Genomic DNA, 57,671 nt, shown 5'->3' with positions numbered 1-57,671 from the left:
ATAACAATTGTTTTCTCAAAAAAGCGATTGCCAATTTGTATGCCTCTTTGGTAGCTTCGCTATTGTAAATGGGGTTACTCGGATTGGCGAAACCATGTTCGGCATCAAAGCTTTTTACGGTAAGCTGTTTACCTGCCGCCTGCATATTTTTTTCGAACTCCGCTACTACCTCCGGGTTGATGCCTTTGTCTTTTGTGCCGAAAATGCCCAGCACCGGGGCTTGCAGCGTTTTTAACCTGGCCACATCTTTTTCCGGCATGCCGTAATACATCACATCGCCTACGTTCTGTGCGCCATTGATCAGGCCGGATTGCAGGGAGAGCCCGCCGCCATAGCACCAGCCGATGGTAGCGATTTTAGCATGGCTGCCGGCGTATTGCAAGGCGCCTTGCATGATAGCCCTCAATCGTTCCGGTTTGGCGGCCTGCATGAGTTTGGCCGCATCCTGACGGTTCACTGCCACCTGCTGATCATACATATCCAATGCCAGCACATTCACTTTGCCTTCAAGATCCTTGTACAGTTTTTCAGATTCTTTCTTCACATAATCATTGAGGCCGTACCATTCGTGGTATACGAAAAGATATTTGTCGGAAGCGCTCTTCGCTTTGAAAAGAAAACCGTGAGCGTCTTGTCCGTCGGGCGTTTTGAAGGAAACAGCAAGGCCTTCGGCGCCTTCGTAATGATACGGCAGCGGGTCGGGGTGCGACAGGCGGAAGTCTTCACGGTTGGCCAGCGCAGCGAAATCTGTGATGGCATCAGCATGACAGCAGGGCGCCGTTTGCGCCGACACGCCGGCAGCCATGCAGAGCAGCAACAGGGAGAACAGCATTGTTTTCATAGTGAAAGAAATTTATGATAAGTTACAAAAAAAAAATATTACTAACGTTAACGGATATACGCTATTAATACCTGATCGTTACCTTATTGCCCGAGATCTTGTAAGTGAAATCCTGCGAGTGGCTGAGTTTGTCCAGCACCTCCTGCAGGGTAGCATGATGGAATTGTGCTGCCGTAATAGTACGTGCTTTGGCGGCGTCGCCGGTGATGGCTACTTCCACGCCAAACCAGTCTTCCAGCAGGCGGGAAAGCGCCATGGTATTGGCATCGCGGATCACCAGCGTATCGGAGCGCCATGCTTCGGCTTCTTCCGGATGGAAGGTTTCTTTCTCCATCAGGTCGATCTCTTTATTGGCCAGGATCATCTGTCCGCGTTCCAATATTTCAGGTTGATTATCAGTAGTGGAATGATAGGATTTGCTCACCTTGATCTTGCCATTCACCAAATATACGGTAGCGCCTTGTTGTGCGCTGAAGGAGCGCATACGGAAATCGGTGCCCAGCACCGCTGCGGTGAGTTTGTCGGATACCACGGAAAAGGGCTGTGGGGCGGCTTTCACGGCAAACCAGGCGTCGCCGTCGAGCAGCACGGTTCTCTTTTCCTGTTGAAAATTTTGCGGCACCAGCAGGCGGGACGCGGAGTTGAGGATCACCTGCGAACTATCCGGCAGTGTCACAGCGGTTCGGCGACCCGTTTCGCCCTGATAGGTAGTGTAATGTACGCCCGGCGTTTGCAAGGCCAGCAAGGGATCCGTTGCAGGAGCGGAGTTTGGTTGACAGGCAGCCATCATCATCACAGCCAGTGGCAGCCATCCTTGATACTTTTTGGTAGTATCAGCATTTAATCGCATATGCCGGTATTTTTGTATTTATCAGAAAAGAGCTAAAAGTAAGGAAAATAAACAGCAGCAGGCGCGGGCGCTTCCGTCAATTTCTGTGTAACAATAGACAATTTCTGTTTACGCAGATAAAAAGATTTTCCCGTGTAATAATGATTTTTGGTTGAAAAACAGACGCACCCTAACTTTGCGGCCCATGGAAAAGCAGCTACCTTTATCTTTCGATAATACGGCCATTGCATTTGAGGCAAAGACCGACAAGGCATTGAAAAAAGCCAACTTTCTCTTTAGCTATATCGGCAAGCCATGGCTCGTTAAAATGGGCGCCAGCCTTACTCCGCTGGCATTCAAGCTGGGCTTACCTATCAAAGGCATCATCAAAAATACCATCTTCGCACAGTTCTGCGGCGGCGAAACCCTTGAAGAAGCAGCACAAACCGCTCATCAGCTGGGTAATTATCATGTGGGCGCTGCGCTCGACTACGGCGTAGAAGCCATGGAAGGCGAAAGCAACTACGACCAGGCAGTGCCGGAGTTTATCCGTGCGATCCAATACGCGGCCTCCCAGCCTGATATTCCTTTCATCGCCATCAAAATAACCGGCTTCGCACGTTTCGAACTGCTGGAAAAAATCCATCGCGGTGAAACGCTTTCCACTGAAGAACAACAGGAATACAACCGCGTACGTAACCGTGTGCAACGCATCGCCGAAGCGGCCGAGCTGCATGAAATAGGCCTGCTCGTTGACGCCGAAGAATCCTGGATACAGCAGCCGGTAGATGATCTCGTAGATGAAATGATGCTGCTCTTCAACAAAAAGAAAGCGATCGTATACAACACTTTCCAGATGTACCGTCACGATCGTTACGAGTTCCTGAAAGTATCGCTCGAAAAAGCCATAAAGGAAGGATACCTTCTTGGCGCCAAACTGGTACGTGGCGCTTATATGGAAAAAGAAAACAAACGCGCTGCCGCCAATAATTACCCTACTTTCATACAACCTGATAAAGCCGCCACCGACAGGGATTACGATGCTGCTGTGGCTTATTGCCTCGATCATCTCGATCATCTTGCCGTATTCATCGGCACCCACAACGAAAACAGCTGCATGCTGGCTGCCCGCATCCTCGATCAGAAAGGACTGCCGCACAACCACGAGCGCGTCAGCTTTTCACAGCTGCTGGGCATGAGCGATAACATCACTTTCAACCTGGCACATGCCGGCTACAACGTTTCCAAATACCTGCCTTATGGCCCTGTAAAAGATGTCATGCCTTACCTCATCCGCCGTGCACAGGAAAATACCTCCATCTCCGGCCAGATGGGCCGCGAGCTCGCCCTGATCCGCCGCGAACTGAAGCGGAGAGCGCTGTAGGTTGTCTTTGCTCAGGATTTAAGGATTGAAAGGATTACCAGGATTTTTTTTATCAGGATTAATAAAGATTAAAAAAGATTTGCGGAGATCTTCGCGACGATAGCCCTTGAAGCGCTTTGAGCGCTTCAAGGGCTGGAACCTCGTTAATCTTCCTGCAAATCTTTTTTAATCTTTATTAATCCTGATAAAAAAAATCCTGGTAATCCTTTCAATCCTTAAATCCTGAGCAAAGACAACCTTCGCGTCAAATGTTGCTTTCGCTCTGTGGCAACGGGAATTTGTCCCAAACATCATCATCGGGTCTGTCTTTGGGCAGGGTGCCGAGGAGGTTATAGCGGCGCAGGTCTATCCAGCGGTGGCCCTCCATGAAAAGGGAGTAGCGGCGTTGGTTTAGCATTTCGGTGATCAATGCGGCCTGTGTAACGGCGCCTGCATAGGCCGGGAGGCCGTGTGCAGTGCGGATCCTGTTGATGGCTATTATGGCATCCGGGAACTGGTTAAGTTGAATTTTGGCCTCTGCATAGATCAGTATCAGCTCTTCGTTACGGATGATGGTAATGGGCGAGCTGAGTGATGGCCACAACGCAAGATCGCGGTTGCCGGTAAGGCCGCTCTGGCTGGCCGGCGCGGAGCGCAGCGATGTTTTGTTGATACGGTCGTCACCTGCGCTGATATCTGCCGCAAAAGTTGGATGCGCTACACGCACCTCTCCGGTGTTGTTGGGCGGCAGGAACATCGTGTTGGCGATATCGCCGCCATTGGTGGAGAAAGTATGATAAACACCGGTATTGAAATCGCCAGTAAGATTAAAGAATGATTCATTCAAAGCGGCGAGCGCGCCGGTCCAGTTTTTCCTGTAAACGGCCACCCTGGCGGCTATGGCGCGATTGAACTTGAGCAGCCCGGCAGCGTCATTGAATCCGGCAAAACCGCCAGACAGCGGGAAGATCACATCTGAACCGGTAAGGTCCGCCTTGCCTGCATCCAGGAAATTGAGGATGGAATCCAGCGCCTGATCGGTATTGGTGATGATAGGATTGACCTGTTTCGGATCATCGCTCGGAACACGTATGCCATTGCTGTAGGTGAGGTTGAAGTTCAGCAACAACTGGTAGCCGATCAGCGTTTTGGCGAAACCGGTGAAAGCTTTCTTCTGCGCATCATTGGCTACTGTCGTTTGTGTGTTACGGATGCCATCCATGATCAGGAAACACTGACGTATCACGGAATAGCGGCCGGACCAGGGATTGGTGAGATAGAAAGTGTTGTTGTCGAGCGTTTTGGTGCCGCCGCCTAAAAGGTCGGTGGTGTAGCGCGGCTCGCTGCCGGAGAAACGGTAGATCTCACGGCCTATCACGCCATTATCATCGAGGTAAGCGGCTATATCGCGGCGCATACCGGATTCGGCGCCAGTCACCAGGTTGAAAAGATCGCTGCGCGAAGGGTTGGCCGTAATACCGCCAACAGTGGGCGTATTCAGACTGTTGATCTCCCCCTTCTGGCAGGAGGCGAATAACAACAGGCAGATAGCGGCAGACTGTATATAGATGAAATACTTTTGCATGATTTTTCAGTTTTGTTAGATAGATAATGATCAGAAATCAACGCCGATATGAAAGCTTCCTCTTTTGTTGGCAGGGAATGGCATTACATCCACGCCGGTAGACAATCCGTTGCTGCCGCGGCTGCCGGCAGTGGTCATTGTATTGCTGCCAAAGTTGGATACTTCAGGATCATAACCTATGTATTTGGTCCAGGTGAAAAAGTTGTTGGCAGAAATGCCTACACGCAAACCTTTGATGAAATTCACGTGTTTCAGCGGCACATTGTAATACAGCCCGATCTCACGGATACGCACATACGAAGCATCCTGTACATATAAGGAGGCATCGCCGGCATTAGGCCTGTAAACGCCTGCCTTGGTGCCTTTGATCATGTCGTCATAATCGTAGGTAGTACCGCCGAGGTCTGTCAGCAGTTCAGTGAGATTGATGTTATCGCCGCCATTTTTCCAGTGGATGAGGAAACGGAGGGTGAAGTTTTTGAGGAAAGACACTTCGTTGTAGAAGCTCATCTGGAACTTCGGCTCGGCATTGCCGATCAGGTTGAAATTGTTGCCTACAATGCCTTTGATCTGGGTGGCTGATGCGCCTTCTTCCAGGTAGAAAGTACCCAGCGAGTTACCGAATGCGCCAATGGAGAAGGCCGGAATGGTGAGCTTGGTCACCTTCGATTTGTTTTTCCACCAGTTGATATTGGAAGTCCATTTCACTTTGGCGGTATTGATCGGGATAACGGTTAAACCCAGTTCCACGCCTTTGTTGCTCAGGTCGCCACTGTTTTTCCACTCGTTGGCAAAGCCGGTGGAAGAGGCCAGGGAGTGACGTAACAACAGGTCGTAGATGCGTTTATCATAGTAGGTAGCCTCCAGGCTGATGCGGCCATTGAACACGCTGATATCGAAACCGGCTTCGAGTTCTGCCTGTCTTTCCGGCTTGATATCCGCATTGCCGCGGAGGTTATCTACCAGCACGCCGGGGTTGCCGCCGATATTGCTGGCCAGCATTTGTGTGAACTTACTGCCATAAGGCGGTACGTTGGCAGATTGCCCGTAAGCCGCACGGATCTTGAGGTTATCGATGGTATGCACATCCCAGAATTTCATCTTCGCAATGTTCCAGGAGAAAGCGCCCTTCGGAAATACATAATATTTTTTGTAGTCGCCATTATTGGTAGACCGGTCGAAACGTACGCCGGCGCTGATGGTGAAGGCATCGATCAGCGAGAGGTCTTCTTGCAGGAAGATACCATTGTCGCGGTATTTCTGCCTGAACTGACGGGTAGTTGTATTCGCGCTTTGGTCTACGTTGGTTTGTCCTGCTACGAGGTTGGTGGCCGAAGTAACGGTGTTATCCAGGTAGCCGGTTTCGAGTGTGGCGCCGAGCGTACTGGTAAGGCCTATATTCTCATTCGGCGTGAAATTGTTGACGATGAATCCTGCCAGGTTGGTGTTGATGTTGCTGGTGATGCCTTGTATGGAGTGGCCTTGCGTGGTCTTCTCTTCAAACTGAAGATCCCGCGGGAATAACGCGACGGTCTTGTAGTTGAAGAAATCCACACCGCCGCGGGCAATGAAACGTGTGGTGGAGTGGGCGCTCTGCTGGAAATTGATATCTACGTTACCGCCGCCTACGAAGCGGTTGGTGGTTTCGTTGTTGATCATCCTGTCGCGCGTTTCCAGCGGGTTAGAGGCGGCAAAAGAATCGCGGGGATATTCACCGCGCGCATTCGGATGCAGGTCTATCCAGGTAGGCGTGGAAGACAGCGCCACGCCCAGTGTTACGCCGTTGTTATCGTTATTGGTAAGACCGCGGTCGGAAGAAGCGTTGATGAAGTTAGTAGTGAATCCTACCGAAACGCGATCGTTGACTTTATGGTCTACGTTGAGGCGGAATGAATTGTTGAAGTAGCCGGTGTTCTTGATGATACCTTGTTCCTGGCGGCGGTTGCCGGAGGCGTAGAAGGTCGTTTTTTCAGAGCCACCGCTCAAAGCCACGTTGGTATTGAGTATCAGGCCGGTCTCGCCATAAAGTTCTTTTTCATAGTCGAATATTTTTCCGGCGCTTTGCGCGGCGAGGAATTTAGCTTTGTACCAGCTGCGGGTAGCCAGTACCGATGGATCTGTGCTGGTGGCGGGTCCGGCGAGGTCGGCAGCTGTTTCGGCGGTGAAGGTACGTACGCCCATCAGGTGACGCGCTTTCTGGAAGCCGATCTCCTGGTTGATGCTCACCCTCGTTTTGCCGGCGCGTCCTTTTTTCGTGGTGATGATAATCACGCCGGCAGCGGCTTTGGCGCCATACATCGCTGCAGCGGAGGCGCCTTTCAAAATCTCGATGTTCTCAATATCATCGGGGTTCAGGTCGGCAATGCGGCTGGAGGGGTTGTCCTGGTTGTTGGGGTTGCCGGCAGTAGCGGCGCCGGTTACATCATTCAGGCCTGCGGGAATGCTGCTGGCATTGAAGAACACGCCATCCACTACATACAGTGGTTGCGAGTTGCCGAATACAGAAGTGATACCACGAAGTTTTACAGAGATACCGCCGCCCGGTGCGCCGGAGTTGGCAGTGATGAGGGCTCCTGGTACTTTGCCGCTCAGCGCGGCGTCAAAGGTTTGTGCAGGCGCTACGCCATTGAGCTCTTTGCCCGAGATGGTGGCCACTGCGTTGGCAAGGTTTCGCCGCTTGACGGTAGTAGCAAGGCCCGTTACCACTACTTCATCCAGCCGGGCGAAGTCTTCTTCCAGTGAAACATTCACAGCACTGGAACCTCCTGCAATAGAAACCGTTTTGGTTTTATAGCCGGTAGAGCTGAAGATGAGATTGGGCGTGCCTGCCGGAACAGAGAGGTTATAATTACCCATGGCATCAGAAACAGCGCCACGGTTAGCGTTAGGCACACGCACAGTAACGCCGGGAATCGGATTGCCATTGACGGCATCGGTAACCTTTCCCGAAACGTTCTGCTGTGCAAATAGTGCGGTGGTGCTGCATAAGCAAAACAGCACCAGCAAGGTGAATTTAGGTAGAAGCATAGCATGTAGCGATTTAAACTGAAAATTGATTGATTAAATAGCGGTTTTAGATCATGAATAAATGTTTTAGATCACAGGATAAAACCCAGCAATTTTTCTCCGGGAGATATGCAAATTGAGATTTTGGTTTTTACAATATTTCTTAGTTCGATTTTGGTTGACCTCCTGTAAATGCCCGGTTGATGTACATTTGCAACTACAGAGATACAGAGGGCGTTTTTTCGTATAGCCGTTTCCTTGAGGGATAGTTCCTTTCTGGTTGTAACCTTTTGAATTATTGAGCAGATTACGAAAAATTACAACCACATCCACTTTTTTTCTTCGACTTAATTTTGTTATATTTTTCTCTGTAACTTGCCGCCTTATGGAGCAGTATCTTTCTTTATTACAACATATTATAAAAAATGGTGCGGTAAAGTCTGATCGCACGGGAACCGGCACCACCAGCGTTTTCGGCTATCAGATGCGTTTTAACCTGCAAGACGGATTCCCGGTGGTCACCACCAAGAAATTGCACCTGAAATCCATCATCTATGAATTGCTCTGGTTCCTTCGCGGAGATACCAACATACATTGGCTCAAAGAACATGGCGTAAGCATCTGGGATGAATGGGCCGATGCAAACGGCGACCTCGGACCCGTTTACGGCAAACAATGGCGCAGCTGGGAAACCCCCGATGGTAAAGTGATCGACCAGATCACAGATGCGGTAAATACGATCAAAAAGAATCCGGATTCCCGTCGTATCATCGTAAATGCATGGAACCCCGGCGACCTTGGCAAGATGGCCCTCAGCCCCTGTCATTGCCTCTTCCAGTTCTATGTTACGCCCCCCGATACCAGCAAAGGTGAAACCCGCGGCAAACTAAGCTGCCAGCTGTATCAGCGCAGCGCAGATGTATTTCTCGGCGTTCCCTTCAATATCGCCTCCTATGCACTCCTCACCATGATGATGGCGCAGGTGTGCGATCTCGATGCCGGCGATTTTGTTCACACCTTCGGCGACGTACACCTCTACAGCAACCATATGGAACAGGCGCAGCTTCAGCTGAGCCGCCAGCCATTCCCGCTGCCGGTAATGAAGATCAACCCGGATGTGAAAGATATCTTTGGTTTCAAATATGAAGACTTCGAACTGGTGAACTACCAGTTCCATCCCGCTATCAAGGCTCCTGTGGCGGTATAATCTGCGTTTATGATGACTGTTTCCATTATCGTGGCGGCCTCCGAAAATGAGGTGATCGGCCTTAACAACCAGCTGCCCTGGCGGCTGCCCACAGACTTGAAATATTTTAAATCCACTACGCTGGGCAAACCCATCGTGATGGGCCGTAAAACATTTGAATCGCTCGGCAGGCCGCTGCCCGGCCGCCCCAATATCGTGATCACCCGCCAGCCGGATTATGCTCCCGAAGGCGTATACGTAGTGCCTTCCATCGAGGCGGGCATCGCCAAGGCCAACACCTTTGAAGGCGATGAACTGTTCATCACCGGCGGCTCCCAGATATTCGTACAGGCGATGCCGTTAGTAGAGCGTATCTACCTCACACGGGTATACGCCGTTGTGCACGGCGATGCTTTCTTCCCTGTCATACATGGCAGCGATTGGAATCTCGTGAGCGATGAACGCCACGAAGCTGATGAGAAAAACCAATACCCTTTTGCTTTCCAGGTATGGGAGCGGATTCACAAATAAAATAATTGTGTTTGCTACCAATATATCGCCCCTCCGGGGCGTATTATTTGTTGGTGCATACGCCTGTTGCTACCAATATGCCGCCCCTCCGGGGCGAGTTGATGCAAATGTATTGCTGCCGATGTTCCGCCCTGGAGGGGCGATATATTGGTAGCTATGCGTATCTACTAACACCTCGCCCCGTAGGGGCGGCATATTGGTAGCAAAAAATAATCATTTGAAAATAACAGTACCGAGGCCCTGCGTCAGCTCCCTTTCAAGCTGTTTCAGGTGCTGCTGCATTTCCATGCAACGCAGCAGCTGATCCATGTCGCTGGTTTTTTCGGCTTCCTGCTGGTTCTCGTAGATCAGCTTTTTGATCTTGCGCAGGATGAGATAATTGGTAGTGGAGATCGTATCTTTCAGATAGGCGTTGTCGCCGTAAACCGTATCAATTTCAAAGCGCTCTTTCCAGTTCACGCTCAGGTCGGCTTCTTTGTCTTCCAGTATCAGCGCGATGCTTTTGGCAAGTTCCTGGTCCTGGTGATAGAGGAACCACTTTTTATCGGGCACGCTGCCTTCATCATACAGTTGTTTGTATTCCCGCAGGATGCGCTTTACCAGCTCGCTATCTGCGAGTGATTCAAAGTCATAAGGGAGATGGAAAACATAGTCGGCCACTGTGTTTTGCTCTTCTTCACTGAAGGGTTTGTCGCCGAAGCGCAGCAGTATCTTCACCAGTTCCCGCTCTTGTTTCTCATCTTTATTCAGCAGCGAATCGATGGAGATGCCGGTTTCAGCGGCTTCCATGGCGGCGATGGCCTCATCGCTAAGAGCGTCTTCTGCTGGCTCGGGATGATTGCGGGCATGTTGTTGCTCGCGCTTCACGAGGCGTTCGCGGATAAATTTATTGACGAGGAAGATGAGCCCCTGTTCATCGATCTTCAGCAGCTGGCTGCATTGGCGGATGTAGTCCTGCTGGCGGGTAAAGTCTTCTGCCTTATCGATCTTGGAGATCGTCTCTGCGATCTCGTTTACCAGCTGTGATTTTTTATTGCTGTCGTTGCCCGCTTCCTGCATACTGAGTTGCAGCTTGAAGAGCACGAAGTCTTGCTTGTTCTCCTGGATGAAATTACGGAATGCTTCCGCGCCGATGCGTTGTACATAGCTGTCGGGGTCTTCTTTATCGGGCAGCAGTACGAGCTTTACGTTCAACCCTTCTTCCACGGCCATATCCAGGCCACGCAGGGCGGCTTTGATACCGGCGCTGTCGCCGTCGTAGATGATGGTGAGGTTGTTGGTATATTTCTTTATGAGGCGCAGCTGGTCTTGCGTGAGCGAGGTGCCGCTGGAGGCCACTACGTTTTCTACGCCGGCCTGGTGCAGGGAGATCACATCGGTATAGCCTTCCACGAGCAGGCACTCGTTGAGTTTGTCGATGGCATGACGGGCAAAATAGGTCCCATAAAGCACGCGGCTTTTTACATAGATCTCGTTTTCCGGCGAGTTGATATATTTCGGGGCGCGATCGGATTTCACCAGTATGCGCGCACCGAAGCCCAGTATTTTACCGGATTGATTGTGGATGGGGAAGATGACGCGGCCGCGGTAATTATCCGCCGGCTGCTCATTACGGATGGTGACCAGGCCCGTTTTCTGAAGATATTCCAGGTTGTAGCCTTTGTCCAGCGCCGTTTTCACAAAGGCGTCGCGGGTGTTGAGGCAGTAGCCCAGCTGGAATTTTCGTATGGTCTCTTCCGTGAATCCGCGTTCTTCAAAGTAGCTAAGCCCCACATTTTGTCCTTCTTCATTGTGGAAGAGCGTATCAGAAAAATATTCGCGGGCGAAATTGTTGATGATGTACAGACTGTCGGCCAGCTGCTGATGTTGTTTCAGCTCAGGGCTTACTTCTGTTTCTTCCAGCTCCACCTGGTATTTCTGTGCCAGCCAGCGCAGGGCTTCTACATAGGAATACTTCTCATGCTCCATGATGAAGCTGATGGTATTGCCGCTGGCGCCGCAGCCAAAACACTTATAGATCTCCTTGCTCGGCGATACAGTGAACGAGGGGCTCTTCTCGTTGTGAAAAGGGCAGAGGCCGAGGTAGTTGGCGCCCCGCTTCTTCAGCTTCACGAACGAGCCTACAATCTCCACAATATCAATGCGGGCAAGTATCTGTTGTATGGATTGTTGTGATATCAAAGCAAATGCAAAAATAGGAAATTACGAATTACGAATTAAGAATTACGGATTTGTGGGGAGATCTGACAGGTCTTCCCACAAATCCGTAATTCTTAATTCGTAATTCGTAATTTCTTATATTTGGTAGATTTATCCACAAGCCAAACAATCTTATTTATCAGATGAAAGAAGTATTTATAGTAGCTACTGCCCGCACGCCGATAGGATCTTTCAATGGCGCGTTATCGGGTATTCCGGCTACAAAGCTCGGATCTACCGTTATCAAGGCGGCGCTGGAAAGAGCCGGCGTAGCGGCTTCCCAGGTGAATGAAGTGTTTATGGGAAATGTGATCAGCGCTAACCTCGGACAGGCGCCTGCTAACCAGGCCAGTCTTGGCGCAGGTATCCCCAACACGGTACCTTGTACTACCATCAATAAAGTGTGCGCTTCCGGTATGAAAGCCATCATTGCCGGTGCACAAAGTATTCTCCTTGGCGATAACGATATCGTAGTGGCCGGCGGCATGGAAAATATGAGCGCTGTGCCTTACTACCTCGATAAAGCCCGCACCGGCTACAAGCTGGGCCATGGCAGCGTGATCGATGGTATCCTCCGCGATGGCCTCTGGGACCCGTACCACGATTTTCACATGGGCAATGCGGGCGAATTATGCGCCAAAGAATACCACATCACCCGCGAAGACCAGGACGCCTTTGCGATCGAATCTTACAAACGCTCCGCTGCAGCCTGGGAGAAAGGATATTTTAAAGAAGAAGTGGTGCCCGTGGAGATCCCCGGTAAAACAGTGACCACCATCAGTGAAGACGAAGATTATAAAAAAGTGATCTTCGACAAGATACCTACGCTGAAACCTACTTTCCAGAAAGATGGTACCATCACCGCCGCTAACGCCTCCAATATCAACGATGGCGCCGCCGCCGTAATACTGGCCAGCGGTGAAAAAGTAAAAGAGCTGGGACTGAAGCCCCTGGCCAGGATCGTGAGCTATGGCGACGCTTCACAAGCGCCCGAATGGTTTACCACCACGCCCGTAAAAGCAGTGAACATCGCACTGGCAAAAGCCAAACTGAAAGTAACTGATATGGACTTCATAGAAGTGAACGAAGCCTTCTCCTGCGTGCCTATCGCCAATGCAAAAGACCTGCACCTGTCTATGGACAAAGTGAATGTATGGGGCGGCGCCGTAGCCTTAGGCCACCCGATCGGTTGCAGTGGCGCACGTATCGTAGTAACGCTCAATTCCATCCTGCATCAACACAACGCAAAATATGGCGTAGCCGGCATCTGCAATGGCGGCGGCGGCGCCAGCGCGATAGTTATTGAGAGAATTTCTTGATTTACGGATTTTTTGATTTACGGATTTCTTGATTTAGAGGGAACCCGAAATTCCCTTCAAATCAAGAAATTCCTAAATCAAAAAATCCGTAAATTCATAAATCCGTCAATTCCCCAATATAACGGTGGTGTCTATACGAATATTCCTGCCGCTGGCCAGTAGTTGTATACGTACGCTGTCTTCTCCTTTCTTGATCAGCTTCAATGCCCGTAGCGGCGCTTTCGGGTTTACTATGTCAGGTGTGATCTTCTCAAAAAACCAGTATTTATCTTCAATCAGGCTGTATTCCGGGTATCTCGACAAAATCCCGCTGGTCTTGGTTTGCAGGGCATAGTCGTTGTCGATATCGTAGCGGTGGAAGTCACTGTCCGACAGTAAAGTGATGGCGGCTACCAGTGCGAGCGTGCGTAATGGCGGCAGTAACAGCCCGAAGAGCAATACGAAGGGGAACCCGAAAAAGCAGGCGAGATAATAATACCGCGCGCTGATGGCCGGTTGGCTGAAACCATATACCAGCATGCCTGTGCCGGCATAGAGGGTGAAGAATACGCGCTCCGTTTGTGTGCCTTTGAAGCCGTAGCTGTTGAGCATGAGCAAGAGGCAGATGATGGAGAAGAAGAGGAATACGAGATGCAGCGACCAGGCGAGGGCGGCAAATTCCGGCGCTTTCACTTTTTTTATCTTGCAGGAAAGGGCCGTCAGAAAGCATAAGGTCAGGACAGTAATGGTAATCATCTTTTCATATATGAAAATATAAATATATCAAATGTATTCAATTTTTAAAAGGGCTTTTGCTTTTTCGCTAACAAACAATATTTTTGCCCTGCCCAATCGAGAACCGGGCAATTAAACTTTCAAACTTTATACGAATAGCATGCGTCAGATAGCTTTCAGACAAGCCTTAAGAGAAGCCCTGCAGGAGGAATTCCGCCGTGATGAGCGCGTATTTCTCATGGGGGAGGAAGTAGCCGAATACAATGGTGCTTACAAAGTGAGCCAGGGAATGCTGGATGAGTTTGGTCCTAAACGCGTTATTGATACGCCGATCGCAGAGCTGGGCTTTGCGGCCATCGGTGTGGGCGCTGCACAAAATGGCCTGCGTCCGGTAATTGAATTTATGACCTGGAACTTTGCTGTACTGGCACTGGACCAGATCCTCAACACTGCTTCCAAAATGCTCGCCATGAGTGGCGGCCAGGTAGGTTGCCCGATCGTTTTCCGCGGCCCTAACGGCTCTGCAGGTCAGCTCGGCGCACAGCACTCTACCGCTTTCGAAAGCTACTATGCCAATATCCCCGGCCTGAAAGTAGTATCAGTTTCCAACCCGTACGATGCCAAAGGCCTGCTGAAGGCTTCTATCCGCGATAACGACCCGGTGGTGTTCATGGAAAGTGAAGTGATGTATGGCGATATGGGCGAAGTACCTGAAGAAGAATACATCATCCCTATCGGTAAAGCCGATATTAAACGCGCTGGTAAAGACGTGACCATCGTATCTTTCAACAAAATGATGAAAGTGGCGCTGGGCGCGGCAGAAGAGCTGGCCAAAGAAGGTATTGAGGCAGAAGTGATCGACCTCCGTACGATCCGTCCGCTGGATTGGTTCACTATCCTGGAATCTGTAAAGAAAACCAACCGCCTCGTGATCGTGGAAGAGCAGTGGCCTTTCGCCAGCGTGTCTTCCGAAATCACCTACCGTATCCAGAAGGAAGGTTTCGACTACCTGGATGCACCGATCCGCCGCATCACCGCTGTAGACGCGCCTATGCACTATGCGCCCAACCTGGTGAAACTGTACCTGCCCGATATCGAGCGTACCGTGAAACTGGTGAAGGAAGTGATGTACATGAAGAAATAACGACGAAATTCAATAAAAAGCAAAGCGACGCGCTGATGCGCGTCGCTTTGCTTTTTATTGAAAAAGATCGCTGCTGAGGTATCTGTCGCCGCGATCGCAGATGATACTAACGATCACGCCACTACGTAATTCCTGCGACACGCGCAAAGCCGCCGCCACGGCGCCTCCGCTGCTCATCCCGCAAAAGATGGCCTCTTCTTTTGCCAGGCGCTTCGTCATCGTACGCGCCTCTTCTTCCGAAATATCCATGATACGGTCTACTCTCGGTCTTTCAAATATCCTGGGCAGATAGGCTTCCGGCCACTTGCGGATACCGGGAATTTTAGCGCCTTCTGTTGGCTGGCATCCTATGATCTGCACGTTGGGGTTCTGTTCTTTTAAATAGCGGGAAACGCCCATGATCGTACCAGTGGTGCCCATCGCGCTCACGAAATGCGTGATGCGGCTTTGGGTATCGCGCCAGATCTCGGGGCCGGTAGTGCGGTAATGCATGCCGTAGTTGTCGGGATTGGCAAACTGGTTCAGCATAAAATAGCCGCCTTTGGCTACCTGTTCGTTGGCGTAATCGATGGAACCTTCCATAGACTGCTCTTTGGGGGTGAGCACCACTTTTGCGCCATAGGCCTGCATGGTGAGCACGCGCTCCTGGGTGGCATCAGCGGGCATCACCAGTTCTATTTCGAGGCCGAACAGGTTGGCGATCATCGCCAGTGCGATGCCGGTATTACCGCTGGTGGCTTCTATCAGCTTCATACCGGGCTTGATCTCGCCGCGGTCCAGTGCGCCCTTGATCATACCATAGGCGGCACGGTCTTTCACACTGCCGCCAGGATTGGTGCCTTCCAGCTTGGCATAAATGGTGACTGCCGGGTTAACGGTTATTTTCTTCAGTTCTACCATCGGTGTATTACCGACGAGATCGAGTATGGAGGCCATGATGCTTGATTATAATTCTGATAACTTGTGCGCTGCTTTATAGTAGATACGGGAGAAAGGTTCCACACTTTTGATCAGCCACACATTGCCGCCAATCACGCTGTTATGGCCTATCACCGTGTCGCCGCCCAGGATGGTGGCGCCGGCATAGATCACTACATGCGCTTCAATGGTAGGATGGCGCTTGCTCATCGCCATACTTTTTTCAATGCTCAGCGCTCCGAGCGTAACGCCCTGGTATAGCTTCACATGCGGCCCTATCACCGTTGTTTCACCGATTACGATACCCGTGCCGTGGTCGATACAGAACCAGGGCGCAATCACCGCCCCCGGGTGAATGTCAATGCCCGTGCGGGAATGCGCCAGCTCCGTGATCATGCGTGGCAGCAAAGGTACCTGCAATTGCTGCAGTACATGCGCCATGCGGTAAAAAGCCACCGCATAAAATCCGGGATAGGCCCGGATCACTTCATACAAACAGGTGGCGGCAGGATCGCCTTCGTACATAGCGCTGGCATCTTTGGTAAGATCGTCGTAGATCGCCGGCACCTGCTTCATGAAGGCCTGGCTCAACGATTCTGAAGAAGCCGGCAATTGCCGCTGCATGGGCTGTAAGAGCAGCTCCAGCTGTATTTCCAGCTGACGTGCGTACTGTTCCAGCATCACAGGATCGGCCATCACCTGGCCGGTATGCTCGGGGAATAACCAATTAATCAGGTTGTTGGCAAAGTCGCTGACGGCCCCGGTGGCAGGGTAGGCGTTTGCCGCAGCTAATCGGTGTCTCCGCTTCAATTCTTCCAGAAAATCATCGTTCATATGCGGATGGAATTACAGCTAAATGATGGAGAATGAAATTACGCATAAATCCTGTAAAGTTAGTGGACTAAATTCGTATTTCCACGGGATTTCTCCCATTCATAAGCGCCCTCCATGATGAGATCAAATACAGGATCTTTGATATCGTAGTAAGCATCTTCATGATCGGGGAAATACCTGGCCAGCTGCTGTTTGATCTCCCCGTAGGCATGCGCGGCATAAGGGTGGGTACGCAGGTAATCGCGGCACAGCAGGGGATATTGCTGGTTGAAATACCCTTGTACCCGCACATGCAGGTGCACGCGGCGGGAAGGCCTGAAAAACATACGTTTTACCAGCTCTTTTTCGGGAATATCATCGCGGCCCGGCGGGCGGTGGTCGATCACGCCTCGTACGGAAGCCTGGTAGCCCAGTGCCGCCAAAGGCGCGTCCAGCGGCACATCCAGGCTGCCAACCGTCATCTGGATATCGATCACGTCTTTGGCCGGCAGGCCCGGCACACTCGTAGAGCCAATATGGTCGAAGGCCAGCGCCCATTGGCCTACCGCCGTCTTCAGCTCCGTTACAATCGACTTATATTCTTCCGGCCAGCGCGCTTGGTAAGGAATTATCTCTATCTTCATGGTCCGTTATTTAGCTGCAATTTTAGCAATTAATATTCCTTCTTCTTGCCGATTAATCTTTATTTTTGACCGCTGTTGATAAATTCTAAATCTGACTATGGCTAACATTTTAATAATTGATGATGAAAAAAGCATCCGTAAAACATTAACGGAGATTTTGAGTTACGAGGGATATAAGGTAGATGAAGCGGCAGATGGGCTGGAAGGTTTTAAAATGTTCAAGGAAAAACAATACGATGCTGTATTGTGCGATATCAAGATGCCCAAAATGGACGGACTCGAATTCCTGGAAAAGGCCAGGGAAGTGAATCCCGACATTCCCATCGTGATGGTATCCGGGCACGGCAACATCGATACGGCTGTAGATGCGGTGAAGAAAGGCGCATACGACTACATTTCAAAACCGCCGGATCTCAACCGCCTGCTTATCACCCTGCGCAACGCCATGGACAAGAGCACGCTGGTCACCGAAACCAAAACCCTGCGCCGCAAAGTGAACAAGGTGCCGGAAATGATCGGTAACTCCACGCCCATCCTCAAGATCAAAGATACCCTGGAAAAAGTAGCGCCCACCGATGCCCGCGTACTCATCACCGGCGAGAACGGAGTAGGCAAGGAACTGGTAGCACGCTGGCTCCATGAGCTCAGCAACCGCGCCAGCGGCCCGATGGTGGAAGTGAACTGCGCTGCCATCCCCAGTGAACTCATAGAAAGTGAATTGTTCGGTCACGAAAAAGGTTCCTTCACTTCTGCCGTGAAACAACGCATCGGCAAATTTGAACAGGCCAGCGGCGGCACCCTCTTCCTCGACGAGATCGGCGATATGAGCCTCAGCGCGCAAGCCAAAGTGCTCCGCGCTTTACAGGAAGGCAAGATCACCCGCGTAGGCGGCGATAAAGAGATCAGCGTAGACGTACGCGTGGTAGCCGCTACCAACAAAGACCTGCTCAAAGAAGTAGATGAGAAAAATTTCCGCCTAGACCTCTACCACCGCCTGAGCGTGATCCTCATTCATGTACCTTCTCTCAACGATCGCCGCGACGATGTGCCGTTGCTCGTAGATAGCTTCCTGGACAGCGTTTGCACGGAATACGGTATCGCGCGCAAGAACATCGATAAAGATGCCATGAAAGCGCTGCAAAATCACAACTGGTCCGGTAATATCCGCGAACTCCGCAACGTGGTGGAACGCCTTGTCATCCTCTCCGGGAAAACGATCTCGGCAGAAGATGTAGATGATTTCGTGGTGCCTAACCGCGACAAAAAAAAAGTAAGTTCTTAAACGACGACCTGCTGGTGCTTTCAAAGCTGCATGATTTTCGTGATGAGATAGAAAAGATCTTCATCCGCTTCATGCTCGAAAAAAACCAATGGAATATGACGAAAACGGCCCAGGAGCTGGACATCCAGCGGAGTCACCTCTACAACAAACTGGAACGTTACAATATTCAGAAACCACAACAGGATGAATAAAAAGCATTTGTACCTGATCAGCGGGCTGGGAGCCGACGAACGTATCTTCCAGCGGCTGCAATACCCGGAAGGCTACGAAGTGCATTACCTGAAGTGGATCGCACCACTGCACAACGAGCCGCTCAGCAGTTATGCCGCCCGCATGGCGGAAGGCATCACTGCTGAAGGCCCCGTTAATATCCTCGGTGTTTCTTTCGGTGGCATCATGAGCCTCGAGATCGCCAAAATAAGGCCCGTGGCCAGAAATATCATCCTCTCCAGTATCAAGCATACCCGCGAAAAACCGCCCTATTACAACTGGGTCCGCAAACTGGGCCTGAACAAATTACCTGATCAGATCCTCTACCAGCGCAGAAATTTCATCGTTACCCGTTTCCTGGATATTGAAACGCCTGAAGAACGTGCATTGGTGAACGAATATTTACAGAAGAGAGATTACAATTATCTCCGCTGGGCGGTCGATGCTATCCTGCATTGGGAGAATGATACAGTGCCCGCTAACATCGTACATATTCACGGTGAAAAAGATCAGCCTTTTCCGCTGCGCTTTGTGAAGCCTACGCACGTGATCCCCGGCGCCGGCCACTTTATGGTGCTCAACAGGGCGGGAGCGGTTAGTGATATCCTGGCGAAAGTACTTTAGAGCGCCAATAACTCGCTCATCGAGCGTATCACCCGTACATTTTTATAGACCGGAATGGCTGGCAACCGCGATGGTGGCCCGGATAGCCATATCTCTACCTGTGGGTACAACTGGTATAAAGCCTGTACAAAGGCTTCCAGGGCCTGTTGCGTCATGCTGGTGAGAAGATGCGTGTAGATATGCGTGACTTTGCGTTGCGCTAGGAAAGGGAGCAGGTCTTCCACGGACACGTTGGCGCCGAAATTGGTGACCATGCGGCCATTCTTTTTGAGAAGGTAATGGGTGAACAACAAGGGGATCTCATGAAACTCGCCTTCCGGCAGGAAAAGCAGGAAATGCTCATCAGACGCGTAATTCATCGATTGCTGCTCAATCGCTACGATCATCTTGTTACGGATAATGTTGGAGCAGAAATGTTCCTGCGCCGCGCTTATACTGCCTGTAAGCCAAAGCACGCCTATCTTTTCGAGGAATGGATAGATCACCTTGGTGATGCCGGTTTCAAAGCCTTCCTGTTGTAATAGTTTGTCCAGCAGGGTTTGGAAGCGCAGCGTATCATAATCAAGAGTGGCATTGATCAGGTCATTGATATGAATTTCGTAGCCATGGCTCTCGCTGGCGATCTCCAGTGAAATGTTGTTTTGTTCTGCTTCAGACAAAGAAGCTATGCGCGAGATCTTGATCCCGTGGTGGTACAGGTAGGCTATACGGAGGAGGGCTTTCAGGTCGTCGCTATCATATACCCGGTGGTTCGTATCTTTTCGTTTTGGTTTAAATAGCTGATAGCGTTGTTCCCAGATGCGTATCGTATGCGCTTTTATACCTGTGAAGTTTTCGATATCTTTAATGGTAAACCTGTTCAATGTAAGGTATAGTAACGTGGGCAAATGTACGGCAAAAGATTAAGCTATTTTTAAGAAAACTTTTTCTATGGGAATAGCGGCAAGCCGGTTGCAGTATATTATATTTGCCTTTTTAAGCATTTAACAAGCGCAATTGAATGAACCTGGCATTTTGGAAAAAAAATAAAGATGGTCAGCCAAAGAAAAAGAAATCTACGGCAAGAGAATGGTTAGACGCTGGCGTATTCGCTATCATAGCAGCCACGCTTATCCGCACCTTCATCTTCGAGGCATACACGATCCCTACGCCTTCCATGGAAAAGACATTGCTGGTAAACGACTTCCTCTTCGTGAGCAAGATCAGCTATGGGCCTCGTATCCCCATGACGCCGCTGGCAGTGCCATTTGTGCATCATACCTTACCGCTTACCAAATCCACGCCGGCCTATTCCGAAGCCGTACAGTGGAAATATAAGCGCCTGCCGGGTTTCAGCGATGTGAAAAGATATGATGTGGTAGTGTTCAACTTCCCCGAAGGCGATACGGTAGCCATCGACTCTCCGGATCCGGATTACTACAATATGGTAAGACAGAACGGCTGGCAGGCCGTGCACGATAATTTCAAAATCCTCCATCGCCCGGTAGATAAACGCGAGAACTATATCAAACGCTGTATGGCGCAGGCAGGAGATACCATCCGCATCGTACATGGCGCCGTATTCATCAACGGGCAAGCCGCGCCGGTTCCGCCAGGCAGCCAGCACCGCTATATCGTTGAAACTACCGGCGACCAGCTCAATGCCAGCCGCCTGGAAGAAATGGGCATCAACCCGGAAAATACACCGCTCGACGGCAACAAATTCGTATACAACCTCACGCCTGCCAACGTGGCCGCGCTCCGCGATATGAGCCAGATCGTGAAAAGTGTAACCGTATTTGAAGAAGCCAACTATGTAGATTTCAACTACAACATGGTGTTCCCGCATGATACGGTGCATTACAAATGGACAGAAGAGAATTTCGGCCCGCTTTACATCCCGAAGAAAGGCGCTACCGTGAAGCTGGATGAAAGCAATATCGCACTCTACGAACGTCTTATCCGTGTTTACGAAGGCAATACTTTTGAAAAGAAAGATGGTAAATACATCATCAACGGCCAGCCCGCCGACTCCTATACTTTCAAGATGAACTACTACTGGATGATGGGAGACAACCGCAATAACTCCCTGGATTCCCGCTTCTGGGGCTTCGTTCCGGAAGATCACATCGTTGGTAAAGCCTGGATGATCTGGATGAGCTATGGCGAAGGCGGTATCCGCTGGAGCAGGCTATTCAGAGGTATCAAGTAAAAGCGCTGCAAAATATTCAACGTGGTGAATAAAGAACTATCTTTATTCACCATTTTTATTTTCTATGGATAAACAATTGCAGCAATTCGAATACCTCGTCTACGACGATATCACCGGCCTCCACGATGCCGATGCCTGGCTGCTGAAAGAAGCCCGTGATGTAACCCAACATGCTTATGCTCCTTATTCTCATTTTCAGGTAGGCGCTGTGATCAGATTGGTGAATGGCGAAATCATCGCCGGCTCCAACCAGGAAAATGCCTCTTTCCCCGTCGGCATCTGTGCTGAAAGAGTAGCGCTGGCCGCCGCATCTTCCGTATATCCTGATGTTGCCATCGATACCATCGCTATCAGCTATCATAACATCAATGGCGATAGTTCACATCCGATCTCTCCCTGCGGCATGTGCCGTCAGGCACTCGCAGAATATGAGCACCGCCAGCAAGAACCCATCCGCCTGATCCTCGGCGGCCTGAGTGGAAAAGTATATGTGGTACAAAGGGCGAATGACTTGCTCCCACTGTCTTTCAGCAGTTCCGACCTGGGCTGATCTTCTCTCGTTAAATAAATAATAAAATAAATTATTTATTATTTATATTTGTAAGAAGACAGCAACGCGCCATTCATGAAAACCTCCCTATACGTCTTGTGTATATCTCTTGCCATCAGCATGACAGGCATGCAAGCCGCATGGGCAGGGCCTTTCCCGGACACGCACCCGAAAGCCATTCAGCTTTACAAAGCAGGTATCGCCCTGAAAAAAAACGGACAGCTCGAAGCGGCCCGCCAGCGCTTTGCAGCTGCCATCAAGGCCGATAGCAACTTTACTGCTGCCTATAGTGAGCTGGGAGACATTTACTTTGCAGGTAGATCATATGAAGAAGCGTTGCGCTATGGCCGCAAGGCGCAGCAGCTGGGCGCCGCCACCGCCAGCCGTTTGATAGGCTTCAGCTGCTATTACCTGCGGCAATACGAAGAGGCGCTGGAAGCGCTGCAACAAGCCAGGATAGAAGAACCGGCCAACAAGGATATTCCCTTTCAACTGGCACAACTCTATGCACAACTGGGCAACTACTCCGAAAGCATCCGCTTCTACGAAGCGGTATTAAAGCTGGATCAAAAGCATAGCATCAGCCGGTTTCAGGCTGGTTTAATGTATTATAACGTTGGCGACTACACGTCGGCAGCAGCATCGTTTGAAAAGGCCGCCAGCCTTGGATATCCGCAGGATGCGCTGTTCTTCTTCAACAGCGGCGTTACCTGGATACAACTGCAACAAACAGAACGCGGCATCAGCGACCTGCGCAAGGCGCAACAACTCCAGTCCGACGATGAAATGATACTATACAACCTGGCGCATGCCTGTTATCAAAATAATCAATTCAAAGAAGCCGCCACGCAATGGGAACACCTGCTGCGGCTACAGCCAGGCAACGCTTTCGTCATGTTCATGTTGGGCAAATCCTATATGGGCATGGGAGAGCAGGAGAAAGGAACAACGCTGTGTGACAAGGCATTGGCAATAGGGATCGATAAAGAAAAATTATAAGGAAGGTTACAACAAATATCATTTGCCACAGTGAAGAGAATTAAAAAACGGCGTATTAAGGACAGGCAAGCTCCTTTTTCGCTATGCTGCTTGCTGTGGTATTTTCTTCGGCAGTTTGGCCACGGTGGCTGCAAGCTGCCACACGCTGCGGTTCGAAAGGCCCGCAGCGTTTTTTTGATTTAGGGATTTATGGATTTACGGATTTCTTGATTTAAATCCATAAATCCATAAATCCGTAAATCCGTAAATCCCTAAATCTCTGCGCGACTACATGCGCTCCGGTACGCGGATACCCAGCATCTTCATGCTTTGTGCAATGGTATGCGCTGTGAGCGTGATGATCTGTAAACGCAGTTTTTTCTTTTCTTCACTGGCCGCTCTGAGGATGGAATAAGTAGGTACGCCATCTACCTTTTCTGCATAGAAAGAGTTGAACAACTGCGCCAGTTGGAAGGCATAGTTGGCCACTACAGCAGGGCTCATCTCTTTGTAAGCATCTGCCAGTATGCCCGGGAATTGTTCATTCAGGATGATCAGTTCTTTTTCCAGCGGCAGCAATTCGCCTTGATAACGGAATGTTTCAAGATCCGCTACAGGCCCCACTTCGCGAAGGATAGACCTGATACGCGCGTAAGCGTATTGTATGAAAGGCCCGGTGAATCCATGCAGGTCGATGGATTCTTCCGGATTGAAGATCATTTTCTTTTTAGGATCTACTCTCAGCAGGAAGAACTTCATCGCGCCAAGGCCCACGGTTTCATAGAGCAGTTGCAGTTCATCGTCGGAGAAGTCCGTCAGTTTCTTGCCGGATTCTTTGGTTTTTTCAGCAGCGGTGTTCACCATCTCCACGATCATATCATCTGCATCTACTACAGTACCTTCGCGGCTTTTCATGCGGCCATGCGGCAGTTCCACCATGCCATAGCTGAGGTGATGGATGCCCGGCGCAGAAGGCTCGCCCAGCTTCTCCAGGATCAGCTGCAATACCTTGAAGTGGTAGTTCTGTTCATCTGCTACCACGTGAATGCTTTCATCCATGTGGTAGTCGTTGTACTTCAGTCGTGCCGTGCCGAGATCCTGCGTCATGTACACAGAGGTGCCATCGCCGCGCAGCAGGAGCTTTTCGTCCAGGCCATCGGCAGTGAGGTCGATCCACACGGAGTTATCTTCTTTTTTGAAGAGGACGCCCTTGCGCAAACCGTCTTCCACCAGGTCTTTCCCGAGCAGGTAGGTTTCGCTTTCGTAGTACATTTTATCGAAGTCGATGCCAAGGGCTTTGTAAGTTTGATTGAAGCCTTCATACACCCAACCGTTCATGGTGGCCCACAGTTCCCGCACTTCGGGGTTGCCGGCCTCCCATTGTTGCAGCATGATCTTGGCTTGCTGCATGATCTCTGTTTTATTGCGCGACAACTCTTTGATGTCGTCCATGATCTTCGCTGCCTTCTCTTTATCTTCCTTCACTTCCGGCTTGTGCAGGGCATTTACAAGCTTTTCGAGCTTCTCTGTTTCTGCGCCTTCAAAATCGCGGAAGTCACTTTCCAGTACACGGTCGATGATAGGTTCGGCCTGTTCTTTCACCACAGATTCAAATTTCACGTAGTAGTCGCCCACGAGGTGATCGCCTTTGATGCCGGTAGAAGCGGGCGTATCGCCATGTGCGAAGAGCTGCCATGCCAGCATCGACTTACAGATATGTATGCCGCGATCGTTGACGAGGTTGGCTTTGATCACTTCAAACCCGTTTGCCTTCAGTATTTCGGAGATAGAATAACCGAGGAAATTATTACGCAGGTGGCCCAGGTGCAGTGGTTTATTGGTATTGGGAGAAGAATATTCCACCATTACTTTTTTCCCATTAGCAGGCTGGACGCCGATGTTGCGGTTGGTATAATGCTGTTGTACGAACTGTGTCCAGTAAGCGTCGTTGATCACGAGGTTGAGGAAACCTTTTACCACATTGAATCGTACGATCAATTCAGGATGATGGGCAACCAGGTGATCGCCGATACGTTGGCCGGTTTCTTCCGGTTTTTGGCGGCTGAATTTTGTAAACGGGAACACAACAATGGTATATTCGCCTTCGAACTCAGGTTTGGTGATATTGATAGAAATATCTCCTTCCGTTACCTGTTGGCCGTAAAGCGATTGAATGGCGGCCACTGCGGCCGTTCTGATAGATTGTACAACACTCATGCTGAAATTGGTTAATGCGAGCAGCAAATATAGTATGAATTACGAATTACGGATTAAGAATTACGGCCCATCATGCAGATCTGCATGATGGGCCGTAATTCTTAATCCGTAATTCGTAATTAGAAAGTATAGAATAGATCGATCTGTGCAACGGAGTTCTTGCTGTTCAGGTCTATTTTGTCGGTTTTGTAAACATTGGTAAGACCGAAGTTATACCTGCCGGAGATGCCCAGGCCCATATCGAGCTTGTAGCCGAAACCCAGGCCCAGTGAGAAGTCTGCCGTTCTCATGTAATCTTTGAAATCGGTGCTGTTGTTACCGGATTTCACTTTTGCACCGGCGAGGAAGCCTACCTGCGGGCCGGCTTCTACATAAAAAGAAGGTACGATGTTATACTGCACCATTACCGGGATGTTGATGTAATCTGTTTTGAGTGTGCTTTCGGTGGTGAACAGGCCGGCGATATTCCTTTTGTATTTAACGCCCTGGCCGGAGTACATCAGTTCGGGTTGGATGGCCCAGGATTCATTGAGCCCGATGTTAACGAAACCGCCGGCATTGAAAGAGGCGCGGGTTTTAGCGTTATCGCTGTTGGTAAGTTTGGCGAGATTGAGACCGCCTTTTACGCCGAAATTGATCTCTTGGGCCTTTACTGCCAGCATAGCGCCTATTACGAGTATGCCAGACAGAATAAGTTTTTTCATGATATGTTTATTTTGTAGGCAGAGGGGCTCCAAGAAACATGCCGGAAAGAGAAATTAATCAGATAGGTCGCGCAATTGCGCGACCTATCTGATTGCAATTTTAGAATATAGTGAATTCCACTCTTCTGTTTTTCTGACGGCCGGCAGCAGTTTTGTTGCTGGCGATCGGCTGGGTGGAGCCATAGCCTACCGCTTCGATCTTGGAAGCGTTTGCGCCTTTGGATACGAGGTAGGATTTAACAGATTCGGCTCTTTCCCTTGACAGGGCGAGGTTACGTTTAGCGTTACCTACGTTGTCGGTATGGCCGGCGAGTTTCAGGTTGAGGTTTTTGCGTTTCAGCAGTTCAGCCACGCGATCCAGCGCAGCATAGGAGTGTGGCTTGATGCTGGCTTTAGCGAAGTCGAATTCCAGGTTCTGGATGGCTTCTTTCACTACGCGTGTATCCTCTTCCGTTATAACTATTTTTTCTTCTTCCTTCTTTACTTCAGGTACTGGCAGCGGGCATCCGGAGCCGTCTACTTTCACGCCCTGCGGTGTGCCGGGGCATTTATCGAAGAAGTCGGACACGCCGTCGCCATCGGAGTCTTTTGTCAGTTTATCTACGTCGGCCGTCAACCTGGCATTGTTCTGATTGGCAGCCGCCAGCTGGGCTTCGAGGTTTTTCTTCTGGGCTTCCAGTTCGTCGTACATAGCGGCGGCGGGGTTATGGAATTGCAGCTGCGGGCGGCCTTTCTTGCCCAGCATAAATTCCAGGCCTGCGTGGCCGTAGGAGAACTTGTCTTTATTGGGGCCGTAGTTATAGCCATCGAGGTTGTCAGCATCTACATAATACATCGTATAGCCGAGGTCGAGGTTTACAAATTCAGAGAGCCTGAATTTGAGGCCGGCGCCTACTGGTATGATCAATTCGGTGATGCTGCCGCCCGGTTTATAGTCAATGGGGCTGCCGCCACCGGCAGGGGTAATGGTGGGGCTGTATCCTGCCAAACCACCGCCCACAGAGCCATAGAGCAGTACAAAGTTTTTGCGGGTGAGCCAGTTCACTGTAGTAATATTGAACACGGCATTGAGGGTACCTGTCCATTTTAATTTCGTGTCGAAGGAACTGTAAGCACGGTTAGGAGGCATGCCATTGCCGAGATTTTTGCTGTTGTCACCCTGGAGCTTGCCGCCTACATAGTCGGCCCGGAGTGCGAGGAAATGAAGGATCTGGTACTTCACGTATGCGCCGTAACCTGCTGATGCCTTCCATTTGGTGAAATCGTTACTGCCACCTGTGATCACCACGGGTGCCAATATGCCGCCGTTAACGCCAATGGACCATTTTTTGAAGTCTTTTGCTCCGTGAAAGAGCGGAGCTTCCGGGGCTAGTGTAGTGGACTGTTGGTCCTGGGCACGGCCGGTGAATGGTGATACTGCCAGCAGTATGCACGCGGCCTGCCATAGAATGGATCTTTTCATAAGAACTGAAGGTTAGGTTACACAATTGCTATTTATTACATGAAATCATTGAGGTTAGGAATGAAATAGTGACAATGGAGGCTGGGTTATGAAACAGCTTGTATCAGTACGGTATCAAAAGTACGTAATCTTCTGATAAATAATTATCTAAACTGTCTGACTGACATAATTTCATACTTTCCCGCTTGGCATAATCATTGACAAACCAAAGCCAAACACGACATTTAACTTACAACTAAAGGAGAATATTAATACTATGGGAAAAATAATAGGCATTGACTTAGGAACTACCAACTCATGCGTTGCCGTTATGGAAGGTAACGAACCGGTAGTGATTGCCAATGATGAGGGAAGGAGAACAACCCCATCTGTAGTGGCATTTCTGAAAAACGGAGAAAGGAAAGTAGGTGATCCTGCAAAGCGCCAGGCCATCACCAACCCTGTAAACACTATTATGTCAGTAAAGCGTTTTATGGGCCGTCACTTTGACGAAGTAACCAATGAATTAACGCACGTAAGCTACAAAGTAGTAAGGGGCGATAACAATACCACCCGTGTGGACATCGACGGCAGGCTCTATACACCGCAGGAAATCTCTGCGATGATCCTCCAGAAAATGAAAAAGACCGCTGAAGATTATCTCGGTCAGGAAGTAACAGAAGCGGTGATCACCGTACCTGCTTACTTTAACGACGCACAACGTCAGGCTACCAAAGAAGCCGGTGAAATTGCCGGTCTGGCCGTACGCCGTATTATCAACGAACCAACTGCCGCAGCACTCGCTTACGGCCTGGATAAAAAACATGTCGACAGCAAGATCGCCGTATTTGACCTTGGTGGCGGTACCTTCGATATCTCCATCCTCGAACTGGGTGATGGCGTATTTGAAGTGAAATCTACCAATGGCGATACGCACCTCGGTGGTGATGACTTCGATAAAGTGATCATGGACTGGCTGGCAGATGAATTCAAGAAAGATGAAGGCGTAGATTTACACAAAGACCCGATGTCATGGCAGCGACTGAAAGAAGCTGCTGAAAAGGCGAAGATCGAACTGTCTTCTTCTGCTGAAACAGAGATCAACCTGCCTTATATCACTGCGGTGGATGGCGTTCCTAAACACCTGGTGAAAAAACTTACCCGCGCTAAATTCGAACAACTGAGCGACTCCCTGGTGGAAAGAACACTGGAACCTTGCCGCAAAGCCTTGAAAGACGCCGGTTTGAACACTTCCGAAATTGATGAAGTGATCCTGGTAGGCGGTTCTACCCGTATCCCTAAAATCCAGGAAGTGGTAGAAAAATTCTTCGGTAAAAAACCTAATAAAGGTGTAAACCCCGATGAAGTAGTAGCTATCGGCGCTGCTATCCAGGGTGGCGTACTCACCGGCGAAGTGAAAGACGTATTGTTGCTCGACGTTACGCCGCTCTCTCTCGGTATCGAAACAATGGGCGGTGTATTCACCAAACTGATCGAATCCAACACTACCATCCCGACCAAAAAATCAGAGACCTTCTCTACTGCCGCTGACAGCCAACCTAGCGTGGAAATCCACGTACTGCAAGGCGAAAGGCCGATGGCAGCACAGAACAGGACCCTGGGCCGTTTCATCCTCGGTGATATTCCGCCGGCTCCCCGCGGCGTTCCGCAGATCGAAGTGATCTTCGATATCGACGCCAACGGTATCCTGCACGTTACCGCTAAAGATAAAGGCACCGGTAAAACACAGAACATCAAGATCGAAGCTGGTAGCGGCTTGAGCAAGGAAGAAATCGAAAAGATGAAAGCTGAAGCAAAAGCAAACGAAAGCTCCGATAAAGAACAGCGCGACAAGATCGAAAAGCTGAATAAGGCCGACAGCCTCATTTTCCAGACTGAAAAACAGATCAAGGAATATGGCGATAAACTGCCTGCTGATAAAAAAGCAACGATCGAAACCGCACTGAATAAACTGAAAGAAGCGCACAAAGCACAGGATGGTGCACAGCTCGACAGCGCTACTGCCGAACTGGAAGCTGCCTGGACTGCCGCCTCTGAAGAGCTCTACAAAGCCACTCAGGGCCAGCCGGAAGGCGCACAGGCTAACGCCGGCGCTCAGCAAGCCCAAGGCGGCAGCGATGGTGTAACCGACGCCGAGTTTGAAGAAGTGAAATAAGCTTTTACGTCAACAACGCATATATTTAAAGGCATTTGATGATCATTCATCAAATGCCTTTATTTTTTTATTATTTTGTTCCGGCATAGCCAGGAACAGATGCAATACAGATTACGGTTCTATCTTCCATACCACACCCGATACGGGCAGAACTTATACCTGCTGGGAAATATACCCGCATTGGGGAATAACTTGCCACAAGCCGCCGTTGCCATGCAATGGACCGGCCACGGGCAATGGTTCGCCGAGGTTATTCTCTCTACCGAAGTTCCGGTCGTCTTCCGTTATTACTATATCGTAAAAGAGTTGCAGGTATCTACTGTGGAAGGTCTGGCCCGTGAAGTGACCATCCGGCCGGGAATGCCGCCGGAGCTGGTTTTCATGGACTGCTGGCATGATCCTGCCGCCCCTGAGAACGCCTGGCTGACGGCTCCTTTTACCCGCGTATTTTTTCCAAGAGCTACTTCACATATTCCCGGCTTACTAACGGCCACGCATATATTTAAAGTACTGGCGCCCCTGCTGGAACCTGGTAAAACAATTTGTTTGCTTGGCAATATCTCCGCATTCGGGCAATGGGATATTCAGCGCCCCCTGCTCCTTCATTCCGATGCAGACGGCTGGTTCACCGCCGCGCTGGAACTGCCTTTGAACAACAGCGGCCTGGAATATAAATACGGCATTTACGATCTCGATACACAACAATTCCTGGCGTACGAACAAGGGGAGAACCGCCGCCTGGCGATGGCCGCCACGCCTTTGCAGCAGGCGACTATACATGATGGCGTGGCGAGGTTCGACTATCCCGCGTGGCGCGGCGCGGGCGTATCAGTGCCGGTATTCAGTTTGCGCAGTGCTGAAGGTTTTGGTACCGGCGAGTTTGCCGACATCGCGCCACTGGCCCAATGGGCCGCCGGCAGCGGCTTGCAGCTCATACAGCTGCTGCCGGTGCATGATACCAGCAGCACCTTTACCTGGCGAGATTCTTATCCCTATGCGGCTATCTCCTCGTATGCGCTGCACCCGCTGTATATCCGTTTGCAGGCAGTGGGCAAACTGGCAGATGATCATCCGCTGCAAAGACAATTTGACGACCTACGGCAAAGGCTAAACGAAAAAATGCAGCTCGATTATGAAGCAGTGATCCATTACAAGATGGCTTACCTGCGCGCATTATACGAGCAGGAAGGGGAGCGCTTGCAAACCCGCCATTACTGGCAATGGTTTGCCAGTAATGAACATTGGCTGTTGCCGTATGCTGTTTTTTGTTTTTTGAGAGATAAATACAATACCTGTGATTTTTCGCGATGGCCTGCGAATAATGAATATGATTATCGCGCGATCAATCAGCTGATCATGGAAGACCCGCAGGCGGCCGAAGCGGCACACTTCCATTTTTTTGTACAATATCATCTGCACCGGCAGCTCAGCGAAGCTGTGGAGGCGGCGCATGCCTGCGGCGTCGCATTGAAAGGAGACATCCCGATCGGCATCGCCAGGAACAGCGTGGATGCCTGGATGCATCCGGAGCTATTCCACCTGGACATGCAGGCAGGAGCGCCGCCGGACAGCTTCACCGCCGAAGGCCAGAACTGGGGTTTCCCCACGTATAACTGGCCGCGCATGGCCGCAGATGGCTATGATTGGTGGCGGCAGCGTTTGCAGCATATGTCCGCCTATTTTGATGCCTTTCGCATTGATCATATACTGGGTTTTTTCCGCATCTGGCAAGTGCCGGAAGAGGCGATACAGGGCCTGCTGGGTTATTTTCATCCAGCCGTTCCCGTTAGTGCGGAGGAACTGCTGCACCTGGATATCGGCTTTGATGAGCAGCGCTTTTGCACGCCTTATATCACTGCGGAAACGCTGGACCATAGCTTTGGCAACTATGCGGGCATGATCAAAGACAGTTTCCTGCAAGCGGCTGCGGGCGGGCGTTTTGAGCTGCTGCCAGCCTACAGCACCCAAAGGTTGATCAACGAACAGGCATTGCCTGCCACCGTGAAAGCAGCTTTGTATCACCTGGCAGCGGAAGTGTTGTTCATCCGCGAGCAACACCGCGGGCGTCATGTATTCCACCCGCGCTATGACCTGATGAGCACCGAGTCTTTTAAAGCGCTGGCGCCGGCAGTACAGGAAAAATTAAGGCAGCTGCATCACCATTACTTTTTTGTGCGGCAGGAAAGCTGCTGGCGAAGGGAGGCGATGCGCAAATTGCCCTTCCTCATGAAAGCTACAGACATGCTGATCTGCGGCGAAGACCTGGGCATGGTGCCGCATTGTGTGCCAGGCGTGATGCGGGAGCTGGGCATCAGCGGACTGGAAGTGCAGCGCATGCCCAAATCAACCCATACCACATTTACCGATCTTTCCACTGTACCTTATCTTTCTGTGGTAACGCCCTCCACACACGATATGAGCACGCTGAGAGGCTGGTGGAAGGAAGACCGGGCCATCACACAACAATATTGGGAGGATGTATTGCAATATAACGGTAACGCACCTACGGAGTGTACGCCGGCGGTGATGAAAGAGATCGTGCAGCAACATTTGCAATCTCCCGCAATGTGGCGTATCTTTCAAATACAGGAACTGCTGGCGCTGCAAGGCCGGCAGCCCTTGCCTGCTCCTGACGAAGAGCGGATCAATATACCTGCTGTGGCAGCGCACTATTGGCGCTACCGCATCATCGCTGAGCTGGGGCCTGGCTCCACGGAATGGAAAAACGCGTAAACACTATCTACATGGAACTGAACCTTTATCCTTTTGAGCTGAAATTCAGATATACCTTTACCATATCGCGTAAATCGAAAGATGTGCAACCCTTGCTGGTGGCCGAATTGAAACAGGATGGCTACAGTGGCCTCGGGGAAACGGCAGACAACTCCTATTACAACATGACCGTACCCCGCCTGATGGAAGCGATTAACGTGCACCGTGATTTTATTGAACAATACACACTTGCCACACCGGAAGCTTTCTGGCAGGATATGTTTCCGCGCCTGAAGGATAATATGTTTGCGCTCTGCGCGCTTGATCTCGCTGCATGGGACCTGTATGCCAAGCAGCAAGGCAAGAAACTATACGAGCTGTGGCGCCTCGATATCTCTCATAACCCGCTCACCGATTATACGATCGGTATTGATACGATCGACAATATGGTGAGCAAGTTACAGGCTTTCCCCTGGCCTATCTATAAAATAAAGCTTGGTACCAAAGATGATATTGCGATCATCCGGGAGCTGAGAAAGCATACCAGCGCGGTTTTCAGGGTAGACGCCAATTGTGCATGGGGCGTGGAAGAGACGTTGCGCAATGCTATCGCACTGAAAGAGCTGGGCGTGGAATTTATCGAACAGCCGATGCCTGCCGCCGATTGGGACGGCATGAAACGCGTGTATGAACAATCTGCGCTGCCGCTGATGGCAGATGAAAGCTGTATTGTTGAAGAGGATGTAAGTCGCTGCCATGGCTATTTTCATGGTATTAATATTAAGCTCACCAAATGCGGGGGGATCACGCCGGCCTTGCGTATGATCAGCGCAGCAAAAGGATTTGGTATGAAGGTAATGACCGGCAGCATGAATGAGAGCACGGTGGGTACTTCCGCTGTGGCGCATCTGCTGCCTTACCTGGACTATGTAGATATGGACGGTCCGCTCTTGCTGGCGGAAGATACTGCGGATGGCATCCGCATTGAAAACGGTCGTATCATTTATGCAGACAGGCCCGGCACCGGCGCTGTGCTACGGGCGAATTAACGATGATGTAGCGGTAACCTGAAATCGGGCCAGAGTATTTCCTGATAATTGCCGAGTGCCGCTACAATGGCGGCAGTTACGGCGGGCATATTGCAGCGGCTGATATCCCTGGTGGCGATCACTCTGTCGGCGTAAGCTTGTAATAGTGAGGAGTTGCCGGTGATGATATCCAGGTGCGCAGCTGGCGTAATTTGCATACCCGTGGAAGAGTAGGGCCATGCGGCGGCGGTTTGCCGCAGTTGTGTAAGGAGCGGATCATCTGGCGCCAGGCCTTTGCTCATGCTGAGCAGGTCCGGCAGATAGCGCAAACACAGGTCTGCGCTGTATATCGCGGCAGCGGTGATGGCACCCGGGTATGGCAGGAGCAGGGTGCTTACCTGTTCAGCCGCCGGTGTTTTGAGCATGATGAGTTGAGTGGTACGGAAAACGTAGATCGCGGCCCATAATGCGGCCTCGGGGTCGAATGCTGGCGGGTCGGCGGGCATGTCCGAAATATCATGGAGATAATAGCTATGCAGTACTGCGGTGGCCTCCTGTAATGCTTCAGGGGGAAACGGGGTAATATCGTGTGCCACAGCTACCTGCCCTTCGCGGATCAGGGCTGTTATAAATGCCGATAAGTTCATAGGTTACATTCTTCTGGCAGTCTTCATCTGTCCTGTCATCTCACAAAATAACAAAAATTGCGGTAGCTACAAGTTATCGCCCGTTTCGTGCCAGCTGGTGGCAAGGAATACATAATCCACGATGGACCCGGTGGCGCTGATGATCTTGCCGGCGAGCGGCATCAGTGGATTGTTCATAAATGGGTTGGCATCGGCAGGCCGGATGAGATAATCCCCATGATCGGTGCAGAGGAATACGCCCAGGTGCTCACTCTTGGTGTGTTTCCCGAAAGTGCGCAGCGCAAGCCGGCCTTGCATCGTTACTACGGGTGTCTCTTTTTTATTATTATCGGCTGACATATTCACGATAACCGAGTATTTGATTGTTCTTTTCTTTCACCACCAGCGCCCTTGAAGCAGGTGCGTTGTTGGTGGCTTTTACTGGTTCCGAAAATACATGAAATTTTACAGATGGTGTAGCCTCCTCTTTTTTGGCGACGAATACTTTCGGGAGCGACTTACCATACTGTTTTTCACTGAGCAGGGAATGCATGGCATCCTGTACGCCGGGATCGGTGGTATGCGATTCATCCGCAGGCTGCGGCGCTGAAATAAAGGTATCCAGTATTTTGCCGCGCGCTTCGAGGTTATCGCGGCGGTTCTGCACGGAGTTCACAAATGATTTACTCATGATATCTGTAGCAGGATCTTTTTCGTTGATCACCGGCTGTAGTGAAGGATCACCGAAGAGATTGAACTGTGCGGCGGTTTTCAGTTCATAAGGATCGAGGGTTGGCCCCATTTCATTGAGGAACTTCTGCCGGGCTTCCAGCATGGCCCTGCCGGTAGAGGCGCCGTTCAGCACGTTGATCACAAAATATTGCGTGAGCAGGTCGGCCAGCCCTTGCCCGGTAGACGGGCCATAGGCGATATTGGTACTGCCTACGAAAGCGATGGCATGGTTAAGCAGGTAGCTGTTGGCCATGCTCATCAGCTTACTGATATTTTTGGAAGGATCGTACAATTGGCCGCCATAGCAGCATTCCGCTGCTACTACGGTGCCGCTGCTGATCTTTCCGGTGATGGTATCCGATTGCATGGCCAGCGGAAAATCGTATGACTTCTGGCCATAGTAGCCTGCATTGTAGATGGCGCCGTGGCAATTGATGAAATGTGTTTTGGGCATCAGTTGTTGCACGGTCCAATTGTGGCCATCGATATCCGGTGTGCCGGGAACAATGCGCAGGGCGCTGTTATCACCGAAAATATTGCGCAGTGAATGTTGTGTAGAATCCTGCCAGTCGAAGGTACTGATCGAAAAGTAAGACCGGTATTCGCTTTGCGGCAGGGATTTTATGTTGATGATATCCTGAACGAGTGAATGGAAATATGCGGGATCATTTTGCGCAGGCACATCGGGCAGCCTTCCTACTACGCGGGTAGGCGAGACGAATTTGCCGGGATCCTTGTCGTAAGGCGCATCGCAGGCATATGGCATGTCGCTCGGAATAAAAGTATCCGGGTCTGTATCTCCCGATAACATATTTTTCAAACGCTGAAAGGGGACAATATCCTGTGCGCCTGCTATCAATATATATCCTGGTGAGAAGAATGCATATAACTCGTCGATAGCCTGTTTGTTCTGGGCTTCATCCGCAGGATCGGTTACCGCCGTGGCTTTGAGGGATTGCATCTGTGCTGCATCATCCAGGAAAATAATATGCGTATCCAGGTGACGGGTACCGTCAAAAGCCTGTAATGCAGCAAGGTCGTTGAGGATAGCCTGGTGTTGGTCCCCATATTTCTGCTGCAACGCAGTTTTATTGGTGATGATCAGTTTAGTAGATTGCATGTTAATAATGGGGGCTGCCATTTGTTACTTATTAATGCATCAAAAGTAATAGAATTAATAAAAAATGGCGGCACCATGTTTTATGCAATATTATTGCATCACTACGCAAAGGACTTGCATTCAGCAGAAACAGGCCGTATTTTTATCTTTATAGATGTATACGTTATGAAGAATATCCTTTTGCCGCTGGCCTTGCTGGCGGCCGTTTCCACAGAGGCGCAGGTACTTGCCCGTCTGCAAGTGAATGCCGGCAGCTACAACCGGAATAATTGTCTTGTTACCTATAAAACCTCTGGCATTCCTGCAAATGTTGAACTGGAAGAAGTGAGTGGGAAAAAACGTATAGCCGTTCCCGTTCAGGTGCAGGCCGATGGTATTTATTGGATATTGAGCGGCCATACGGCCGCCGGCGCTACCCGTATTTTTGAATTGCACCAGGCAAAGGCTGCTACCGCCGCACCAGCCATGATGGCGGTTGTTACGAAAGAAGCAGTGGTGCTGCGCCAGGGACAGGATCAGATATTACAATACAATACCGCCATAGCAGAGCCGCCCGCAGGTTCCGATACAGTATACCGCCGCAGTGGTTTCATACATCCTTTATGGGCGCCTAATGGCGCGGTGCTGACCAATATCTTTCCGAATGCCGGTCACCGGCATCATATGGGCATCTGGAATCCCTGGACACATACCCGTTTTGAAGGTCATGAAACAGATTTCTGGAACGTGCAGAAAAAAGAAGGCAAGGTACGTTTTGCGCAGCTGTTGGGAACAGTGTCGGGCCCCGCCTGGTGCGGCTTTACCGCCTTGCAGGAACATGTGGCCTTCAGCGGCGGTAAAGGAGAAAAGATCGCCTTGCGTGAAACATTGGAGGTAAGGGCCTATCCTGCCACTGAGCAGGGCGCCCGCCGTTTGTGGGATATGATATCCACGCTCCGTTGCGCATCCGACAGCGGTATTACCCTGTTGCAATACCGCTATGGCGGCGGGTTTGGGCTGAGAACTACCGCAGCGTTCACCGCTGCCACCAGCCAGGTGCTTACTTCAGAAGGCAAAACACGCAAAGATGCCGACAGCACCCGCGCCCGCTGGGTGAAGATTACCGGCGCCACCCCGCAAGGACAGGCAGGCCTGCTCATCATGAATGCACCCGATAACTACGATTCGCCGGAACCACTGCGCGTATGGCCGGAAAACATGGAAGGTGGAGAGCTGATGCTCAACTATTCCCCCACTAAAATGAAACCCTGGCAGCTTACTTACGGTAACGACTATACGTTAAGATATCGCGTGATGGTTTATAATGGCGATATCACTCCCGCAGAAGCAGACGCAGCCTGGAATGATTTCGCTTTTCCACCGCAGGTGTTGTTGATCAAATAATGCATTAATTCGTTATTTTCGTTGTGGTTAGCCCGAGGAACAATAACCATAAAATCTTTATATGAACAGCATCGAACCTGAAATGGAACCCCGTAATCACAAGCTTGTGGATGACGATGATGATGGTCCTTCCTGGGGCGGCGTGGCGGCAGGACTCCTGCTGGCAGCGGCCGGAATAGGGCTGGGCATTAACCGTTACCAGCAATTCAGCAATACTACCATTGATGCTGTGAGTCTCACCAGGATAGAAACGCTGATTTATAAGATGACCGGCAACAATCAATGGGTGCTGCTATCGGTGTTTGGCGTGATCGGCGCCATCGGTCTATACCTTGCCATCAGCAATTTCGTCAGGCTCGTTACGCAAAAAAATAAGACCCATGAATAACCTGCAAGAACTTAGATCCACCTTGCTGGCCATCCACCAGAGAGACATACGGCAAACCATCACGGCGCTGATCGTAGCGGAAGTGGCGGCACTGGCGCTGCTTACGCTGGTACTGGTGAACGTACTGGGCAACGATGTACAGCTGCCCCTCATCCTCTACGTGATGTTCGGGCTGATGGTAATAGGTCCGCTGATACCTTATTTGATTATGCTGTCGCAGGCAAAGCGGCGCCCCGCCCGCATACACGACTTTATTGACCGCCTTGAAAAAGGAGATGCCGTGAATAACGTCAACACCTACACGGACTATAAACTGATACTGCCTTTGCGCCTGATACGCGTGCGCCTGTTCCCGATGGAATATGCGCAGGTGATCCTCTCGCAGAGCAGGCAGGCCTATAAACTGCCGCTATCGGAAGAAAATGTACAACCCTTCAAAGCCTTTGTGAGCAAAGGTTCCGGAGGGAGCGTCGCTGGCGGCTGGGCCAACAATTGAACCATACTTTATCTGATTGTGTTAACTGTTTTATGAGATCACTGGAAGAATTTAAAACGTTTGTTGATCAACACCTGCGTAAAGATCTGCAAAAGCTGGAGCAGCAGCGCATCGCCGGCAGGCGCTGGACGCGCTGGATGTGGGTGGCAGGCATCCTGCCTGTATTGTTATTTTATTTGCTGATGACCGCCGGCGGTGGAAATACCACGGTGATATGGCTTATCGCGGTAGTGATACTGGGCGTGAGCGTGGGACTGCTCGTGAAATACCTGATGTCGAGGCATCCGAAAGCCCAGCCTGCAACGGATTACCGGCAGGACTTCAAGCAGAAAGTGGTGAAGCCGATTATCTCTTTCATCAACCCTGATTATACTTATCTCCCGCTTAATTACGCGAGCTTCGAGGAGTTTACTGAAAGTGGTCTCTTTGCCAAAAAGGAGTACAATATCAGCGGTAACGACCAGGTATTCGGCAAGATGGGGAATATGCAGTTTCAGTTCTGCGATCTCAAAGTAACGCGCATGCCACTGGTAACCTTACGCGGACGTGGCGCCGACACGGTGTTTTCAGGCAGTTACTTCATCGCACAGTTTCCCCGGTATTTCACGGCGCCGGTGTATATCCTCTCGCGCAACAGCATGACGGAAGAGATATTTACTTCCACCGCAGAAGATAATGGCTTCATTGAAACCTGGAATCTCGGAAAGAAAGTATTACCCGCGGATGCTGCTTTTAACCGCGAGTTCATGGTGTATTCATCTGATGCAGAGGAGGCGCAGCAGCTGCTTTCGCCCGCCCTGATGCAACGTGTGCTTGCGTTGCAGGAGCGCTCCCAGGCCAAATTGTTCATCTCTTTTTATAGTAATCGTATCTATATCGGTATCAACCATGGCCTCGACTATTTCGAAGCTGATATGAACCAGTCGCTCGCCGATCCCAACCTTCTCACAGGCTACTACATGGATTTCCTGACGCTGCTGCAACTCGTGGAAGACCTGCAACAGAACGTAAGCATTTGGACTACCACTGCTTTTTCCAAGTCCTGATCAAGCAGGAAGTGCCCGGAGTTCCTCGTTGATGGTATTTATCAATAGCCGGAGATCTCTGGTGTGAAAGGTTTTCAGGGGACGGGCTCAATCGTTGGTGTTGATCATCTAAGACAGATATAGATATCCGGTTGATTGCCTCGCGCTATCTGACGGTTATTAACATCTTCTACAGCGATCAGCAGGTGACGTAACAGCACTTCACTGGCCTGCGACAGCTGAGTTGTTTCTATCATCAATATCTCATCTTTCTCCAGTGTGATCTTGCTCATCCCGTCTTCAGGATACCTGATGCTGGAGAGGCAATCGATCAATGCATGGATATTAGCGCCATAAAAATCCGGGAATCCCATTTGCTCTTTTAGCGTGTGGTGGAGGGTTTCCAGGGAGTTTATCGCTTTGAAATCGAGCTGGATTGTTTTCATGTGTTAGTATCCTTCGGCAGCTAAAATATTTAAAAACTCGTCAAAAGTTATTTCTACAGCGGGATAATTGGGGTCTTCTACATAATATGTTAGTGTAACTTTTTTATTGTCGAAATCATATGTTATTTCCGTCAGGTTTAGAATGATGGCTGTTTCTTTTTTTGTAGTAATATTGGCAATCATTTTATCCCTTATTCGTTTGGATGCGGCTATTTCTTTAAGCAGTACTTTTATCATAGCGTAATTAATCACCAGTGATTCGTATCTTCTTAATATTGTTCTGATTGATTTTATTGATAATAAAATCAATCTCTTTACTAAATGGAGAACTTATTTTTATCTGTTCTAATGCATGGATAAAACTTTGTAATCTTTCACCAGCCAATTGTGCATTAGTTTTATAATAATCTTTTATTTCAAATAGCGTGGTGTATTCTTCCGTATCTAAATTTGCTTTATTGAACAGCCAATAATGGAGATCTTCATCAATTTCAAATGCTCCATTTTTTATGCCCTCATTGTTATAGGTTAAAACATCCGGCCCCATACAGTATTTTTAAAGATCAGCCTCAACTACTTTCTCCTTAAGAAAAATTATATCAGCTATTTTTACGAGCGCCTCTTTTAAATATTTACTTTTACCGAGTTTGTCCGCATTTTTCCCATTAGTATTATTGACATAGATAAGGGTTTTGTATTGTTTGAAATCCTGTTCTTTCCAATTATTTTCGATAGCGTTGAAATTTTTTTCAATGGTAATTTTATCGGCATACAAACCGGAATATTTCAAATACACACCTATGTAGTCGCTTTCGTGCATTTCAAATTTCAGATCTAATTTATCGAGTAATAGCCTGGCTAAAGTTTGTATGTTTTCGATATTACTTCCGAATGTATGGTAGTAGCTCTTTTTCATGATTGTTTAATAGCTTTGGCAGGTAGACGTGTATGCCAACGAGTTCTCCACGTATTATTATCCATTGCTAACTGAAATGATATTGAATATCGTCCCGGGCGAGCACTTCAACGTAACTATCATAGCCAACTAAAATGAAATGTTTGAAATTCTTTTTTAATAAAGCCTGATATATCTCTCTTTCCTCAAACCAAGCGGAATTTTGGACTTCATAGAAATAAGGATTGGGACATATATTGCTCTCTTTGAAATGTGCATCTAAACTTTGCCAATCATAAGTATCTTCAACAAACTCTCCTGTAGGAGCATTGACCAGGTATGCTCCGTAATTATATTCACCAAAGTTGAAGTTGAAAAACCTCACTTCAGCAAACGAAGAAAATTCTATACGAAGCTCTTTTGGATCGCCAATTGCCAGGTTTATAATGGTCGTAATCGTTAATTTGTCAGCTTCTGAACCGTCGATGCTTATTCCATATGCACCGGCTTTCCATGCAACTTCGAGTGGTAGTAGCCTGATCTTTTCTTTCGCCATGACCTGATTATTTAGTAGTATGTTCTTGTGCTATCTCATGAGTTACAGCAGACGCCTTATTCATCTTCTTCTCTATATTGTATTTCCTTTTTAAGGAATGAGTCCAACTTTTTCAAAATTAGCAGGTGCATTGTCAAGGTACACCTTTGCCGCCTCTGGCAGATCATTCTGGATTGTCAGCCGTTCGAGTCTGATACTTTCGTATATGCTTCCTATTTCCGCGCTTATTTTAATGCCTTCATTTAGCGATCTGGTAGATAAAATAACAACAAAGATCACCCTGGATTCTTTGTAGCCTATTTCTTCTGCTTCTTCAAAAAGATCGAATGAAATGCTATATGCCAGCATTGGGTCAAGATCATGTGCAAATTTGATTACTTTCTTTACCAGTGTGTACTCCAGCCCATGTTTTTGTAAATAGTCAGTGGCTTTTCTATCTATTTTTAAAAGAAGACTGCATAGAAATAAATGTAGTTTTTTGTGTTTTAGCCTAAGCCACGATGCTGCTCCCATGGTTCAAACACGCTTTCTTTATTTTGGTTTTAAAATATCAGTTGTAAAAATCGCCTGGAGGATCCTTGTAAATGACATGAACATCTTCAATCGGACATTCGAAATACCCCCACTTGCTCCAGTTAGATTTTAGCCATTCTATGTTTATTGCATAGCCTTCGTTTTCAGAAGGAATAGACTCTTGTGGCAAGGTCACAAACGACAGCCCGGCTTTATATCCTGATGCTACGAGTAAAGAGTAAGCAAGTTTTCCTTCATCAGATGATTCAATGACCATAAAATCAACATAGTCCTCATAAGGATATTTTCCTTTACATCTCAATATTGCTCCTCTTTCTATGTTCTCTTTTAGAGCTACTAATTTGATATTTTGCATCAGTTAGTTTTCTTTTCTATACGCTGTCTCCGATGTACGTCGCTTTAGCTTCAACTGTTAGAAGGAAATTCTACTGAAATACCTTTAGAACTTATGTATAAAGGGCTCTCTATGTCTTCAGCATAAATTTTGAATAGCTGAAACCCTTGTTCAATGCCAAAATTGATATTTATTGTTCTCTCCTCTTGTACATCTGGTATTTCGAAAGCAATTGCTTGCGTGTCGGTCTTCCATTCGTATAAGATTTGCATAAAGAAAACATCGGAAAAAGTAATGACGATATCATAATCATTACTAAATCCTGTTTTTCCTCCTATGCGTAGATTTCCCTTTAAATCTATGATCTCAAAATCGCACCACTGATGATTTTGTAGAAATTTATTTATTTTATCAAGCTGTTCCTTCATGCAACCTTTTTGACTTATACCCGTCATTCCCAGCGACAAACCTGCGCATTTCATACTCTCCCAGGATTGACGAGGTGTTGAAGTCAGTATTTATCGGAATTATTCCGAAATTTTCCAAGTCTACTTCTTCTTTATATAATAGCTATTTTTTTCCCTTGATTTTATCAAAGAGATAGTAATAATACTCTTTTGATGTTTCAAATAACACATCTTGCTCCTCAAAATATCTTTGCAACAGAATACTGCTTTCATATTGATTTCTTCCTTGAGACGCTGATACTAGTTTAGAAAAACTGTTAAAGAGAGTTTCATAATTCATATCAGAATTGAAAATAAAGATCTTGTTACCAATGAAGCTGACATTTTTAGACTTCTCAAATTTTTGCTCTACTCCTTTGGGATTAGATATTGACGCAGAATAGAGCATGAGGGATTCTTCTTCGTATAAAGATTTAATCCATAAATCCACATCATAGAAATATGGTTTTTCCATCAATAGATTTATTTTCTTAACATCTTTGATGCCATCAACAGATATTGAATCTAACGTTATCATTGGTTTTAGGAGCATTTTACGTGAACATTTGCTTTTCTCGGATTGTCGCCCATTATTGGCTCAGCATCGGTGCCAATATTTATAGGTGATTTCCATGTTACATCCTCAGAGGTTCTCATTTCAAAATTGGCCTGCTTGTATCCTTGTATTGGTTTGTATTGAGGCGCTCTGAACCTTTTTAATTTATCACTACTTGTCATTGCCTTTATTTTTCCATCGGGATGATATTCAATAGTAGGGTTCCTCCCCACAAATTTACGTCCCGCCTCCATAACATCATCATAACTATGGATGCCACTTAGCTCGGCCCGATTATTACCTATAGTTAAATTTTGCTTGATATTATACAGAAGTGCATCTGAAGTTGAATAAGATAACCCCAAGGCATCGACCAATTTATTGGGATCATCAACATATGCATAAAAGTTGGGTTCTCCACTTATCAACCCAATCGGGTCCTGGCTCACATACACCCCTTCTTCCGGACTATAATACCTGAACCGGTTATAATACAACCCGGTTTCCACATCTTCATACTGCCCCTGATACCGGAAGGGGATGAAATCTTTCTGTCCTTCGAACTTACGCACATTTCCATAAATTCCCAATTCAGCATTCCACACTTCGCGGCCTTGCTCGTCGAAGGCGGTGGCGGGTGTGCCGAGGTGATCTGTGATAACGGAATACTGATGGTAACGGGTGATTTTAGCGGCCAGCCGGAAGGTACCATCTTCAAACACCCAGGTGGTGAGGGTTTCGGGTGGTACGGGTTCGGGATGACTTTCCCGCAGCTCACCACTATCGTCAACGACTACACGCGGTTTTTCTGAAAGGGGATAGGTCCACTCATGTAAGGGGGTGTTGCCTTGCCAGAGGAAGCGGGTTACTTGTCCGTTGAAAACCTTTTCTGTGCGGCGTCCCAGCGCATCGTACTGAAAGGTGATGATTTTCTGGTCGGGACGGCGTACCTGTTTGAGCATGCCGTTGCCATACCATTCGTATTCCCATGTTACAGGGAACGAGGACTGCATCACGATCTTTTTGATGAGATTTCCTTCTGCATCGTAATGGAAGCGGGCGTTTTCTGTTTCGAGCAAACGTCCGCCGGCGCTGTATTTGCGGTCTTTCCGGGTTTGTGTTTTATAGAGATTGCCGGCTTTGTCGGGCAGGCGGTAGTCGTAACTGCGATCATCGTATTGGGCCCATGCGAGGTTGCCAAAATCATCATGGCCGAAGTGGGTAGTACCGTTGGTAAGACCATTCACCATCTGTTTGAGGCGTTGGTTGGCATCCCAGTGGTATTGACGGCTGCGCACCGTTTTGCCGTTTACCTGCACCTGGTGCGCATCCGGTGTGCCGGTGGCGGAGGAGCCGGGATGATAGGTCCAGCGGCTTTTTACGCCACCAGGCAGACTGCGTTCTATCTCAAGGCCGAGCAGGTTGCGTTGTATCTGTGCGCTCCATGCGCCGGCGCTGATGGCGCTGATGTCGCCGTCCTGGTTCCATCGTGTTTGTATGTGGGCGCCCAGACTGCTTTGCACCGTTTTGCCGCTGCCATCGCGGGCAAACTGTGTGCTGATGGTATAGCCATTCTGGGTTTCGCTGATCACACGGCCCATGGCGTCTCTTTCAAATTTTACGACGCCTGTAGGGTTGGAAGCTTCAATGAGTGCGCCATTACGGTCATGGCTATACGTTTCCCAGAAGCCGTCGCTGTATTCGGCGCGGGCGAGGTGCCCGTTGCCGGTATATTCATATTGTGTCCATTTACCGCCGGGGCGATGCGTTTTCAATACCTTGCCGGTGCTATCGCGCTCATAGTGGCGCAGCAGGCCATCGAAGCCGCTTTCGCTGATGATATCGCCGGCTGCATTGCGGGTAAAGCGATAGGTTTCGCCATGTTCATTCACGATGCCATTCAGCTGTTCATCATTGTTATAGATAAAATGCAGCTTGCTGCCATTTTCTTCCCTTTGCTTCAGGCTGCCCATGGCGGTGTAGGCGAAACGCACTTCATGATGACGGTCATTCACCTGCGTCACCTCATCATAGGCGTTGTATTGCAGCTGTACCTGGTTGCCATCGGTCAGTTTTACCGTTGTGACACGACCGAGGCGGTCGTAGCGGAAATGCTGTTCTTCCTGCAAGGGATTGGTGATCCGCGTGCACTGCCCCCAGGCATCGTACTCCCAGCGGGTTACAGCGCCATTGGGCAGGGTGAGGGTAGATAGATTCCTGTCTTCGTCGTAAGTCATCAGGACGGCATTTTCCTGCTCGTCCTCTATCTTTACCAGTTGTTTGTTTTGATCATAACGGAAGATGCGCATGCTGCCATCCGCTTCCGTGATGGTATGCAGCAGGCCATTGCCGCCATAATATACATAAGTGCGGCTATTACCTTCGGCATCGGCGATGCGCACCAGTTTGCCTGCTTCATTATACGACGAGCTCCGTTCTGTGCCATCCGGATAAGTAACGGCGGTGATATGGCCGTTATCATCGTAAGAATAGCCGGTAGTATTGCCTTCCGCGTCAATGACGCGGTAAATCTCCATTGCATCTGTATAGGAGAAGAAAGTGGAATGGCCCATCGGGTCCTTGATCTGCGATACCACGAAATCAGGGGTATAGTAATAAATAGTTGTATGCCCCTGACTGTTAGTGATCCGGTTGAAACCCTCCTTGGGATGGTATTCCAGGAAACCTTCCATTATGCCGCCATCGCCCCAGGTATGCGTACATCTCTGCTGCCGGTCGTATTCCCAGTAGAAAGAAACACCGTTGCGGTCGGTCTTCTTTATCATGAGATGATCACGGTAATGTATATACGTAGTTTGCTGAAGGGCGTCTGTGGCGGCGCAAAGGTCGCCGGCATCGTTGTAGGCGTAAGCTACCAGCTGCCTTTGTTCTCCCCGGTGTTGTGCAGTTACTTTGATGATCCTGCCTTTGTCGTCGCTGCTCACCAGCAGGTGACGGCCTGCACTGTCGATGATACGGAGCAGGTGGCCTTTACTGTTATAGTGCAGGCTGATCATAGCATCTTTCTCGTCAGTGATGCTGATCAGCCGGTATTGTGCGTCTTGCGGATGCGCCTTTTTGAAGGTATAGGTATGTCTCTCCTGTTGATCAAATAACGTGTATTCGTCAACGTGAGTACGGGTGAGCGTGAGCTGTTCATGCCGGTTAAAATCGCTGTTGCCGCTGAAGGGCAGCAGCTCAAACACTGCGGTGCGGCCATCTCCCAAGAGAACGGCGGTCGCATCTTCTCCCGGAAATTCTTCTATCCGCATGTCAAAAAAGAGATGGGCACCATGGCCTAATAGCCCTTCGAAAGGACTGTCGCTGTTCCAGGAACGTTCCCATTTCAGGGGGATAGGACCGGGCAGTTCAAAGTCGGTGATATCATAGATCACGATGCCCTGTATAAGATCTACCGGCTCAAACCCTTTCTTACAAAGGAGCTTGCTGAGTTTATTGCTGCCTAATTTTTTCTGTAATGCTTTGTTGAATTTGGTCAGGGCCTTTTTTCCTGCCTTGCCTAATCCTTTCATCAGTGCGCCAAAACCGTAGGACATGATGAGGTTCATCAATACGCCGGCCCAGTCGGGTACGAAGGGGCCGCCGAGCATCACCGGTTTGCCGAAAGACAAGGGGATAGAGTAGGAGGTAGGAAGATATAAGCTGGGGATAGGGATGAATTTTTTTCCCGGCCGCAGGGAGAGCGGCATCCCGATATCATTGCAGGTCATGAGCATGTGGCCGGAAGGGCTCATGAGGTTGCCTTCCACTTTCACTTTTTTGCTGCCGAAGAAATTCACGGAGTCATGTCCGATCATGGGAGCCAGTAAGAACGGGCCTCCCATGGGAATGTGGAAAAGGAATACCAACTTGCCACTGGTGTCGCTTTTGCCACGCGGAACATGATTTACCTTGGTGGTGGCGCCGATGAACGGTATATAGTCCATGGGGTCTACCACTAACCCAATGTAAGGATGCGGTAGTGGGATGGGGAATCCGAAGAGGATAACAATATGGATATCCAACCCTATAACGGGGGTGAAATGTTTATTACTTACCAACATAATTGAGATGGTTAACTACGAAGATGCTTCTTCTGTTTCCGTTTCTGTTTCCGTTTCTGTTTCTGCCAGCGGCTGCATGATGGTGCGCGCCCTGGACTTTTTCATTTTATCAATTTCTTCTTTCCAGTTTCCGCCAAACAGCCTGGACATGAGGGTTTGAATGTCCTGTACTGTCTGTGACATTTTATTCGTATAGGCGTACTCGTAATAGTCGCTGGCGAGATAGCAATATACCGAAGAGGTGATTTCGTCGTCTGTCATGCCGTTGCCGCCTTTCCAGGCTTGTTCCAATATCGTATAGTAGCGGCTGGCGTCTTTGCGCCTGCTTAGCTCGGCGGCCTGGTACCAGGCATTCATAGCCTGCGGCAGGAAATGCTGTTCTTGCGCCATCGTGGCCTGTTTGACATACCAGTCGATTGCCTCGGAATGATTTTTCCGTAGCTGCGCATAAGCGCCATGATAGCCGTAATACTGTATCACGAGGGGAATGCAGGCGGGGTCATTTTGTTGCATGCCCTGTTTGGCAATGCGCATGCCTTTTTCGAGCAACAGTGGTATCTGCGGATCTCTTTTAAAATTGAAAAGCATGCCGGCATACATGATATGCGCGGTAGCAAAAAGGCCTTTGTTACCGCTCTGCTGTGTGCAGTCGAGCGCACGCTGGCCCCAGTAGTGCACACGTTTCACATCTTTATCCTGCAGGGCTTTGCCCATCTCGAAGAGGCATTTGCGGAACTGTACTTCGGGATCGTTCGGGCTGCCGCTGGTAGCCAGCTTTTGTATGGCCTGTTCCAGTTGCAGGGGAACATGTGTGGAGATGATCTGCCCCGGGAATGGACGGTCGTTGATCAACACCTGTTCTTTCTGAAGATGATCGAGCACGAGCAATTTCACTCCTTCCGGAATACCGCGTTTCAGCATATTGGTGAGCCAGTTGGTGAAGCTGCGCATATCGCTTACCTGGCGCGGTATCAGCGCCAGTACCAGTTGCCGCGGCTGTTCCGGCAGCGATTGCCGGAAGGAGGCGAGCAGTTTCAGCAGTGTGGCATCGTGCGATAAAGTGCCATCGTAAGATACTGCCTGCCGGAATGGTGCGGGGTCCCATTGCAGCGGTGCGCCGCGTTGTTCCATTTCTTTCAGCAACTCCGTGCTGGCATCATAAGCCTGTAGCCAGTCGCGGATGATGGCAGTACTGAAAGTATCTTCATTTTCAAAAGGAGTGAGATGCGTAACAAATATTTCGTCCAGTTGCCCGTAGGGAGAAGATTCCAGTTTGCAGAAACCCTCGTATACGCGGGCTTCTTCGGGCCTGATCACCAGCCTCACCAGCCGCAGCGATGCTTGCCCGCTGATCTTGCTACGCCAGTGTTGCTGTATTTTGTTGACCTCCTGTGCTATGGGATTATGTTCGTTCAACGTGTTATATTGTTATATCAGCAATTCAATTGTATCATACCGCCCTTGATGTCGGTGGTGGTTTTACCATTCACTTTGATCTCGGTACTGTTAATGGCTACTTTGGTGTTGCCGGTAGCTTCGTAGTGCTCGGCATTCACTTTCATATTGGCGCCGCTGCTCAGTTCGTGCAGCGTAACGGCGCTGGTGGTGATCTTGTCGGCGCCGGAATCGATCTTGTTGCCTTGCTGGTCCAGTGTGATGGTGGCCGGGCCATCACCGATGATCACTTTCTGAGAGCCTTTGATATGGATCTCTTTTGAGATGAACTCTATCTGGTTGGGGGCGTCCACTACGATCTTGTCGTCTGTTTTTACTGTCACTAACGTTTGCGACTGTACGGTGATATTGCCGGAGCCGTCCATCACCATGGTACTGCCATTTTTATCGGTAACGGTAACGCTGCCGCTGTTATCATCCAGCTGGATGAGGTTACCACTGCGGGTTTTGATGGCTTTCATATTATTCTGTGCATCGCCGTAGCCGCTTTTGGATTTACCATTGAACTTGCTGCCCAGTACAAAAGGCATTTCAGCGTTGCCGCCTTCAAAGCCTATCACTACTTCTTCGCCTACTTCCGGCACGAAGTGGAAGCCGGTGCCGCCGCCCGCTGCGGGCGATGCCTGGCGCAGCCAGGGGCTCATCTCATTGGGCGATTGCCAGAAGAACTGAACGCGCACACGTCCGAGCTTTTCCGGATCATTATTATCTTTTACCGTAGCGCTTTGTATATCGGCTTTAGGTACACGGTGCGGATTGCTGTAAGGCGGCACTTTCACGTCGGCGGGGATAGCCGTGAAAGCACAGTGGTAGTTGCCTGGCGTGGCGGCAAAATGGGTGCAGGAGATCACGGTGTAGGCCGACTGGCTCGTGTCTGTCGCAATGCTGATGCGTTGCGCAGGCATGACGGGCAGCTCACTCACGCCGCTTACTTTCACGAAAGAGGCGGCCGTTACTTTGGTTTGCAGCTCTTTTACATGATTCAGCTCATCCTGGTTATAGCCATGATGTATGAAGGTTTGTTTGGAAGAAGAGCCGGAGTAAAGATCATCAGAAGCGGAGGCCGACAGCTGCATCAGCGGATGGGAGCCGGTTTCCGCCTTCTGTACTTTTTCGTTGAGCGGAGTGGCTTTCAGCGCGTCGTAGGAAACGTAATGTGCACGTTGTGGCGTTACGGCTGCTATGGTCTTCAGGTTATGCAGGGTAACGTTTTTTGTCAGCTTGGTTTCTTTTTTCTGCACATCACCGATCACGAGGGCATTGCCATCGTAATACATCCATTCGCCATAGCGCGCGGCTATCCTGGCGAGGAAGGCAAAATCGGTTTCGTTGTACTGCACACAATAGGGGAGCGGTTTTTTGTAAGATGGCACCACCTGCGTTTTCAGGAGGCTGGTGTTGGCATCTTTCAAGGCGCCCTGGATCACGTTTTGCAAGGACTGCTGGTAGTAGGAAGCGCTTTGCGGTACATCATCCAGCAGGATGGTGGGGCTTACGCCACTCACCTGGAAACCGGTGGCAGCGCCATCTTCCTCCATCACGGCAATGCTGGTGATGAGCCCTTTGAAGCGGAAATCGCCAAAGGTGATAGAGAGGCCTTTACCTATATATTGTTGTATGATCTGCTGCTGGTAGTTCAGATCGCTGGTAACGCCGCCGGGGCGCCACAGGAAGCTGAAGTAGTGGTGAGAGCCGATAGACTGTTCCAGTGTGGCATTGCTGAATTCCACTTTGCCGGAATATCCTTCAATACCTATTGCTGATTTATTCAGGAATTTATCTTCACCCATAGTACAAACATTGAAAGAGGTTAAGAATGACTTCTATTATTTATGCATGAGACATCGAAAAAGTAATTATCCGGATTATGGCGGTCCAGATAGATATATGTGTTGGGATTGGCTACCATGGCCATTTTGATGTAATCAAGGTCTTGTTGGAACGCCGCGCTGGTAAAGGTGGTGTCTTGTCCGTTATAGATGGTTCTGTACACGAGCCTTACGGAGGTCACATCATTTATTTTTTTGTTGTCGCCAAAAGGTTTGTAGTTCCAGTTGGTGAGCGGGGTAACTATGCCGGGCTTGTTAACATACGGTTCTTCATAAGATTCTTCAGTCCAGCTGTTGCTGAGTATTTCGCAGGCAGTTAAGGGCACTACGATCTTGTCGTTATAGAACGATTGTTGACCATTGGCATACACGTTAGGGGTTTGGCCGGAAGGCGGTGTTGCTCTGTTGAGATAGAGACCTATCAATCCTATTGCCATGGCGGCTATATAGACGGGCCATCCGTGCGGGAGCAACTCGCCATGATAATATCTTCCCCATAGCGCTATTCCTGCGCTGATCACCATTAGTATGTATCCAATAACCGCTTTCATTTATTTCTTTTGCTTTCTGTCAAAATATTTTACGTCAATTTTTTTATCATCTTTCATGGTATAGATACTGGCGAGGGAGCCGTCTTCGTAGTATCCTTTGATGAGGCCATCCAATTTGCCATTTTTATAAAAGCCTTCCTGCATGAGAGACCCGTTATCAAAGGCTGAGAAAAAGTAACCTTCCGGTTTTCTATTCTTGAAGTGCATGAAACTGGTCGCCTTATCTGCTGTGAATCCCTTTACTATAAACTCGTTTGAATCCGACCGGTTTTCCCACACATGCATATAACGCGTATCAGGTCCTTTATCTATCGTTTTCAGAAAAAAGATATTTGTATTGATAATGGTATCTCTGTCAAGCCTGTTGGTGGCGGACTGGCAGCCGGCCGTTGTTGTTCCTGTTATCATCAATACGAACCCGATAGTTGTTTTCATCTACTGCTTAGGTTTCTTTCTGTCAAAGTATTTTACATCAATTTTTTTGTCGTCTTTCATGATGTAGATACTGGCTGGCGAACCATCTTCATAGTACCCTTTGATAGTGCCATCCAGCTTGCCGTTCTTAAAGGTACCTTCTTGCATCATAGCACCATTATCAAAGCCGATAAAGAAATACCCTTCTGCTTTTCTATTCTTGTAATGAACAAATCCGGTTGTTTTGTCACCTGTAAAGCTTTTTACAATGAATTCGTTGGAATCAGCTCTGTTTTCCCATACCGTCATGCTTTGATTATCTGGGCCTTTATCGATTTTTTTCAAATAGAAAATATTGGTGTTGATAGTTGTATCTCGCTTGTCAAGCTCACTAGTGGCTGACTGACAACTTGCCTGGCTGGCAGTCGCTACCAAAAGAATGTATACTGTTATTAATTTGTTTATCATATTTGAATGAGTTGCATCAGTGTCCGGGATTTACATAAATTACACCAAAATCACGGATATTAACTAACTCCGTTTGTAACTTATCTGTTCTTATATACAGAAATATTTCTAACGGCTTTCCTGCGTCATCATGAGGTGTTTCCATGAAGTTGCTGCTGAGGTGCAGTGCTTTCGGATCAATTAATGTTTGCTGGTTAAGCGCTTTGAGCTCTTCTTCATGTAAATACGTACCTACAAACTTATGTTTGAATTCCTCTTCTTTGGAGTTATAATATTTCATCAATTGTGGCATACGTCGATACCCACCTCCTTTCCATGATGGAGTGATTTCTGCAACGCGAATGAAATCCATGAGTAGAGCTTCAGTAGGCTGCATCACATTATCCACAATCACCGAACCCATTCCGCCCGTCAGTGCGTCCAGTCCGGGAACGTTGCCCTGGCCCACTTTGGCAGTACTGATGTCATACACATCCATCAGCGTATTAGATTTGATAAGGCCTTTATATACCTCGTGCAAAGGCCCGAGCTTTCTCACCAATTCCTTATACTTGATCCAGTTGATCTTGTAGCGGGGGAGAAAATCAGTGGCTTTGGTAGGCGCGCCTTTCTTGTGCAGGTATTCTTCCAGCTGTTTTTTCAGGAACTCGTAATCTTTTTCGATCAGTTCTTTCGTATAGTCATGATCCGCTTCATAGGCACGTTTCATAGTGCTGGCGGCGATACTCACTTCATTGATATCGATCGGGTGTCCTGCATTGACGGGTTCGTCCTGCCAGAGCAGGGCATGGCCCTTGCTTTCCCGGATGTTGAGCAATATCTCGCCATAGCCATCTATATAAACATGCAGCAGACTGCCAGATAAAGTAAGATGAATACTGGAGGCTGGCAGTACGCTGTCAGAGATGCCGGCATTGAACAACATCGCTGGTATGGAATAGCACAGCTGTTGCAGGCCGCTCCGGAGAACGGCTTCCTGTTGTCCGTGATAATCGGACCGGGTGATGGTGATATCGCTGTCGGGCAAAGGTTGGTCCGTACTGAAAGCGCGCACGTTGATATCGCTGCCGGGGCCGCTGGCCCGCATTTCTTTCAGGGTAGATTCCATTTTCTGCATGATCATGGAAAGCACTACCTTCAGTTTCTCGTTGTGGCCGGGCATAAGTTATTCCCCCCAGTTTTTTTTGTATTCTACATTACCGATTTTCAATTCTTTGGCAGAGATGATGATATGCGTGACCATGGGGCTGCTGCCGTTGTGGTTATAGCTTTCATGAAACTGGATACATACGCCTTCCGTGAAGTTGACGGTACGCAAACTGGAATCATGATCCCTTCTTTTAAATACAATGCTGCCGTCGCGCTTTTCATCAGGCGATACCATCCATTGCACGAGATCGGTATCCCTGGCGGATTCCAGCAGTAAGGAAATCGTGCCGCCGCGAGGCATGGTGTTAGGCTTGCCTACTGCATCCGTGCCCTGGGAAAAACCATAGTTGCACTCCAGCACGTTGACTGTTTTCCCGCCTATGATGAGTTCAGACTTGAAAGACATAAAAGAATAATTTTGATCGTTATGGATGTATTAACGGATCCATGAAACTCCTGTGCTGTTAAAGCGGCCGATATGTATCCGCTCGAAAAGGTTAACAGTGGGCGCTTTTGGGACCAAAGGTTTTTCTCATGGGTTCCTGTTTAAGGATTAAATTGGTTTTTCGTTTTTCTCCTGTGATGGCAATTACGAAAATAAATATTCTCTTTGATTTTGCGTCAATCTTATTTCTTTATTTTTGATAAACCGTATTTATACGTGAAACATCTTTCGATAGTGGTCCTATCATACTTATCACGTATCTTCATCTCTCCTTTACGTCTCTTTCCTGCGGTAGCAGCAGCAGCTGGTATTATTTTACCGTTTTTTGCAACATGACAAGCTATACTTTATCCTGGCTTGAAACCGGCTTGAACCTGCCTTCATCTATACAGTTAAGATACTATTGGCACACCGCGGCCTGCCAGCAATGTATACTGTCATAAATAAAAAAATAACTGAATATGACAATGCGCCAATGGCCTTGACTTGATGAGTTACCGCAGTTTTTTTAGGAACACGATTTCCGTAAATAATTTCGCTGTATCTTTACCTCGCTTCTATACTGAAGCAAAAATTGAATTGTAATTGTTAACTTGTTTCTGAAAAACCTGGTATCACCCAAATGACCCTGTCAATAATGACCATAATGGGCCCTGACCTGCAGTCCGCCATCAGGATTGCAAGCGCCATTGCCAAGGAATATCACCATGCGCAGTTTACCCCCGCGCACCTGTTACGCGCATGCTTACATAAAGAAACCGGACTGGTACCTTTATTACAACAATGGGATATTGATGTATACTATATAGAGGAATGGGCAGAAGTAAGACTGGACGAACTGCCGAGATCGCCACGTCATACAGATGATCCGGAGCCCGACGAAGCCGCTGCTACCGCCTTGCAGGAAGCTGTGAACATCTCGCAGGAAAACGATCTGCCCGAAGCCAATGCATGGTGCCTCCTCGTATCTCTCTGCACACCCGGCGTAGGTTTCTCTTACGATCAGCTGAAAACTTTTCCTTTCACCCGCGATCAGCTGCTGGCCGCTGGCAAAAAGAATAAAACAGCTGCTAACAATAATAATAATAACAATACAACGCACGACGGTATCAAACCCGGCGCGCTCAAATATGTATACCGCATCACCGATCCGCAACTGCTGAAAAGCTTCCACCCGGTAGTGGGCCGCGACGGCGAAGTACGCGCTATAACGGAGATCCTTACACGAAAAGACCGCTCCAGCGTGCTCGTTATCGGCGAAGGCGGCGTTGGCAAAACCGCACTGGTAGAAGGTCTCGCCAGGGCCATCGTGCAAAAACAGGTGCCCGTTCCATTGCAGGCCACCGATATCTATGCGCTGGATTATAGCGCATTCATAGCAGGCGCAGCTTACAAGAATGAACTGGAAGACCGCCTCCTTCAAATTATCCAGCAACTGAAACAGCACGGTAAACACATCCTGTTTATCGATAACCTGCATACCTTGCTGGACAAACAATCCAGCGGTTTCGCCAATGTGCTGAAAGCCGCACTGGGCAAAGGAGAGATCATACTCATCGGCGCCACCACACCAGAAGGTTTCCGTAAGCTCATTGAGCCCGATAGTATCCTGCGCCACCGTTTTGAAACCATCACATTGTCCGAGCCCGACGAAACACAGGCCAGTCGCATGCTCACCGCAGTGATGCCCGTATATGAATCTTTCTATCAACTGCAGATATCACCCGAAAGCATACACGAAGCGATACGCCTTGCTAAAAGATACCTGAAAGAACGCAGCCTGCCCGACAGCGCCATCAACCTGGCCGACCGTACCATGGCGGCTATCCGCGCGATGCAGGATACCGGCGCCGCCCTTGCTGCCTCATTGCGGCAGGAATCGCAGGAACTGGAAAACAAGGAATCCTTACTGCTGGATGATCTCCAATGGTACTACCGTCAGATGATGGAAAAACTCGGTACCCTGCTCTCCAGCAAATTGCATACTTCCAAAGAAGTTAATAAAATAGCCACCACAGCGGAATTGCAGGCATACCTGCATGAACTGCTCGATCAGCTGGATCAATCTGTAGCGCAACAGCAAACCACCGTATCTACAGTGGACCTCGCTACTATGATCGCAGCCATGACCGGCATACCGCTCGGCAAGATACAATCACAGGAACGTGAAAGGCTGGTGAGTATGGACCTGCATCTGCGCAAGCGCGTAGTAGGACAGGACCATGCCCTGAAATCCGTTGCCGACGCCATTCTTGAGTCACGCTCAGGATTGAGCCGCCCCGGACAGCCCATCGGTTCTTTCTTCTTTCTCGGTCCTACCGGTACCGGTAAAACGGAACTGGCGAAATCCCTGGCAGACTTCTTGTTCCAGGACGAGCGCTGCATGATCCGTTTTGATATGTCAGAATTTAAAGAAGAACACGCCGCAGCCCTGCTCTATGGCGCGCCTCCGGGATATGTGGGTTATGAAGAAGGCGGCCTGCTGGTGAACAAAATCCGCCAGCAACCCTATGCAGTCGTGCTCTTTGATGAAATTGAAAAAGCGCATCCATCTGTATTTGATATCTTCTTGCAGATCATGGATGAAGGCAAGCTGCATGACAGGCTTGGTAAAACGGGCGACTTCTCCAACGCCCTGGTATTGTTCACTTCCAACATCGGAAGCGATACCATTACGAAGTCGTTCCAGGAGGGCGTTATACCGCCATCTTCCCAGCTGATGGAGCTGATGGCGCGCCACTTCAGGCCCGAGTTCCTCGGAAGGCTCACCGAGATTGTGCCTTTCGGTCCTATTCAACAGGAAAATGTGAAAAAGATCTTCGATATCCATCTGCAACATTTATTGCATCTGCTGGAACAACAACAGATCAGTTTAACCGTTACAGATGAAGCAAGGCAACATCTTGCGCTGCTGGGCTATTCGCCGCAATACGGCGCACGCCCGCTGCGGGAAGTGATCCGCAGCCAGCTCCGCAAGCCGCTGTCGCGCATGATCATCGATGGTACTTTGCAGAAAGATATGACCGTTACGCTCGACATAAAGAATAATGAACTGGACTGGGTGCTCAATAAATAAACAAATAATCAAATAACTAAATAAACGATTATCTATGAATGACAATTACGGAATTGGCGGCACGGAGGTGAAACTCGACGCCAACGAAGCCATTGCGGAGATATCGCATAACCGTACCTTGTTTGCTGAAAAGTTAACCCAGCAAGCCCCCGTAAAGCCCGAAATTGTAGAAGGGCTTCAATCTGTGGAAGACGTGTTTGAACATTTCAAACCGGCAGTGAATGTAACGTTTCATGATGCGGAAGGGCGTACCGTTCCAGAGAAACTGCAATTCCATAACCTCGGTGATTTCGGCGTGAAAGGTATTACCGCACAAAGTGCTTTCCTGAACGACCTGGCTACTGAAAAAGAACAGTACCTCAAGATCATGAAGCACCTGAAAACAAACAAGATCCTGAAAACGGCGCTGGCTGATCCTGATGCCCGTAAAGCGATGCTGGATGCGGTCCGTGGCATGTTGAAAGATCTTAACACCAAGTAATTAACTGTTCTCCCCAGGAGAATCTAACTCCCTAAATTATGGCTGAAACACAGAAAAACCAGGAACCGCAAGAGCTGCAAACCAACGGCCAGCCTGCATTACAGCAGGAAGTTAACCTCAACAAGAGTATAGAAGCGCTGGCAAAATACGGAGGCTTCGACCTGTTGGAAGCTACTGTAGAAGGCGCACAGAATCTTAACCCCGAGCGTAAAGCACGCCGCAACATCTTCCTGACAGAAGCTGCCAAAAAAACTGAGCGCGATAAACTCAAGAAAACGCTGGCCATCTGGGAAAAAGTGCTGTCTGAAGCAAATGAACTCCCTGATATGGTGAACTTCTGCAGCACCCACGCAGAAGAAGCAGATAAGGTGCTAGCCACCAACCTGGGTGAAGCAATCGCAGAAACCCGCGAAATGGAGCAAGCCTACCGTAACGTAGCGCTGTTCTTTAAAAATACCGAGTCCGACAAGGTGAAGAACATATCTTTCATCAACGTGGAGCTGGAACAGCTGAAAGACCTCGATAACACCCGCTTTATCGATGCCATCCGCGAAGAACTCGTTAGTAATTACGACCGTCTCGACCTCCGCACCAACTACAGCCTCCTCGTGATACCGGGTTACCTGGGCTCCAACAAGGTGCTGGAAAAATGGGCGAAGATCGCGCATGAAAATAAAGCCATGCTGGTAACGGATTTTGCCCACCTCGATGCACCGGATGATGTGATGGAGATGTTCGAGCTGGCTAACCTCACCGGCGGCGAAATACACCGTTCCAATGTGATCATGGCCTGTAACTGGCTGGTAGGCCGCGGCAAGTTCGACGAAGTTGGCGAACAGGATAACCTCTATGTGCCGCCCTCCGGCGCCCTCGCAGGAAAGATCTACAAAACACTGATGTCGCAAGTGACCGCCGGTAAAAAATTCGGCGGCATGAACGAAGTGGACGGCGTAAGATTTGAGCTGAAGAAAAGCGAAATCGCCAGCCTGGAAAAAAT

54 protein-coding genes (2 of these 54 running past the window's edge) are annotated in these 57,671 nt (G+C 49.2%); 21 read left to right on the top strand and 33 right to left on the bottom strand.

Annotation, left to right across the window (positions count from 1 at the left end):
• On the bottom strand, positions 1 to 841 hold the 5' portion of the coding sequence (locus tag FPG75_RS22825) for a dienelactone hydrolase family protein (RefSeq protein ID WP_143310334.1). Its footprint begins 2 nt before the window's first position; 841 of the gene's 843 nt are visible here — the first part of the coding sequence; its start codon is at positions 839 to 841; its stop codon straddles the left edge of the window (only 1 of its three bases is visible, at position 1).
• A 64-nt stretch (positions 842 to 905) separates the two neighbouring features.
• Positions 906 to 1,691, bottom strand: a complete 786-nt coding sequence (locus FPG75_RS22820) for a FecR family protein (protein WP_143310333.1) — start codon at positions 1,689 to 1,691, stop codon at positions 906 to 908.
• A 184-nt stretch (positions 1,692 to 1,875) separates the two neighbouring features.
• Between FPG75_RS22820 and FPG75_RS22815 the strand changes: the two genes are divergently transcribed.
• Positions 1,876 to 3,054: a proline dehydrogenase family protein gene (locus FPG75_RS22815; protein WP_143310331.1), complete on the top strand. Its 1,179-nt coding sequence runs from the start codon at positions 1,876 to 1,878 to the stop codon at positions 3,052 to 3,054.
• 244 nt (positions 3,055 to 3,298) lie between these two features.
• Here the strand turns inward: FPG75_RS22815 and FPG75_RS22810 are convergent, their stop codons facing one another.
• Positions 3,299 to 4,618 carry a RagB/SusD family nutrient uptake outer membrane protein gene (locus FPG75_RS22810; protein ID WP_143310330.1) on the bottom strand — a complete coding sequence of 440 codons (1,320 nt, stop codon included), beginning with the start codon at positions 4,616 to 4,618 and terminating at the stop codon, positions 3,299 to 3,301.
• 30 nt (positions 4,619 to 4,648) lie between these two features.
• A complete protein-coding gene (locus tag FPG75_RS22805; RefSeq protein WP_143310328.1) occupies positions 4,649 to 7,645 on the bottom strand; it encodes a SusC/RagA family TonB-linked outer membrane protein in 2,997 nt (998 codons plus the stop codon).
• Between the two features lie 364 nt (positions 7,646 to 8,009).
• On the opposite strand from FPG75_RS22805, the gene FPG75_RS22800 reads away from it, so the two are divergent.
• Both FPG75_RS22800 and FPG75_RS22795 read left to right on the top strand, forming a co-directional pair.
• Positions 8,010 to 8,831, top strand: coding sequence for a thymidylate synthase (locus tag FPG75_RS22800; RefSeq protein ID WP_143310327.1), 822 nt, complete (start codon positions 8,010 to 8,012; stop codon positions 8,829 to 8,831).
• Between the two features lie 9 nt (positions 8,832 to 8,840).
• Positions 8,841 to 9,341 (top strand): dihydrofolate reductase, encoded by a 501-nt coding sequence (locus FPG75_RS22795; RefSeq protein WP_236652877.1) that lies wholly within the window; start codon positions 8,841 to 8,843, stop codon positions 9,339 to 9,341.
• 213 nt (positions 9,342 to 9,554) lie between these two features.
• On the opposite strand, the gene dnaG is transcribed toward FPG75_RS22795, so the two are convergent.
• Positions 9,555 to 11,522 carry a DNA primase gene (gene dnaG / locus FPG75_RS22790; RefSeq protein WP_143310325.1) on the bottom strand — a complete coding sequence of 656 codons (1,968 nt, stop codon included), beginning with the start codon at positions 11,520 to 11,522 and terminating at the stop codon, positions 9,555 to 9,557.
• A gap of 161 nt (positions 11,523 to 11,683) precedes the next feature.
• Here dnaG and FPG75_RS22785 point away from each other — a divergent pair, with 161 nt between their 5' ends.
• Positions 11,684 to 12,859, top strand: a complete 1,176-nt coding sequence (locus FPG75_RS22785; RefSeq protein ID WP_143310324.1) for an acetyl-CoA C-acyltransferase — start codon at positions 11,684 to 11,686, stop codon at positions 12,857 to 12,859.
• Positions 12,860 to 12,964: 105 nt separating this feature from the next.
• Here the strand turns inward: FPG75_RS22785 and FPG75_RS22780 are convergent, their stop codons facing one another.
• A complete protein-coding gene (locus tag FPG75_RS22780) occupies positions 12,965 to 13,594 on the bottom strand; it encodes a hypothetical protein (protein ID WP_143310323.1) in 630 nt (209 codons plus the stop codon).
• Between the two features lie 139 nt (positions 13,595 to 13,733).
• Between FPG75_RS22780 and FPG75_RS22775 the strand changes: the two genes are divergently transcribed.
• Positions 13,734 to 14,717: a pyruvate dehydrogenase complex E1 component subunit beta gene (locus tag FPG75_RS22775; protein WP_143310321.1), complete on the top strand. Its 984-nt coding sequence runs from the start codon at positions 13,734 to 13,736 to the stop codon at positions 14,715 to 14,717.
• 54 nt (positions 14,718 to 14,771) lie between these two features.
• On the opposite strand, the gene cysM is transcribed toward FPG75_RS22775, so the two are convergent.
• Genes cysM through FPG75_RS22760 form a run of 3 tightly spaced genes read right to left on the bottom strand, consistent with a single transcriptional unit; the run spans position 14,772 to position 17,092 of the window.
• On the bottom strand, positions 14,772 to 15,653 hold the full coding sequence (cysM, locus tag FPG75_RS22770; protein WP_143310319.1) for a cysteine synthase CysM: 882 nt from the start codon (positions 15,651 to 15,653) through the stop codon (positions 14,772 to 14,774).
• Between the two features lie 9 nt (positions 15,654 to 15,662).
• Positions 15,663 to 16,469, bottom strand: a complete 807-nt coding sequence (locus tag FPG75_RS22765; RefSeq protein ID WP_143310317.1) for a serine O-acetyltransferase — start codon at positions 16,467 to 16,469, stop codon at positions 15,663 to 15,665.
• A gap of 59 nt (positions 16,470 to 16,528) precedes the next feature.
• Positions 16,529 to 17,092: a GrpB family protein gene (locus FPG75_RS22760; RefSeq protein ID WP_143310315.1), complete on the bottom strand. Its 564-nt coding sequence runs from the start codon at positions 17,090 to 17,092 to the stop codon at positions 16,529 to 16,531.
• A 97-nt stretch (positions 17,093 to 17,189) separates the two neighbouring features.
• On the opposite strand from FPG75_RS22760, the gene FPG75_RS22755 reads away from it, so the two are divergent.
• From FPG75_RS22755 to FPG75_RS22745, 3 genes are read left to right on the top strand one after another with little or no spacing between them, the layout of a single operon-like run.
• Positions 17,190 to 18,374 carry a sigma-54-dependent transcriptional regulator gene (locus FPG75_RS22755; RefSeq protein ID WP_143310314.1) on the top strand — a complete coding sequence of 395 codons (1,185 nt, stop codon included), beginning with the start codon at positions 17,190 to 17,192 and terminating at the stop codon, positions 18,372 to 18,374.
• Positions 18,375 to 18,388: 14 nt separating this feature from the next.
• The gene (locus FPG75_RS22750) at positions 18,389 to 18,565 is read left to right on the top strand and encodes a helix-turn-helix domain-containing protein (RefSeq protein WP_143310312.1); all 177 of its coding nucleotides are present in this window, start codon (positions 18,389 to 18,391) and stop codon (positions 18,563 to 18,565) included.
• Positions 18,558 to 19,208, top strand: a complete 651-nt coding sequence (locus FPG75_RS22745) for an alpha/beta hydrolase (protein ID WP_143310310.1) — start codon at positions 18,558 to 18,560, stop codon at positions 19,206 to 19,208. Before FPG75_RS22750 ends, FPG75_RS22745 begins: the two co-directional genes overlap by 8 nt.
• Here FPG75_RS22745 and FPG75_RS22740 read toward each other — a convergent pair.
• Positions 19,205 to 20,095 (bottom strand): MerR family transcriptional regulator, encoded by an 891-nt coding sequence (locus tag FPG75_RS22740; protein ID WP_143310308.1) that lies wholly within the window; start codon positions 20,093 to 20,095, stop codon positions 19,205 to 19,207. The two genes, FPG75_RS22745 and FPG75_RS22740, sit on opposite strands and share 4 nt — an antisense overlap.
• 113 nt (positions 20,096 to 20,208) lie before the next feature.
• Here FPG75_RS22740 and lepB point away from each other — a divergent pair, with 113 nt between their 5' ends.
• From lepB to FPG75_RS22725, 3 genes are all read left to right on the top strand, one after another.
• A complete protein-coding gene (gene lepB / locus FPG75_RS22735) occupies positions 20,209 to 21,399 on the top strand; it encodes a signal peptidase I (protein ID WP_143310306.1) in 1,191 nt (396 codons plus the stop codon).
• Between the two features lie 64 nt (positions 21,400 to 21,463).
• The gene (locus FPG75_RS22730; RefSeq protein WP_143310304.1) at positions 21,464 to 21,949 is read left to right on the top strand and encodes a cytidine deaminase; all 486 of its coding nucleotides are present in this window, start codon (positions 21,464 to 21,466) and stop codon (positions 21,947 to 21,949) included.
• A gap of 75 nt (positions 21,950 to 22,024) precedes the next feature.
• Entirely contained in the window at positions 22,025 to 22,948 is a 924-nt protein-coding gene (locus tag FPG75_RS22725; RefSeq protein WP_143310302.1) for a tetratricopeptide repeat protein, read from the top strand.
• A 267-nt stretch (positions 22,949 to 23,215) separates the two neighbouring features.
• On the opposite strand, the gene argS is transcribed toward FPG75_RS22725, so the two are convergent.
• From argS to FPG75_RS22710, 3 genes are all read right to left on the bottom strand, one after another.
• Complete coding sequence (gene argS, locus FPG75_RS22720) at positions 23,216 to 25,144, bottom strand: arginine--tRNA ligase (protein ID WP_143310301.1); 1,929 nt, start codon at positions 25,142 to 25,144, stop codon at positions 23,216 to 23,218.
• 119 nt (positions 25,145 to 25,263) lie between these two features.
• Entirely contained in the window at positions 25,264 to 25,848 is a 585-nt protein-coding gene (locus FPG75_RS22715; protein ID WP_143310299.1) for a porin family protein, read from the bottom strand.
• A 100-nt stretch (positions 25,849 to 25,948) separates the two neighbouring features.
• The gene (locus tag FPG75_RS22710) at positions 25,949 to 27,310 is read right to left on the bottom strand and encodes an OmpA family protein (protein WP_143310297.1); all 1,362 of its coding nucleotides are present in this window, start codon (positions 27,308 to 27,310) and stop codon (positions 25,949 to 25,951) included.
• Positions 27,311 to 27,566: 256 nt separating this feature from the next.
• Between FPG75_RS22710 and dnaK the strand changes: the two genes are divergently transcribed.
• The 3 genes from dnaK to FPG75_RS22695 all read left to right on the top strand — a co-directional run bounded on the left by dnaK (position 27,567) and on the right by FPG75_RS22695 (position 33,226).
• Complete coding sequence (dnaK, locus tag FPG75_RS22705; RefSeq protein ID WP_143310295.1) at positions 27,567 to 29,465, top strand: molecular chaperone DnaK; 1,899 nt, start codon at positions 27,567 to 27,569, stop codon at positions 29,463 to 29,465.
• Positions 29,466 to 29,564: 99 nt separating this feature from the next.
• The gene (locus FPG75_RS22700) at positions 29,565 to 32,198 is read left to right on the top strand and encodes a 4-alpha-glucanotransferase (RefSeq protein WP_143310294.1); all 2,634 of its coding nucleotides are present in this window, start codon (positions 29,565 to 29,567) and stop codon (positions 32,196 to 32,198) included.
• 11 nt (positions 32,199 to 32,209) lie between these two features.
• Positions 32,210 to 33,226, top strand: coding sequence for a dipeptide epimerase (locus tag FPG75_RS22695; protein WP_143310292.1), 1,017 nt, complete (start codon positions 32,210 to 32,212; stop codon positions 33,224 to 33,226).
• Here the strand turns inward: FPG75_RS22695 and FPG75_RS22690 are convergent.
• The 3 genes from FPG75_RS22690 to FPG75_RS22680 form a co-directional block, all read right to left on the bottom strand.
• Complete coding sequence (locus FPG75_RS22690) at positions 33,223 to 33,852, bottom strand: hypothetical protein (protein ID WP_143310291.1); 630 nt, start codon at positions 33,850 to 33,852, stop codon at positions 33,223 to 33,225. The genes FPG75_RS22695 and FPG75_RS22690 overlap by 4 nt on opposite strands.
• A 66-nt stretch (positions 33,853 to 33,918) precedes the next feature.
• Positions 33,919 to 34,197, bottom strand: a complete 279-nt coding sequence (locus FPG75_RS22685; protein WP_143310290.1) for a hypothetical protein — start codon at positions 34,195 to 34,197, stop codon at positions 33,919 to 33,921.
• Positions 34,178 to 35,683, bottom strand: a complete 1,506-nt coding sequence (locus tag FPG75_RS22680; protein WP_161596892.1) for a C25 family cysteine peptidase — start codon at positions 35,681 to 35,683, stop codon at positions 34,178 to 34,180. Before FPG75_RS22680 ends, FPG75_RS22685 begins: the two co-directional genes overlap by 20 nt.
• A gap of 165 nt (positions 35,684 to 35,848) precedes the next feature.
• Here FPG75_RS22680 and FPG75_RS22675 point away from each other — a divergent pair, with 165 nt between their 5' ends.
• From FPG75_RS22675 to FPG75_RS22660, 4 genes are all read left to right on the top strand, one after another.
• Positions 35,849 to 37,066, top strand: a complete 1,218-nt coding sequence (locus tag FPG75_RS22675; protein WP_161596891.1) for a DUF6807 domain-containing protein — start codon at positions 35,849 to 35,851, stop codon at positions 37,064 to 37,066.
• Positions 37,067 to 37,127: 61 nt separating this feature from the next.
• A complete protein-coding gene (locus FPG75_RS22670) occupies positions 37,128 to 37,454 on the top strand; it encodes a hypothetical protein (protein WP_143310285.1) in 327 nt (108 codons plus the stop codon).
• Positions 37,447 to 37,950, top strand: a complete 504-nt coding sequence (locus FPG75_RS22665) for a hypothetical protein (RefSeq protein WP_143310284.1) — start codon at positions 37,447 to 37,449, stop codon at positions 37,948 to 37,950. The genes FPG75_RS22670 and FPG75_RS22665 overlap by 8 nt, the downstream gene beginning before the upstream one ends.
• 32 nt (positions 37,951 to 37,982) lie before the next feature.
• Positions 37,983 to 38,996 carry a DUF3137 domain-containing protein gene (locus FPG75_RS22660; RefSeq protein WP_143310281.1) on the top strand — a complete coding sequence of 338 codons (1,014 nt, stop codon included), beginning with the start codon at positions 37,983 to 37,985 and terminating at the stop codon, positions 38,994 to 38,996.
• 104 nt (positions 38,997 to 39,100) lie between these two features.
• Here FPG75_RS22660 and FPG75_RS22655 read toward each other — a convergent pair whose 3' ends face one another.
• The 17 genes from FPG75_RS22655 to tssD form a co-directional block, all read right to left on the bottom strand.
• A complete protein-coding gene (locus FPG75_RS22655) occupies positions 39,101 to 39,421 on the bottom strand; it encodes a barstar family protein (protein ID WP_143310278.1) in 321 nt (106 codons plus the stop codon).
• Positions 39,422 to 39,424: 3 nt separating this feature from the next.
• Positions 39,425 to 39,658: a hypothetical protein gene (locus FPG75_RS22650; RefSeq protein ID WP_143310275.1), complete on the bottom strand. Its 234-nt coding sequence runs from the start codon at positions 39,656 to 39,658 to the stop codon at positions 39,425 to 39,427.
• 7 nt (positions 39,659 to 39,665) lie between these two features.
• Positions 39,666 to 39,968 carry a hypothetical protein gene (locus FPG75_RS22645; protein ID WP_143310273.1) on the bottom strand — a complete coding sequence of 101 codons (303 nt, stop codon included), beginning with the start codon at positions 39,966 to 39,968 and terminating at the stop codon, positions 39,666 to 39,668.
• A gap of 9 nt (positions 39,969 to 39,977) precedes the next feature.
• Positions 39,978 to 40,337 (bottom strand): hypothetical protein, encoded by a 360-nt coding sequence (locus FPG75_RS22640; protein ID WP_143310270.1) that lies wholly within the window; start codon positions 40,335 to 40,337, stop codon positions 39,978 to 39,980.
• Positions 40,338 to 40,404: 67 nt separating this feature from the next.
• Complete coding sequence (locus FPG75_RS22635; RefSeq protein WP_143310267.1) at positions 40,405 to 40,872, bottom strand: hypothetical protein; 468 nt, start codon at positions 40,870 to 40,872, stop codon at positions 40,405 to 40,407.
• A 90-nt stretch (positions 40,873 to 40,962) separates the two neighbouring features.
• The gene (locus FPG75_RS22630) at positions 40,963 to 41,385 is read right to left on the bottom strand and encodes a hypothetical protein (RefSeq protein ID WP_143310265.1); all 423 of its coding nucleotides are present in this window, start codon (positions 41,383 to 41,385) and stop codon (positions 40,963 to 40,965) included.
• Positions 41,386 to 41,422: 37 nt separating this feature from the next.
• Positions 41,423 to 41,761, bottom strand: coding sequence for an Imm45 family immunity protein (gene imm45 / locus FPG75_RS22625; protein WP_143310263.1), 339 nt, complete (start codon positions 41,759 to 41,761; stop codon positions 41,423 to 41,425).
• Positions 41,762 to 41,811: 50 nt separating this feature from the next.
• Positions 41,812 to 42,168 (bottom strand): hypothetical protein, encoded by a 357-nt coding sequence (locus tag FPG75_RS22620; protein ID WP_143310261.1) that lies wholly within the window; start codon positions 42,166 to 42,168, stop codon positions 41,812 to 41,814.
• 142 nt (positions 42,169 to 42,310) lie between these two features.
• Positions 42,311 to 42,724 carry a hypothetical protein gene (locus FPG75_RS22615; RefSeq protein WP_143310259.1) on the bottom strand — a complete coding sequence of 138 codons (414 nt, stop codon included), beginning with the start codon at positions 42,722 to 42,724 and terminating at the stop codon, positions 42,311 to 42,313.
• A 5-nt stretch (positions 42,725 to 42,729) separates the two neighbouring features.
• A complete protein-coding gene (locus FPG75_RS22610) occupies positions 42,730 to 46,806 on the bottom strand; it encodes an RHS repeat-associated core domain-containing protein (RefSeq protein ID WP_143310256.1) in 4,077 nt (1,358 codons plus the stop codon).
• Between the two features lie 15 nt (positions 46,807 to 46,821).
• Complete coding sequence (locus FPG75_RS22605) at positions 46,822 to 48,222, bottom strand: hypothetical protein (RefSeq protein WP_143310254.1); 1,401 nt, start codon at positions 48,220 to 48,222, stop codon at positions 46,822 to 46,824.
• Between the two features lie 17 nt (positions 48,223 to 48,239).
• On the bottom strand, positions 48,240 to 50,051 hold the full coding sequence (locus FPG75_RS22600) for a type VI secretion system Vgr family protein (RefSeq protein WP_143310251.1): 1,812 nt from the start codon (positions 50,049 to 50,051) through the stop codon (positions 48,240 to 48,242).
• Between the two features lie 20 nt (positions 50,052 to 50,071).
• Complete coding sequence (locus tag FPG75_RS22595; RefSeq protein WP_143310248.1) at positions 50,072 to 50,641, bottom strand: hypothetical protein; 570 nt, start codon at positions 50,639 to 50,641, stop codon at positions 50,072 to 50,074.
• The gene (locus FPG75_RS22590) at positions 50,642 to 51,076 is read right to left on the bottom strand and encodes a toxin-antitoxin system YwqK family antitoxin (RefSeq protein WP_143310245.1); all 435 of its coding nucleotides are present in this window, start codon (positions 51,074 to 51,076) and stop codon (positions 50,642 to 50,644) included.
• Complete coding sequence (locus tag FPG75_RS22585) at positions 51,077 to 51,523, bottom strand: toxin-antitoxin system YwqK family antitoxin (RefSeq protein WP_143310242.1); 447 nt, start codon at positions 51,521 to 51,523, stop codon at positions 51,077 to 51,079.
• 16 nt (positions 51,524 to 51,539) lie between these two features.
• Positions 51,540 to 52,685, bottom strand: a complete 1,146-nt coding sequence (locus FPG75_RS22580) for a hypothetical protein (RefSeq protein ID WP_143310239.1) — start codon at positions 52,683 to 52,685, stop codon at positions 51,540 to 51,542.
• A 3-nt stretch (positions 52,686 to 52,688) separates the two neighbouring features.
• Positions 52,689 to 53,078 (bottom strand): type VI secretion system tube protein TssD, encoded by a 390-nt coding sequence (gene tssD, locus FPG75_RS22575; protein WP_143310236.1) that lies wholly within the window; start codon positions 53,076 to 53,078, stop codon positions 52,689 to 52,691.
• 661 nt (positions 53,079 to 53,739) lie between these two features.
• Here tssD and FPG75_RS22570 point away from each other — a divergent pair.
• The 3 genes in view from FPG75_RS22570 to FPG75_RS22560 are tightly spaced (at most 38 nt apart) and all read left to right on the top strand, a layout consistent with a single transcriptional unit that may run on beyond the window.
• Positions 53,740 to 56,193: an AAA family ATPase gene (locus FPG75_RS22570; RefSeq protein WP_143310233.1), complete on the top strand. Its 2,454-nt coding sequence runs from the start codon at positions 53,740 to 53,742 to the stop codon at positions 56,191 to 56,193.
• A gap of 34 nt (positions 56,194 to 56,227) precedes the next feature.
• Complete coding sequence (locus tag FPG75_RS22565; protein WP_143310230.1) at positions 56,228 to 56,674, top strand: hypothetical protein; 447 nt, start codon at positions 56,228 to 56,230, stop codon at positions 56,672 to 56,674.
• Between the two features lie 38 nt (positions 56,675 to 56,712).
• Positions 56,713 to 57,671, top strand: the 5' portion of a protein-coding gene (locus FPG75_RS22560) for a DUF5458 family protein (RefSeq protein WP_161596890.1). Its footprint extends 424 nt past the window's final position; the window shows 959 of its 1,383 coding nt (coding positions 1-959); the start codon lies at positions 56,713 to 56,715; the stop codon falls past the right edge of the window.

It is taken from the genome of Chitinophaga vietnamensis (assembly GCF_902167635.1).
Taxonomy (GTDB): Bacteria; Bacteroidota; Bacteroidia; order Chitinophagales; family Chitinophagaceae; genus Chitinophaga; species Chitinophaga vietnamensis.
Note: the sequence above shows the minus strand (reverse complement) of the source record. Positions and strands in the feature narration are given on the sequence as shown.

Excerpts from the sequence above, each read along its gene's own strand:
- FPG75_RS22715 (WP_143310299.1), bottom strand. The coding sequence starts at position 25,848 with ATGAAAAAACTTATTCTGTCTGGCATACTCGTAATAGGCGCTATGCTG.
- FPG75_RS22785 (WP_143310324.1), top strand. The coding sequence starts at position 11,684 with ATGAAAGAAGTATTTATAGTAGCTACTGCCCGCACGCCGATAGGATCT.
- FPG75_RS22810 (WP_143310330.1), bottom strand. The coding sequence starts at position 4,618 with ATGCAAAAGTATTTCATCTATATACAGTCTGCCGCTATCTGCCTGTTG.
- argS (WP_143310301.1), bottom strand. The coding sequence starts at position 25,144 with ATGAGTGTTGTACAATCTATCAGAACGGCCGCAGTGGCCGCCATTCAA.
- FPG75_RS22755 (WP_143310314.1), top strand. The coding sequence starts at position 17,190 with ATGGCTAACATTTTAATAATTGATGATGAAAAAAGCATCCGTAAAACA.
- FPG75_RS22650 (WP_143310275.1), bottom strand. The coding sequence starts at position 39,658 with ATGATAAAAGTACTGCTTAAAGAAATAGCCGCATCCAAACGAATAAGG.
- FPG75_RS22610 (WP_143310256.1), bottom strand. The coding sequence starts at position 46,806 with ATGTTGGTAAGTAATAAACATTTCACCCCCGTTATAGGGTTGGATATC.
- tssD (WP_143310236.1), bottom strand. The coding sequence starts at position 53,078 with ATGTCTTTCAAGTCTGAACTCATCATAGGCGGGAAAACAGTCAACGTG.
- FPG75_RS22615 (WP_143310259.1), bottom strand. The coding sequence starts at position 42,724 with ATGATAACGTTAGATTCAATATCTGTTGATGGCATCAAAGATGTTAAG.
- FPG75_RS22730 (WP_143310304.1), top strand. The coding sequence starts at position 21,464 with ATGGATAAACAATTGCAGCAATTCGAATACCTCGTCTACGACGATATC.
- dnaK (WP_143310295.1), top strand. The coding sequence starts at position 27,567 with ATGGGAAAAATAATAGGCATTGACTTAGGAACTACCAACTCATGCGTT.
- FPG75_RS22590 (WP_143310245.1), bottom strand. The coding sequence starts at position 51,076 with ATGAAAACAACTATCGGGTTCGTATTGATGATAACAGGAACAACAACG.
- FPG75_RS22655 (WP_143310278.1), bottom strand. The coding sequence starts at position 39,421 with ATGAAAACAATCCAGCTCGATTTCAAAGCGATAAACTCCCTGGAAACC.
- FPG75_RS22565 (WP_143310230.1), top strand. The coding sequence starts at position 56,228 with ATGAATGACAATTACGGAATTGGCGGCACGGAGGTGAAACTCGACGCC.
- FPG75_RS22700 (WP_143310294.1), top strand. The coding sequence starts at position 29,565 with ATGCAATACAGATTACGGTTCTATCTTCCATACCACACCCGATACGGG.
- FPG75_RS22645 (WP_143310273.1), bottom strand. The coding sequence starts at position 39,968 with ATGGGGCCGGATGTTTTAACCTATAACAATGAGGGCATAAAAAATGGA.
- FPG75_RS22765 (WP_143310317.1), bottom strand. The coding sequence starts at position 16,469 with ATGAACGATGATTTTCTGGAAGAATTGAAGCGGAGACACCGATTAGCT.
- imm45 (WP_143310263.1), bottom strand. The coding sequence starts at position 41,761 with ATGCAAAATATCAAATTAGTAGCTCTAAAAGAGAACATAGAAAGAGGA.
- FPG75_RS22585 (WP_143310242.1), bottom strand. The coding sequence starts at position 51,523 with ATGATAAACAAATTAATAACAGTATACATTCTTTTGGTAGCGACTGCC.
- FPG75_RS22665 (WP_143310284.1), top strand. The coding sequence starts at position 37,447 with ATGAATAACCTGCAAGAACTTAGATCCACCTTGCTGGCCATCCACCAG.
- FPG75_RS22600 (WP_143310251.1), bottom strand. The coding sequence starts at position 50,051 with ATGGGTGAAGATAAATTCCTGAATAAATCAGCAATAGGTATTGAAGGA.
- FPG75_RS22745 (WP_143310310.1), top strand. The coding sequence starts at position 18,558 with ATGAATAAAAAGCATTTGTACCTGATCAGCGGGCTGGGAGCCGACGAA.
- FPG75_RS22795 (WP_236652877.1), top strand. The coding sequence starts at position 8,841 with ATGATGACTGTTTCCATTATCGTGGCGGCCTCCGAAAATGAGGTGATC.
- FPG75_RS22780 (WP_143310323.1), bottom strand. The coding sequence starts at position 13,594 with ATGATTACCATTACTGTCCTGACCTTATGCTTTCTGACGGCCCTTTCC.
- FPG75_RS22670 (WP_143310285.1), top strand. The coding sequence starts at position 37,128 with ATGAACAGCATCGAACCTGAAATGGAACCCCGTAATCACAAGCTTGTG.
- FPG75_RS22675 (WP_161596891.1), top strand. The coding sequence starts at position 35,849 with ATGAAGAATATCCTTTTGCCGCTGGCCTTGCTGGCGGCCGTTTCCACA.
- FPG75_RS22570 (WP_143310233.1), top strand. The coding sequence starts at position 53,740 with ATGACCCTGTCAATAATGACCATAATGGGCCCTGACCTGCAGTCCGCC.
- FPG75_RS22630 (WP_143310265.1), bottom strand. The coding sequence starts at position 41,385 with ATGGGAGCAGCATCGTGGCTTAGGCTAAAACACAAAAAACTACATTTA.
- FPG75_RS22820 (WP_143310333.1), bottom strand. The coding sequence starts at position 1,691 with ATGCGATTAAATGCTGATACTACCAAAAAGTATCAAGGATGGCTGCCA.
- FPG75_RS22640 (WP_143310270.1), bottom strand. The coding sequence starts at position 40,337 with ATGAAAAAGAGCTACTACCATACATTCGGAAGTAATATCGAAAACATA.
- FPG75_RS22620 (WP_143310261.1), bottom strand. The coding sequence starts at position 42,168 with ATGAAGGAACAGCTTGATAAAATAAATAAATTTCTACAAAATCATCAG.
- FPG75_RS22680 (WP_161596892.1), bottom strand. The coding sequence starts at position 35,683 with ATGCAATCTACTAAACTGATCATCACCAATAAAACTGCGTTGCAGCAG.
- cysM (WP_143310319.1), bottom strand. The coding sequence starts at position 15,653 with ATGGCCTCCATACTCGATCTCGTCGGTAATACACCGATGGTAGAACTG.
- FPG75_RS22805 (WP_143310328.1), bottom strand. The coding sequence starts at position 7,645 with ATGCTTCTACCTAAATTCACCTTGCTGGTGCTGTTTTGCTTATGCAGC.
- FPG75_RS22815 (WP_143310331.1), top strand. The coding sequence starts at position 1,876 with ATGGAAAAGCAGCTACCTTTATCTTTCGATAATACGGCCATTGCATTT.
- FPG75_RS22695 (WP_143310292.1), top strand. The coding sequence starts at position 32,210 with ATGGAACTGAACCTTTATCCTTTTGAGCTGAAATTCAGATATACCTTT.
- lepB (WP_143310306.1), top strand. The coding sequence starts at position 20,209 with ATGAACCTGGCATTTTGGAAAAAAAATAAAGATGGTCAGCCAAAGAAA.
- FPG75_RS22635 (WP_143310267.1), bottom strand. The coding sequence starts at position 40,872 with ATGGCGAAAGAAAAGATCAGGCTACTACCACTCGAAGTTGCATGGAAA.
- FPG75_RS22775 (WP_143310321.1), top strand. The coding sequence starts at position 13,734 with ATGCGTCAGATAGCTTTCAGACAAGCCTTAAGAGAAGCCCTGCAGGAG.
- FPG75_RS22725 (WP_143310302.1), top strand. The coding sequence starts at position 22,025 with ATGAAAACCTCCCTATACGTCTTGTGTATATCTCTTGCCATCAGCATG.
- FPG75_RS22800 (WP_143310327.1), top strand. The coding sequence starts at position 8,010 with ATGGAGCAGTATCTTTCTTTATTACAACATATTATAAAAAATGGTGCG.
- FPG75_RS22595 (WP_143310248.1), bottom strand. The coding sequence starts at position 50,641 with ATGAAAGCGGTTATTGGATACATACTAATGGTGATCAGCGCAGGAATA.
- FPG75_RS22710 (WP_143310297.1), bottom strand. The coding sequence starts at position 27,310 with ATGAAAAGATCCATTCTATGGCAGGCCGCGTGCATACTGCTGGCAGTA.
- FPG75_RS22580 (WP_143310239.1), bottom strand. The coding sequence starts at position 52,685 with ATGCCCGGCCACAACGAGAAACTGAAGGTAGTGCTTTCCATGATCATG.
- FPG75_RS22690 (WP_143310291.1), bottom strand. The coding sequence starts at position 33,852 with ATGAACTTATCGGCATTTATAACAGCCCTGATCCGCGAAGGGCAGGTA.
- FPG75_RS22660 (WP_143310281.1), top strand. The coding sequence starts at position 37,983 with ATGAGATCACTGGAAGAATTTAAAACGTTTGTTGATCAACACCTGCGT.
- FPG75_RS22760 (WP_143310315.1), bottom strand. The coding sequence starts at position 17,092 with ATGAAGATAGAGATAATTCCTTACCAAGCGCGCTGGCCGGAAGAATAT.